This is a genomic window from Streptacidiphilus sp. MAP5-3, assembly GCF_041262505.1.
Taxonomy (GTDB): Bacteria; Actinomycetota; Actinomycetes; order Streptomycetales; family Streptomycetaceae; genus Streptacidiphilus.
This window is the reverse complement of record NZ_JBGCCL010000023.1, coordinates 57,672-114,006: the sequence shown is the minus strand read 5'-3', so window position 1 is coordinate 114,006 and position 56,335 is coordinate 57,672. Positions and strand designations below refer to the sequence as shown.

The window sequence follows — 56,335 nt, the reverse complement described above, 5'->3', positions numbered from 1 at the left end:
GCGGCGGGGGGGTCTCCGCCGGCTCCCCCTCTCTCCCTGTGTTTGGCCCCCGGGGCCGCGGCGTCCCGCCCCCCCCCCCCCCCCACCCCCCCCCCCCCGGGGGGGGGGGGGCGGGGGGGGGGGCCCCCCCACTCCCGCTACCGCTGATCAGTGCATTGATCCGGGCGTCGTTGATCAGAGCGTGAGGAGGGAGAGCTTTGAGCGGCAAGGACTACGTGGAGAAGGACTACTACAAGGTCCTGGGCGTGCCCAAGGACGCCTCCATCGCCGAGATCAAGAAGGCCTACCGCAAGCTGGCCCGGGAGTTCCACCCCGACGCCAACAAGGGTGACAAGGCCGCCGAGGAGCGCTTCAAGGAGATCTCCGAGGCCAACGACGTCCTGTCCGACCCGAAGCGCCGCAAGGACTACGACGAGGCGCGCACGCTCTTCGCCAACGGCGGCTTCCGCGGCGGCGCGGGCCAGGGCGGGTTCAACTTCGACCTGGGCGACCTGTTCGGCGGCGCCCCACAGCCCGGTCAGGGCGGCCAGGGCGGGAGCTTCGGCGGCGGGGTCGGCGACCTCTTCGGCGGCCTCTTCGGCCGCGGTCGGGGCACCACCACCCAGCCGAGGCGCGGCGCGGACGTCGAGTCCGAGGTCACGCTGAGCTTCGTCGAGGCGGTCGAGGGCGCCACGGTCCCGATCCGGATGACCAGCCAGTCCCCGTGCAAGGCCTGCGCGGGCACCGGAGCCAAGGCCGGCACCACCCCTCGGGTCTGCCCGACCTGCGTCGGCACCGGCCACATCAGCCGGGGCCAGGGCAGCTTCGCGCTGAGCGAGCCCTGCCGCGACTGCAAGGGCCGCGGCCTGCTGGTCGACGACCCGTGCGAGGTCTGCCACGGCAGCGGTCGCGCGACGTCGGCCCGGACCATGCAGGTGCGGATCCCGGCCGGGGTCGGCGAGGAGCAGCGGATCCGGCTCAAGGGCAAGGGCGCCCAGGGCGAGCGCGGCGGCCCGGCGGGCGACCTGTACGTGACGGTCCACGTCACCCCGCACCCGGTCTTCGGCCGACGCGGCGACAATCTGACGGTGAGCGTGCCGGTCTCCTTCCCTGAGGCGGCGCTGGGTGGCACGATCCGGGTGCCGACCCTCGGCGGTCCGGCGGTCACCATGAAGATCCCGGCGGGCACCGCCAACGGCCGCACCATGCGGGCCCGAGGCAAGGGCGCGGTCCGCAAGGACGGCACCCGCGGCGACCTGCTGGTCACCGTCGAGGTCGCGGTCCCTCCGGAGATGGAGGGCGAGGCCAGGGCGGCACTGGAGAAGTACCGCGAGGCGACGGCCGCGGACGACCCGCGGGCGGCGCTGTTCAAGGCAGCCGAGGAGGCGTGAGATGCCCGGCACCAACGACGGCGGAACCCCCGGCGTGGGAGGCCCCGGCATGGGGGCTCCAGGAAACCCGGTCGGCGGCAACCCGGTCGGCTCCAACCCGGTCGGCGGCGGAGCGGCACGCGGCCCGCGGGTGGCGTACCAACTGACGGAGTACACCCCCGTCTACGTCATCTCGGTCGCGGCGGAGCTGAGCGGTCTGCACCCGCAGACGCTGCGTCAGTACGACCGGCTCGGCCTGGTCTCCCCCGACCGCACGGCCGGACGCGGCCGGCGCTACTCGTCCCGCGACATCGAGCAGCTCCGCGAGGTCCAGCGGCTCTCCCAGGAGGAGGGCATCAACCTCGCGGGTATCAAGCGCATCATCGAGCTGGAGAACCAGGTCGCCGCGCTCCAGGCCCGCGTCGCCGAACTCCAGGGCGCGGCGGAGGCCGCAGCCGCGGCGGTCCACGCGTCGTACCGCCGCGACCTGGTGCCGTACCAGCAGAGCTCGGCGCTCGTCGTCTGGCGTCCCAAGCCCCGCGGCGAGGGGAACACCCGCTGACGCGGACATGTCACGAGAAATGCGTCAACTGAGGGGCCGTGTCCGGGGAGGCACGGCCCCTCAGTTGTCGCTTACCCCGGTCGCCGAGGAGGATCGGCCGGGGAGCCTCTTACTGCTGTGCGACAACGGCGGACGGTTGACTACCGCCCCAAGTCGTGTCAGCGGACGCCGCGCCGGAGCCGATGATCAGTGCCGCGATGGCAACGCTTCCAGCGAGAGCGGCCCTCCAAAACGTACGGTGCGACGCGCGCATGGAGTATTTCCTCTCTCTCGGGGATCGTCCCGACCAGATGGACAAGATCGATCCCATGGATGACCGCCGACCGGAGGGCGGCCATCCACCACAATGGGGTACGCATTTGGCACCAGTCAGTATTCGATAGTGGCAACAAATGACCAGACCTGAAATGGCCACAGGATGAAACGGGATGAAGTGGGCATAGCTTCGATGAGCAGCCCGGAGCTCCCCGACGCTCTGAGCGCGGAGGCAGTCGCGATCTACCGGCGCGCCCTGATGGACGGAGAGTTCGTCTGGGACAACGCCGCCGCGGCGACCGGCCTCGACAAGGATGTCCTGGAGCAGGCGCGCGACGAGCTCGTGGCCCACTTCCTGCTGCAGCCGATCTCCCCCAGCGACCAACGGCTACGGCCGATCAACCCGGAGCTGGCGGCCGCGAAGCTCGCGGAACCCTACGAGGAGGCGATCCGGGCCTACCGGACCGCCGCGGAGGGCACCCGGGAGCAACTGCTGCAGCTCATGCCGGCCTACCTCGGTCGGACCATCTCGGGACCGGTGAGCGGTGGTCTGGAGATCATCTCGGACCCCGCGGAGGTCCAGCTGCTGATCAACAATGCCGCCACCAAGTGCACCCGTGACCTCATGACCGTCCAGCCCGGCGGCAAGCGCAGCACCGCACAGCTCCAGTCCCTGCCCTTCGACCTCAACATCGCGCGACGTGGCGTGCGCTTCCGGATGATCTACCAGCACACCACGAGGACCCAGCTCCACATGCGGTCCTATGTCAGCGCCATGGTGGAGGCCGGGGCGGAGATACGGACCGCCGACCAACTGCCCGACATCCTCTTCATCGTCGACCGCGAGATCGCGTTCATCCCCAAGCGCACCCACGCCGATCAGATGCCGGGCGCGCTCGTCGTCCGCGAGCCGGTGCTGATCTCGTTCCTCTGCACGCTGTTCGAGCAGTTCTGGATCACCTCCAGCCCGTTCCTCGACGAAGGCCCCGGCTACCAGAACGCCTCCGACGACCTGAGGAGGTCACTGCTGGAACTGCTCGCCCAAGGCCTCAAGGACGAGGTGGTGGCCCGACGGCTCGGCATGTCGGTGAGAACCTGCCGACGCCACATCGCCACCCTGCTGCAGGAGCTCGGCGCCGAAAGCCGCTTCGAGGCAGGCGTCCGCGCAGCTCAGCTGGGTCTGTTGAAGCGACGGGACAGCGACGAGTGACGCCTTCTCATGCCAGTGCGCGACAGCTTCATGCCACAGGCCTCTCGTGGACTCTCACACGTTCCTCCCAGCACCATCGAAGCATCCCCCCAAGGGTTGCCGGCGCCGGCACCTGAATCCCTGTCTGACCGGGCGACATTCATCCTGCAACGTACGGGACTTGTCGTTTCGCGGTCAACCTTGTCGATGGAGCCGATCGTGATGACCGAGCTGTCCGACGCCGAGCTCGCGGCCGACGCACGCCGCACCATGCGCGTCTTCCTCGCTGCCCCTTCCCTCCGCCTCACCGGTCCCGCCGACGGTGTCTTCAGCCTGGCGCTTCGCGGCAGAATCTCCTCGGTGCGGGAGGCTCTGCTCGACGCCGGTGTCAGCGTGTTCAGCACGCACCACGACGACGTCTGGGCCACTCGCGGTGTCGGTATAGGCATGCGCGTCCCCTCGGCGTTCCGGGCGATGCAGTCCGCGGACCTCGCCGTCGCGTATGTCGGCTCGCCCCTCTCGGCCGGTGTCGGCATGGAGCTCGGCTGGGCCACCGCGCTTCGCAAGCCCGTCGTGCTGCTGGTCGACAAGGCAGTCGCACACAGCCCGATGATCTCGACGCTCGAGGAGGTGTCCCCCGTGCTGCCGCTCGAGTTCGACACCACCTGGACCGAGGCCCAGCTGCGGCACACCATCATCGCCGCCCTCGACTGGGCCGACACCTCGGTCACCTACCCCGAGGCGTCCTGACCTCAGCCGCGCAGGAACGTCGGCAGCGATCGGGCCGTGCGCACCACCGCCACGGCCCAGGCCGACACCAGCAGCGCGTACAGCGCCACCGCCGCGACCGCGAAGGCGGCGAGACCGGTGCGGGCGTAGAGGCCCGCGGCGCCGGTGACGCAGGTGCCCACCGGGAAGGTGTACGCCCACCAGGTCATGGCGAACGGCATCCCGTTCCGCAGGCCGTGGACCGTCGCCGCGCCCGCGATCGCCAGCCACAGCAGTGCGAAGCCGAACACCGGCACGCCGTAGAGCAGCGCGAAGCCGCCCAGGACGCCGCCGAACTCCGCCGGGCCGTGCGCGGCGAACTGGGTCACCGCCGTGACGGACTGCCCGAGCGGGCCCAGCACCAGGAACAGCGTGGGGATCAACACCGGTGGCAGCGGCCCCTCGTGGGCGAGTCGGGCGAAGAGCGTCGGCAGCAGCATCAGCACCGCCACGAGGCTGATGCCGAACATCGCCACGCACGCGAGCAGCATGGTCGACTGCGCCTGCCCGGACGGCAGATGGGGGATCAGCGCGGGGCCGAGCGCCGCGGAGACCATCGGCGCGACCACTGGCAGCAGCCAGGTCGGCGCGGAGTCCGCGCGGGCCACGTCATAGTGCATGGCCAGCCGGTACAGGACCGTCCCGGCCGCCCAGATCCCGTAGACCGTCCCCAGCGTCCACAGCACCGCGTCCAGCGCCAGTGCCAGGCCGGGTCCGAGCAGGGGCTCGCCCGCGCCCAGCGCACCGAAGCCGACGGCCATCAGCGCCATCGGCGGGCAGCCGAGGAAGACCGCGACGGACGGGTCGTCCAGGGGCCGGACCCGCGCGTGGTGCAGACGGCCCACGAGCCGCGTACCGGCCAGCGCCACCAGGCCCGCGAAGCCCAGCGCCCAGAACGCCTCCGCCCACACCTGCGCCCAGCCCGCGGACCCGACGCCCGGCAGGACGTGCGCGCCGTTGGCGACGATGGCGGTGCCCATCACCGCCGCGTACCAGTTCGGCCCGAAGCGGCCGGCCGCTTCGACGACGGGGTGACGGGTGACGGGGTGCTGGGTGAATCGCCTGGTGAGCGGCAGGGCGAGCGCGGTGGGGGTCATGTGTCCACCGTCGCTCCGGCGCGTCGCCGCCGGTAGGGATCATTCTCCGATGGGGACATAAGCTGGTGCTATGAGTTCGACCCCAGGCCCGGCGAACGTCCCGCTCTCCTCGCACGTACCGGAGCTCGGCGCGCTGGAGTTGCTGCTGGCCGTGGTCCGGCTCGGAAGCCTCGGCCGGGCGGCGGCCGAGCTGGGCATCACCCAGCCCGCGGCCTCGGCCCGGATCGCCGCGATGGAGCGGCAGATCGGCGTCACGCTGCTGGAACGCTCCCCGCGCGGCTCCCGGCCCACGGAGGCCGGTGCGCTCGTCGCCGAGTGGGCGGCGCAGGTCGTGGGCGCGGCGCAGGCGCTGGACGCCGGAATCTCCGCACTGCGCGAACGCCGGGACGCACGGCTGAGGGTGTCGGCGAGCCTGACCGTCGCCGAGTACCTGATGCCGGGCTGGCTGCTGGCCCTGCACGCGGCGCTGCCCGGCACGGCCGTGACCCTGCGCGCGGCGAACTCCACCGAGGTGGCCGCGCACATCCTCGACGGGGAGGCGGACCTGGGCTTCGTCGAGGGTGTGCGGATGCCGACGGGCCTGGACGGCGTGGTCGTCGCACGCGACCGCCTGCTGGTGCTCGTCGCCCCCGCACACCGGTGGGCACGACGGCGCAGCCCGCTCTCTCCCGCCGAGGTCGCCGCCACCCGGCTGATCCTGCGCGAGCACGGAAGCGGCACCCGGGAGGTGCTGGACGCGGCCCTCGCCCCCGTCGGCGGACTGGCCGAGCCACTGCTCACGCTCGCGTCGACGACAGCGCTCAAGTCAGCGGCCACCAGCGGTGCGGGGCCCGCCGTGGTCAGCGAACTCGCGGTGGCCGACGATCTGGCCGCAGGCCGGCTCGTCGCCGTGCCCGTGGCCGATCTGGTGCTGGAGCGCCCCCTGCGCGCGGTGTGGCCCAAGGGCGCGAAGCCCAAGGGCCCGGCACGCGAGCTGCTCTCCCTGATCCGCTCGGCGCGCAACCAGCGCAACGCCCTGACGGATCAGCGGGACTGACTCTCCGGAATGTCCCGCCAGCCGCGCAGCGGTGAGGCGAGCAGCCACAGGCCCGTCGCGGCGAGGAAGCCGGTGGCGACCCAGAGCGCGGTGCGAAGCCCCAACCAGGTGCCCACCGTGCCGCCGAGCAGGGCGCCCAGCGGCATCGTGCTCCACATCACCCAGCGGATACCGGCGTTGACGCGGCCGAGGATCTCCCTGGGGATGCTCGACTGCCGGTAGGCCATCTGCGCGGTCTGGTAGACGGCTCCGCCCGCGTTGAAGACGCCCCATCCGAGCGAGTAGAGGATCAGTCCCGCGCCGGGGCCCGCCAGCGGCATCAGCAGCGCGAAGGGGGCACAGACGATCAACGACACCCACATCGCCCGGGCGTTGCCCAGCCGGGCGGTCAGCGGCTTGGCCAGCAGACTGCCGACGAACCCGCCCAGCACGCCGGTCCCGATCACCACACCCACGAGCGGGCCCGAGGTGTGCAGTGCGCGGACGAGGTAGACCACCTCCAGGCTGCCCACGGCGACGATGCCCAGGTTCGCCGTCGCGGTGCAGCAGGTGATCGCCCGCAGCACCGGGTTACGCCAGGCGAAGCGCAGGCCCTCGGTCATCGCCACGCGGAAGCTGACGGGCGCGGTCCGGGTCCGGTCCGGCTCGGGCCGGGGGTCCGGCGAGCGCATCAGCAGCAGTGTGACAGCGGCGACCACGTACGAGACACCGTCCACGGCGACGGCCCGCGCGGCCGTCACCACTCCGGCCAGCAGCGCACCGAGCGCCGGGCCTGCCGCGTCGGAGGCGGTCTCGGTGGCGTTCAGCTTGCCGTTGCCGTCGACGAGTTGCTCGCGGGTCAGCACGTTGGGCAGGTAGCTGGCATCGGCGATGCTGAAGAAGACGGTGATGCTGCCCACCACGGCGGTGACGGCGTAGAGCTGCCACAGCTGGACGTGCCCGGCGAACGCGACGGCGGGCACCGAGCCCACGACCAGCGCGCTGAGGACCTGGCACCAGAGCATCAACCGCCGTTTGCGCAGCCGGTCCACCACGACCCCCGCCGGCAGGGCGAAGACCGCTGCGGGCAGTCTGCGGGCCAGGCTCAGCATGGCCACCTGGAACGTCGTCGCTCCGAGACTCTGAACAGCCAGCAGCGGGATGAGCAGCGTGGACACGGCCGAACCGAGATCGCTGGCCGCACCGCCGCCCCAGAGCAGCATGAAATCACGATGGCGCCACAGCGAAGAGCGCGCCTGTGAGGGGAGAGGCGTCTCGAGGGACGCTGTTTTGTCAGGCACTCATCACATCTACCGCATAGTTGGTCGCAGGCCAACCAGAATCCGGTGAGAGCGTGGATCATCATGGCGACCTCGGTGAGTCACCGTTCAATCTGCCACCACTGCCATCAGTGGCATCACTGAACCCACTGGCATCTTCCTGCCACTTGGTGGCCGGTCACCACTTCTGACGGTCCCGCAGGACCGGGAACTCCTCGCGGGTGCGGGCGACGACCGACGGGTCCAGGTCGACCGTCAGCACCTCCTCCGCGCTGCCGGACTCGCCGCCGTTGGCCTCCGCCAGGACCGCACCCCACGGGTCGACCACGACGCTGCGGCCCGCCTGCGGGACGCCCCCGTGGGTGCCCGCGGTGTTGCAGGCGAGGACGAGGGCCTGCTCCTCCACCGCGCGGGCGCGGGCCAGCAGCGACCAGTGCTCGGCGCGCCGGGCCGGCCAGGCCGCCGGGACGACGAACAGCTCCGCGCCACGGTCCAGCATCGCCCGGAACAGCTCCGGGAACCGCAGGTCGTAGCAGGTCGCCAGGCCCATCCGACCGAACGGCGTGTCGACGACGCAGACCTCCTGCCCGGCCGCCATCAGCGCCGCCTCACCGCTGTCGAAGCCGAAGCGGTGGATCTTGCGGTAGACGGCGTGCAGCTCGCCGTCCGGCGCGAAGAGCAGCGAGGTGTTGAACAGCGGCCCGTCCGGGTCGCGTTCGACGATCGAGCCGGCGTGCAGCCAGACGCCCGCGCCCCTCGCGGCGGCGGACATCGCCTCCGCGGTCGGCCCGTCCAGCCGCTCCGCGCCCGGTGCCCACGCGTCGTAGGCGAATCCGCCCAGGTTCCAGAGCTCCGGCAGCACCACCAGGTCCGCCCCGTGCTGGGCCCGCACCAGCGCGCTCACGCGCGTCCTGCGGTCGTCCACGGACTCCGCTTCGTTGACATCGATCTGGACAAGAGAAGCGCGCACCGTACCACCCACTCCGTCAGGGGCCCTACGATCAAGACCGATCAACACCGGAAAGCGCTGACCTGGGGACAGCAGGCAGCGTAACGTGCCGATAGCGCAATTGGCTGCACCGCTCAAGGGGTCGTGAACGTGACCGACAAGCAGACGGTTCAGGCGTACGCCGATGCCTGGACCCAGTCCATCGAGGCCATATCCGAGCTGGTCGCCCCGCTCAGTGAGGGAGAGTGGAACCGCCCCACCGAGTGCCCGGGCTGGTCCGTCCGCGATGTGGTCTCCCACGTCATAGGCATGGAGCTGGAGCTGCTGGGCGACCCCCGACCGATCCACACCCTGCCCCGCGACCTGCGGCACGTGGTCGACGAGTTCACCCGCTACTGCGAGGTGCCGGTCGACAAGCGGCGCTGCCACACCGCTCCGGAGATGACCGCGGAGCTCGAGTACACGATCATCCGCAGGTCCCGCGCGCTGCGGCAGCCACGCCACGAGCCGACGGACGAGGTCCGCTGGCCGATGGGCCCGTACACCCGGGACGTTCCCTACCACCAGCTGCTCCGCACCCGCGTCTTCGACGTCTGGACCCACGAGCAGGACATCCGCAGGGCGCTCCGCGCTCCCGGCGGCCTGGACAGCGCGGCGGCGGGCATCACCCGTGACTACCTGGTCGAGCTGCTGCCGCGCGCCGTCGCGAAGCTGGCGGGCGCTCCCGCGGGCTGCACGGTCGTCTTCGACGTCCACGGCGCGCAGGAGTTCATGACCACCGTCCGGGTCGACGAGGGGGGCCGCGGCAGTGTCGACGCCACCGTCCCGCTGGCGCCTGCGGCGCGGTTCAGCATGGACTGGGAGACGTACGCCCGCCTCGCGTGCGGTCGGATCGCCCGATCGTCGGCGGACGTGAAGTCCGAGGGCGACGAGGCGCTGGCGCGTCGCATCCTGGACAACTTCTCGGTCACACCCTGAGGGCAGAGCTTTCTGCGCAAGGGACGTTGCAAACGTCCGGGGGCGCGGGGCTCTGCTGACTAGCGGCCCTGCCGCGTGGGCGCGACAAGCCACCCGTGTGGTGAGTCGCCGAACGGGCAGGGCCATCCCCACTGGGTGGTTCCTCGCGCCCACGCGGCGGAGCCGCATATCAGCAGAGCCCCGCGCCCCCAGATAGTGCAATGCCCCTGCGACTACCGCCCGCGCGCCAGCTCGCGTTCGCGGGCCAGCGCCCGACCGCGCAGGCGCAGGATCTGGAACAGCCCCAGCGCCATCGGGATGTACAGCATCGCGAAGGCCTGTCGGAACGCCGCGGGCGTGTAGTCCGCGCCGCCGTGCGGGGTCGCGAGGTCGAGGACGAAGCCGATCAGGAACAGCGCGATGACCGCGGCGATGAAGCCGCCCATGTTGACGATGCCGGAGGCCGTCCCCACCCGCTCCGGCGGGTTCACCGGGCGGGCGTAGTCGAGGCCGATCAGGGACGCGGGGCCGTTGCTGCCCATCACCACGACCAGGACCAGCAGCAGCCACAGCGGCACGTGCGCGCCGCCGCCCGGCCACAGCAGCACCGCCGCCCAGACCGCGCCGGTGCCCAGCACCACCGCGAAGACCGTCGGCGTCCGCAGGCCCGGCCGGCGCGACATCAGCTGGCCGAAGAGGACCGCGAAGCCCATCCCGCTGAGGATCACCAGGCTGAGCATCCCGCCCGCCTCCGCGCGGGACATGCCCTGACCGTCCATCAGAAAGGGCATCCCCCACAGCAGCAGGAAGCTCGACGCCGGGAACGCCGTGGTGAAGTGCACCCACATGCCCAGCCGGGTGCCCGGCTCGCGCCAGCTCACCCGGATCTGCTCCAGCAGCGAGAAACCCGCCGGACGCGGGGTGACCGCTGCTTCGGTCGCGCGTGCGCGGCGCGCGAACAGCGGCTCGCGCGGCGCACTGTCCGGCGTCTCCCGCAGTGCGAGGACGACCACGGCCAGCACGACCACGCCGAACAGCGCGGTGGTGGCGAAGGTCGGCGTCCAACCCGCACTGTGCAGGACCTGGGAGAGCACCAGCGTGCTGACCAGGTTGCCGACCGTGCCGACCAGGCCGGTCAGCTGGGCGATGAAGGGGTTGCGGAAGGCCGGGAACCAGCGCGCGCCGATGCGCAGGACGCTGACGAAGGTCATCGCGTCGCCGCAGCCCAGGACACCGCGGGCGAGCAGCGCCGGGGTGAACGAGGTGGCCAGCGCGAAGCCCAGCTGCCCGGCCGTGAGCAGCACCAGGCCCGCGCTGAGGATGCGGCGCGGGCCGAAACGGTCGACCAGCAGGCCGACCGGGATCTGCATGCCCGCATAGATCAGGATCTGCAGAATGGAGAAGGTCGACAGCGCCGACGCGTTGATCCCGAACCGGGCCGCCGCGTCCAGCCCGGCGACGCCGAGGCTGGTCCGGTGGACCACGGCCAGGACGTAGACGGTGACGCCGATGCCCCACGCGGTCCACGCGCCCCGCCCGCCGGGCGGCTCCCGCCGGACGCCGACCGCCGCGTCGGAGGTGGTCGCGTCGGCGGAGGTCGCTGCAGTTGCGGTGGTGGCAGCGGTACCGGACGCGGCGGCAGGCTCGGCAGCAGACATGATGCTGACAGCTTAAAGGTAGGACCTTTGGGCCTGTTCCTGCCGTCTGGAAAGTGAGACGTACCCCTCAGCCGCAGTCAGCCGGGAGTCACCCGGGGTCAGCCAGGCATCAGCCGGTGGCGTCAGTGCGTCTGCGCGTAGCTGAAGAGCGAGAAGATCCGGCTGTCGAAGATCGGGCTGTAGCTGGTCCAGCTGTTGGGCCCGCCCTCCTCGTAGCCGCCGGTGAGGCCGATCAGGTTGCCCGTCGTCCCGTTGAAGTAGGTGACCCACGGACCGCCGGAGGTGCCACCGTAGAAACCGGTGCAGTACAGCACCATCTGCCGGTAGCCGGCGAGCTTGCCGGTCCGGTAGTTCGGGCTGCAGCGGATCGCCTCGTCCGCCGGGTCCGAGGAGATGTCCGGGTAGCCGAGCGCGGTGATGTAGAGGTAGTAGCTCGACGTGTAGGCGAGGTGGTAGCCGCCGGTCACGTTCTGGATCAGCTGGCCCGAGGCGTTCGGCGCGACCTGGGCGAAGGCGTAGTCGTAGTCACTCGCGTCGGACTCGCCGCTGCTGTAGTGGGCGTCCTTGAAGACCTTGGTGACCGCCCAGATCCCGTACGGCTGGCTGAGCGCACCGTGCTGGTACATGGGCACGTAGGCCATCCAGCTGCCGGGGTTGCAGTGGGCGGCCATCACGATCATGTTGTGCCCGGCACTGTTGACCACGCTGGCGGTGCAGTAGTGGGTGGTGAGGTTGCTCGACGCGTAGACGATGATGCCCGTCTCCGGCGTCCCGCCGAAGTGGTACGAGTGCGCGATCGTGGCCGAGGTCACCGTGTTGGACGCCGTCGTGGCCGCGTGGGAGACGGTCGTGGACGCGGCCTGGACACCGGAACCGCCGACCTTGGCCGGGGCGGCCTCGTCCGGAATCGCCGCAGCGATGCGCGCCGGAGTCCAGAACTTCGCCGCGGCGGCGGAGTTCCACGTGGTGGCGGCCACCGTGGCGACGCGCGGGGCGACGGACATACTGCCCGAACCGGGCGCACCGGGCGTCGCGGCCCCACCGGACGGAGCCGAGGAGGCAGCAGCCGCAGCGGACGAACCGGTGCTCGAACTCGCCGCCGGTGTCGGCCCGTTGGCGCTCGCGCCGAACGCGGTCGGCGCGACGAACGCACCGGCCACACCCAGCGTGACAAGACCCGCAAGAGCGGCCTTGATCGCCACGCTCCGACCGCGCTTACGCTCGCCCACCCGATATCTCCCCACCCCAGTGCCTACCTGCGCTCACACACTCTCATATGCCTCCCTGTCACCCCTAAGGGTGACTGCAGCCCGTTAGCAGAACTTGACCTTGCCCGGCTCCAGCCCGTCGGAACCGTCACAACCCTCACTTCGCCGTCACGACCCAGCTGAACGTCCTGCTCATCCGCCGCCGCCGGAAGGCGTCGTCACGGACCCACGACGTACGGTCGGTGACGACGACTCGGACCGTCACCCGCGCGCCCGACGGCAGCTCCAGCCCCCTGGTGTCGAACGCCAGCCCGCGCTCACCCAGCAGACTGCCGGGCGCGGGCCCGCCGCCGACCGTCCAGCTGACGGTCAGTCGGCTGCCGTCGGCTTCGGGGTCTGCGGGGAGCACGGGCGCGACGCGGAGCGTCGTCCCGGCGTCGACCGCGCTGCCGTCGGCGGCCGGTGAGACCGTGTCGACAGGGCTGACGTGACGGTAGAGCGACTCGATGATCGCCTCGCGGGAGGGCAGGTTGTAGGTGGCGCCCAGGGTCCGCATGATCGAGTCCTGGGTCGGCCGGTACAGACCGTTGGCGCTCCGGTACGCGCCGACCAGTCCGCCGGTGGGGTCCTCCGCGCCCAGCCAGCGCCACCACTTGGCGTGCGTGGCCGCGAGCGTGTCGGCGTCGGCGGAGGAGAGGTTGGGGAAGTCGCTGTCCCCGCCCGGCGCGGCGTCGTACTCGTCGCCGAGACCCCCGACGGTGTGCCCCATCTCGTGCTGGATGATGAGCCCGGCGCCCGTCGCCCCGGCGGCAAGCGTGGTCACCCCGGTGCCACCACCACCGCCGTACCGGTCGGAGTCGGCCAGCGCGATGACGTACTCGGGCCCGTCCGGCGTGCCGGTGTACCGGGTGACGGCGTCGTCGTCCGCGCAGAGCAGCCGCGGCATGCCCTGGCACCCGAAGTGCATCCCGAGCGGCGAGCCGGCACCGATCCCGGAGCGCGGCGACACCAGGTCGATCCGCCGCACGTCGAAGAGCGGCGCGTAACTCCGGAACGGTTCCACGGAACTGAGTGCCCGCCAGGTATCCGCGGCTTGCGCACGGAAGCGCGGGAGTTCGTCGGCGGTGTAGCCGTCCCCGATGAGCACCAGCGTGATCCGGTTCGCCGCAGGCCCGTTGTCGACGAGCGTGGCCTCGTCGACAACGCGCGGCTCGGACGCCAGCGCGGGCGGCGGGGCGGCGCCCGCCAGGAGCAGGACCAGGAGCAGCAGAAACACACTCAGGTGACGACGCACGGGGCGGATCGTCTCCGCGTGCCGCTCACCGCTATACAGCTCCCGCCCAACTTCACCCCCGCGAGTGAGCCGGGTGCGGCAGGTGGGGACCATGCAGTTGCTCAGGGGGCTGGGAACTGATGCGAGTGGCCAGCAACAACAGGGGCGCGGGGAACTGCGCGAGAACCACCCTGTGACGGATGGCCCTGTGCGCCCGGCGACTCACCACACACGGTGGCTTGTCGCGCAGTTCCCCGCGCCCCTAGGTGTTGCAACCACCTGCGGGAGCGCAACCTCAGCTCGCGCCCCTGGAAGGTGCAACTGCACCTACTGCCAGCTGATCAGCCTCTTCGGCTGCTCCAGCACTGCCGCCGTGTCCGCCAGGACCTTGCTGCCCAGTTCGCCGTCGACCATCCGGTGGTCGAACGACAGGGCCAGCGTGGTCACCAGGCGCGGGACGACCCGGCCCTTGTGCACCCAAGGGAGTTCCCGGACCTGGCCGAAGGCCAGGATCGAGGCCTCGCCCGGGTTCAGGATCGGGGTGCCCGAGTCGACGCCGAAGACGCCGACGTTGGTGATCGTCACCGTCCCGCCCTGCATCGCCGCAGGCGAGGTCTTGCCCTCGCGGGCCACCTCGATCAGCGACGTCAGCGCGCCCGCCAGCTCGGGAAGAGCCATGCTGCCCGCGTCCTTGATGTTCGGGACGATCAGGCCGCGCGGAGTCGCCGCGGCGATGCCGAGGTTGATCCGGCGCTTGTGGATGATCTCCTGGTTGGCCTCGTCCCAGCTGGCGTTGATCTCCGGGTTGCGCCGGATGGCGATCAGCAAGGCCTTGGCGACCAGCAGCAGCGGGCTGACCCGCACGCCCGCACCCAGCTCGCCGCTCTCCTTGAGGCTGCGGACCAGCTTCATCGTGCGGGTGACGTCGACCTGGACCCACTCGGTCACGTGCGGCGCGGTGAACGCGGAGCTGACCATCGCCGCCGCGGTCGCCTTGCGCACGCCCTTGATCGGGATCCGGACGTCTTCCGCACCCGACACGACCGCACCCGACACGACCGCGACCGGCTCGGCGGCGGGAGCGGCCGGTGTCGCCACCGGAGCCGCGACGGCCACGGGCGCCGTCGCCGCGGTGACGTGCGCGTGCACGTCCTCGCGGGTGACCGTGCCCTGCGGGCCGGTCGGGGTGACTGCGGCCAGGTCGATGCCCAGGTCCTTGGCCAGCTTCCGCACCGGCGGCTTCGCCAGCGGACGCTCACCGGACGCGGGAACGGCCGGAGCAGTCGGGGTGACCGGAGCAGCCGGAGCGACCGGTGCAGCCGGGGTGACCGGTGCAACCGCAGCCGGCTTGGGCGCGTAGTACGTCCCCTCCCCGCCCGCCTGCACGACCGTCGGCGCCGCCGCAGCCGCAGGCTTCCGCGCCCGCCGCTTCGACGAGCCCGAGCGCGGGCCGTACCCGACCAGCACCTCGCGCCGCTCCGGCTCGGTCTCCTCCTCGGCAGCGGAGGCAGCCGCAGGAGCAGCCGCCTCCGCCGGAACCGCAGCGCCGCCCGCAACGGCGACGCTGATGATCGCCGTGCCGACGTCGACGGTCGTGCCCTCGCCGAAGAACAGCTCCTGCACCACCCCGTCGAACGGGATCGGCAGCTCGACGGCCGCCTTCGCCGTCTCCACCTCGCAGACGACCTGGCCGTCGGCGACCGTGTCGCCGGGCTGGACGAACCACTTGAGGATCTCGGCCTCGGTCAGTCCCTCGCCGACATCCGGCATCTTGAACTGACGAACGTTCTCAACCGCAGTACTCATGGTGCTCTCCATCCCCCGTCAGAAGGCGAGGGCGCGGTCGACGGCGTCGAGCACCCGGTCGAGGTCCGGCAGGTACGTCTCCTCCACCCGGCTCGGCGGGTACGGCGAGAAGTATCCGCCGACCCGGAGCACGGGGGCCTCCAAGGAGTAGAAGCAGCGTTCAGTGATCCGGGCGGCCAGCTCCGAACCCATGCCCATGAAGACGGGGGCCTCGTGGACCACCACCGCGCGGCCGGTCCGCTTGACCGAGGCGGTGAGGGTGTCCATGTCCAGCGGCGAGAGCGAGCGCAGGTCGACGACCTCGATCTGGTGGCCGTCCTCAGCGGCGGCCTCGGCCGCCTCCAGGCAGACCTTGACCATCGGGCCGTAGGCGACCAGCGTCAGGTCCCGACCCGGGCGCGTGACTCGGGCGGAGTGCAGCGGGGTCGGGGCCTCGCCCAGCGGGTCCACCGAACCCTTGTCCCAGTAGCGGCGCTTCGGCTCCAGGAAGATCACCGGGTCGTCCGAGGCGATCGCCTGACGCAGCATCCAGTGCGCGTCCAGCGGGTTGGAGGGCGAGACGACCTTCAGACCGGCCGTGTGGGCGAAGTACGCCTCGTGCGACTCGCTGTGGTGCTCGACCGCGCCGATGCCGCCGCCGAACGGGATGCGCACGGTGATCGGCAGCTTGACGTGGCCCAGCGCACGCGCGTGCATCTTGGCCAGCTGGGTGACGATCTGGTCGAAGGCCGGGTAGACGAAGCCGTCGAACTGGATCTCCACCACCGGGCGGTAGCCGCGCAGCGCCAGGCCGATCGCGGTGCCCATGATGCCGGACTCGGCCAGCGGGGTGTCGATGACGCGGCTGTCGCCGAAGTCCTTGTGCAGTCCGTCGGTGACCCGGAAGACGCCGCCCAGACGGCCCACGTCCTCGCCCATGATCAGGGTCTTCGGGTCGGCCTCCAGCGAGCGCCGCAGCGCCTCGTTGAGGGCCTTCACCATGCTGTAGTTCTCAGCGGCCATCTCAGCGGCCCTCCCCAACCTCTTCGGAGCCGTCGAACGACGCCGCGTACGCCACATACTCAGCACGCTCCTCGTCGACGAGCGCGTGGCCCTCGGCGTAGACGTGCTCGAAGATCGAGGTCGGGTCGGGGTCGGGCATGTTGCGGACGCCCTCGCGGACGCGGCGGGCCAACTGCTCGCTCTCCGCCTCGACCGCGTCGAAGAACTCCTGATCCGCCCAGTCCTCACGGACCAGGTAGGACTTGACCCGCTCGATCGGGTCCTTGAGCTTCCACTCCTCCAACTCGTCCGCGATCCGGTAGCGGGTCGGGTCGTCGGAGGTGGTGTGGGCGCCCATGCGGTAGGTGAAGGCCTCGATCAGCGTCGGACCCTCGCCCGCGCGGGCGCGGTCCAGGGCCCAGCGGGTGACCGCGAGGCAGGCCAGCACGTCGTTGCCGTCCACCCGCACACCCGGGAAGCCGAAGCCCGCCGCGCGCTGGTAGAGCGGGACGCGGGTCTGCCGCTCGGTGGGCTCGGAGATGGCCCACTGGTTGTTCTGGCAGAAGAAGACCACGGGGGCGTTGTAGACCGAGGCGAAGGTGAAGGCCTCGCTGACGTCACCCTGGCTGGACGCGCCGTCACCGAAGTAGGCGACCACGGCGTCGTCGGAGCCGTCCTTGGTGATGCCCATCGCGTAGCCGGTCGCGTGCAGCGTCTGCGAGCCGATGACGATGGTGTAGAGCTGGAAGTTCTTCTCGTACGGGTCCCACCCGCCGTGGTTCACACCCCGGAACATGCCGAGCAGGTTCAACGGGTCGACGCCCTTGCACCAGGCGACGCCGTGCTCGCGGTAGGTCGGGAAGGCCCAGTCTCCCGGGCGCTGGGCGCGGCCGGAGCCGACCTGAGCGGCTTCCTGTCCCAGCAGAGAGGCCCACAGGCCCAGCTCGCCCTGGCGCTGCAGCGCGGTGGCCTCGCCGTCGAAACGGCGTACCAGGACCAGGTCACGATAGATGGAGCGCAGCTCTTCCGGAGTGGTCTCCAGGGAGAAGCGCGGGTGCTCGACTCGCTCGCCTTCTGGGGTGAGCAGCTGCACCAGCTCCGGGACGGCAGCGGTCGCCGTCCCCGCCGTGCTCTCGACGGTCACGTTCACTCCTCGGTATTTCCGGCCTCCGGGGTTGCCGGCAACCGGTCCGGTCGCCTGCTCCGTGCGTCATCGCTTCGGGTGGGCGACGACATCGGATCGGCGGATAGGTGTGCCCTGATCCTCTTCGAGAACGTTACCCAGGGGAAGACCCAATTTCCTCTGTCCTAGGACGTCCAACTACCATGCTCACCCCTAAACCGGGACAAAAGCTCCTCCGTGCACGGCAACTCGGTGAGCCGTATGCAAGGCTGTGACCATGAGCAAACCTGGACATACAGGACATATACGGGTCTTTCTCCTCGACGACCACGAGGTGGTACGTCGCGGCGTCCATGAACTGCTCTCGCTGGAATCCGACATCGAGGTGGTCGGCGAGGCCGGCACGGCCGCGGAGGCGCTGGCCCGGATCCCGGCCACCCGGCCGGACGTGGCGGTGCTCGACGTCCGGCTGCCCGACGGCAGCGGGGTGGAGGTCTGCCGGGAGATCCGCTCCGAGCTGCCGGAGATCCGGTGCCTGATGCTCACCTCCTTCTCCGACGACGAGGCGCTCTTCGACGCGATCATGGCCGGGGCCAGCGGTTACGTCCTCAAGGCGATCCGCGGGACCGACCTGCTCTCGGCGGTCCGCGACGTGGCGGCCGGAAAGTCGCTGCTGGACCCGGTCGCCACCTCCCGCGTACTCGAACGCCTTCGCGACGGCGGCGAGAAGGAGGACGAACGGCTGACCGGTCTGACCAAGCAGGAGCGCCGGATCCTCGACCTGATCGGCGAGGGCATGACCAACCGGCAGATCGGCGGCGAGCTGCACCTCGCGGAGAAGACGGTCAAGAACTACGTGTCCAGCCTGCTGGCAAAACTGGGCATGGAACGGCGCACACAGGCCGCCGCGTACGTCGCGAAGATGCACGCGTCCGAAGGCTGACGATCAGAGCCGGTCAGAGAAGATCGCGAACGGCCGCACCCGCCAACGCGGCAGTACCATCTGGCTCGTGACGCAGGGTCAGGCTTTTGCTCCGACAAGTGCATTATCAGCCGTTCCGGGTTCCGTACCGGGGTGGCTGGTGGGGGTCGTCGCCCGGTTCGGGGTGGGTCGCCCGGTCGCGGTGGAGCGCACCCGGCACGGGCTGTTGAACCGCGTCTGGCTGGTCACGATCGAACAGCAGGACGGCAGCCGTAGCCGGGCCACATGGGTGCTGAAGCAGTACCTCGACGACGGCGGCCACGCCTCCAGCGGCGCGCTCGCCGCCCAGCACCGCACCATCGCCGCGCTGGCGGCGGCCGGACTGCCGACGGTACCGCCGGTGACGGCGGCGGACGGGCGGACCCTGGTGCTGCTGCGTGGCCGCCGCTACGCGCTCTTCCCCTTCGTCGAGGGCGCGCCGCCACCGACCGGGCGGGCCCTCCCCCTCGCCGCCGGGGCCGATCTCGGCACGCTGCTCGGCCGGATCCACACCGAGCTGCGGCGGATCCAGCCGCCCGTCCTCGACCCCGGCCCCTGGCCCAGCGCGGACCCGCTGGACACCCGGCGCACCATCGCCGACCTGCTCTCCGCGGCGCGCTCCCGGGCCCGCCGCGACCCCGCCGACCCGTTCGACGCCCTGGCGGAGCGTCGGCTGCTCGAACGCCGCGTCCTGCTCGCCGCCCACGCCCACCGCCGCCCCGGCCCACGCAGCGCGCCCCCGGCCGGGTGGGTGCACGGCGACTTCCACCCGCTGAACCTGCTGCGGCGCGACGGACGCGTCGCGGCGGTCCTGGACTGGGACCGGCTCGGCATCAAACCCGTCGCGGAGGAGGCGGTTCGTGCGGCGACGCAGTTCTTCTCCGACGAGGCGAGCGGTGCCATGGACCTGACCCGGATCACCGCCTATGCCCGCGCCTACCGCGAGGCCTCCGGCGCGACACCCGAGCACCTGACCGCGGCGGTCCACCGCGTCTGGTGGGAGCGGCTCAACGACTTCTGGATGCTCCGCTGGCGCTATGCGCGGCGGGACGACCGCGCAAGCGTGCTGTTTCCCGCGGCGGCGGCGCAGATCGTCTGGTGGACGGACCGCTACCCGCTCGTCGCGGAGGCGTACACACAGTGAGGGTCACTGTTTCGCAGAGGGACGTCGCACTGTCTCGGGGCGCGGGGAGCTGCGCGAGTTACCACCCTGTGCGGATGGCCCTGGTAGTTCGGGGACTCACGACACTGGGTGGCTTGTCGCGCCCACGCGGCGGAGCCGCACATCAGCAGAGCCTCGCGCCCCTGAGAAAAGTGCAGCCACCTGCGGGAGCGAACGCCCAGGCTTGCCGCGCCCACGCGGCGGAGCCGCACATCAGCAGAGCCCCGCGCTCCTGGGGGTTGCAACTACCTCCGGGAGCGAAACGTCAGGACGTCGAGCCCGCCGACGGCGAGCCCGGCGGGGTGGTGTGGTCGGTCGACGGCGGCGCGGACGGCGTCGACGGCGACGTCGCCGGCGCCGAAGGCGTCGTGCTCGGGGATCCCGAGGTGGTCTGCGACGGTGTCGTGCTCGGCGTCGTCGACGGGGAGACCGGGGGCGTGGACGACGGCGTGTAGCTCGGCGTGTACGACGGCGTGTAGCTCGGCGTCTGGCTCTGCGACGGCGTGATGCTCTGGCTCGGGGTCTGCGAGGGCGTCGTGCTCGGGGTGACCGTCGGCGACAACGACGTCGTGGGCCCGCCTCCGCTACCGCCGCTGCCGTTCATCGCGAGCGCGACACCGACCGCCACCGCCGCCGCGACCACCAGGACCGCGATCACCGCGAAGAGTCCGCGTCGGTTGCGGCCCGCGCCCTCGTCGTCGTAGTGGTCGTCGTAGGTCGGCGGCACCGCGCCGCCCATGCCGCCGCCTGCCGCCGGCATCGGCTGCGGCGGGGTCGCCGCGCCCAGCACCGTGGTCGGGTGGTAGTCGTCGCCCGGCGCGGAGGCGATCATCGCCGTGGGGGCGGTCGGCGAGACCCCGCCGACCTGGCCGAGGATCTGGGTCGGGCCGGTCCCGCCGTGCATCTGGCGCAGCGCGTGCTGGATGTGGGCGCGGAACTCGTCCGCCGACTGGAACCGGTCGTCCGGGTCCTTGGCCAGCGAGCGCATCACCAGGGCGTCCAGCACCGCCGGGACCCGCGGGTTCGCCTGGGACGGCGGCACCGGCATGTCCTGAACGTGCTGGTAGACGACGGAGAGAGGCGTGTCGCCGGTGAACGGCGGACGCAGCGTCAGCAGCTCGTAGAGCATGCAGCCGGTGGCGTACAGGTCGGAGCGGTGGTCGACCGCCTTGCCGAGGGCCTGCTCGGGGGAGAGGTACTGCGGGGTGCCCATGACCATGCCGGTCTGGGTCATCGTCGAGGTGGCCCCGGTCAGCGCGCGGGCGATGCCGAAGTCCATCACCTTGACCGCACCGGAGTTGGTGATGATGACGTTGGCCGGCTTGATGTCGCGGTGGACGATCCCGTGCTTGTGGCTGTAGGCGAGCGCCTCGAGGATCCCGGCGGTGATGATCAGCGCCTGGTCGACCGGCGGCGGCTCCTTGCTCTGCAGCAGCTCGCGGACCGTGTGGCCCTCGACGAGCTCCATCACGATGTACGGGACGGTCTCGTGGCCGCGCGCCTCCTCGCCGGTGTCGTAGACAGCGACGACGGCGTGGTGGTTCAGCGCGGCGACGGAGTGCGCCTCACGCGTGAAGCGGGTGCGGGCGATGGAGTCCTCGGCCAGCTCGGGCCGCAGCACCTTGATCGCGACGGTGCGGCCGAGCCGCTGGTCCTCGGCGGCGTAGACCTCCGCCATCCCGCCGCGGCCCAGCCGGCGGACCAGCCGGTAGCGGCCGTCGCCCACGACGCTCAGGCCACTGGTGGTGACGAAGGGACCGGACGCGTCGGCTGCTCCCGCAGCGCCGTACCCGGACCGGGGATCCATGGCGTCCTCGTCCCCGGGGTGCTGCGTGTCTGCCATCGTTCTCCGCCGTCGTTCCGTGCCGTCGTCGATCCGTACTGCCCCGTTGTCCCGTACTGCTGTCCCGTACTGCTTGTACTGCCCGGTTGAACCGGGCGGGCGCCGGGGATCGCGCTTCGCCGCGCCTCTCAGCCGTTCCCGAGAGGGAGGAACCAACTCCGCACGCTACCGGTTTCCGGAGGACGATGCGGAGCGCCGCAGGTCAGAAGGCCGAAACCACGAAGTGGCCTACACACCACGGTCCGCCTGAACCACTCCGGCCACGGGCGTCCTGCCAAGTCCGCCGGTGTTGTCGTTGGACGAGCTGTTGAACGCGAGCACCGCGATCAGCACTATCAACCCGGCGAAGACCACGCCGACGATGAACAGGATCAGCACCAGCCGGCCGCAGCCGCGCGCGGCGTCCGTCTGCGGCGCCCCCGACGGCACGTACGGAGCCTGCGCGGGCGCCGGGGGCCGGGGCTGGGCGAACGGCGGCGGAGTCGGCGCCGGACGCTGTGGCACCGGGGTCGGCCGTGCCTGGGTGAACGGCTGCAGCGTGGGCCGCTGCTGCGCGAACGGCGGCGGCGTCGGCGCCGGACCCTGCTGCGCGAAGGGCGGCGGCGTGGGGCGCGGCTGCGCGAACGGCGGCGGCGTCGGACGCTGCGGGTAGGGCGGCGGCGTCTGGCCCATGTGCTGGGGGGCCATCTGCTGCCCGCCCATCTGCTGCGGGTACGGCGTCTGCACCGGCGGCATCGGGGTGTTCAACGGGCCCTGGGCCGCCGGGAAGACGGCGTTCTGGCCGGAGCCGCCGACGTGCCCCTGGTGCGGGCCGTCGACCAGCATCTGCGGCTGGTTGGCCGCCGTGCCCGCGCCCTGGGCGACGCGCTGGCACTCCTCGCGCATCGCGTCGGCGGTCGGGAACCGGTGCGCCGGGTCCTTCCGCAGCGCCCGCGCGACCAGCGCGTCGACCGCGGGCGGGATCGCCGCGTTCATGCTGGACGGCGCCGGCGGCGTCTCCTGGACATGCTGGTAGGCCATGCCCAGCGCCGACTCGGACTCGAACGGCAGGCGACCGGTCAGCAGCTCGAAGAGCATGCAGCCGACCGAGTAGAGGTCGGAACGGGCGTCCACGCTCTTGCCGAGCGCCTGCTCGGGCGAGAGGTACTGCGGGGTGCCGACGACCATGCCGGTCTGGGTCATCGAGGTGACGCCCGACTGCATCGCGCGGGCGATGCCGAAGTCCATCACCTTGACCACGCCGCGCTTGGTCAGCATCACGTTGGCGGGCTTGATGTCGCGGTGGACCAGGCCCTCCTCGTGCGAGGCGCTCAGCGCGGCCAGCACGTCGGCCGTGATCTTCAGCGCCTTCTCGGTGGGCATCGCGCCGAGCTCGGTGATGTCCTTGCGCAGCACCGAGCTGAGCGAGGAACCCTCGACGTACTCCATGACGATGAACGGCACGGGGGTGCCGTCGGTGTCGTCCTCGCCGCTGTCGTACACGGCGACGATGTTCGTGTGGTTGAGCCGGGCGACCGCCTGCGCCTCGCGGCGGAACCGCTCGCGGAACGACGGCTCGCGGCTCATCTCGCCGAGCATCGTCTTCACGGCCACCGGCCGATCCAGCACCGTGTCGTCCGCGAGATGGACCGTGGCCATACCGCCCTGGCCGAGCAAGTCCCGCAGCGCATAACGGCCGTGGCCGACCGTCCGCCCCGCGCCGTCCGCGCCGCCCTGCTCGCTCATGCGCTCGTCTCCCCCAACCGGCCTACCCCTTGGCGCGCCGTCAGGGCCCAACGTTAGCGGTACGGGCAGGGCCTCACACAGCCGGGTTTTCCGTCCGGTCCAACCCTGAACCGGACGGAACCTGAGCCTCCGCAGGCAGTCGGCAGTGCGTCCGCCCTGAACCGCTGCGAACTTCCGTACGCAGAGGGAAATCGCGTACGGCTACGGAAAAGGAGCCCAAACAACGAGAAGAGCGGGAGCGAGGAGAGCGGGAAGAACTAGAGGTACGGACCGGCGTGGATACCGCCGTGGCCCGGCTCGCCCTCGTCGTGGCCCGGCGCACCCGGCGGCAGCGCGCGCCGCATCTGCTCCAACTGCGCCCGGGCAGCCATCTGCTGGGCGAAGAGCGCGGTCTGGATGCCGTGGAAGAGACCCTCCAGCCAACCCACCAACTGCGCCTGCGCGATGCGGAGTTCCGCCTCGCTGGGGACCACGTCCTCGGTGAAGGGGAGCGACAGCCGCTCCAACTCCTCGACGAGCTCGGGCGCGAGGCCCTGCTCCAGCTCCTTGACCGAGCTGGCGTGGATCTCCCTGAGCCGCACCCGGCTGGCCTCGTCCAGAGGTGCCGCGCGCACCTCTTCGAGCAGCTGCTTGATCATGCTCCCGATCCGCATGACCTTGGCGGGCTGCTCCACCATCTCCGTTATCGGCAGCTCCCTCGGCTCACCCTCAACGGAGGAGCCGGCGCCGACGGGCATGCCGTCGGGGCCGACGATCAGGACCTGGGGGCCTTCTTCTGGCCGAGAGCTCGGGCTGTTCATGAACGACATTCTGTCCCACAGGGGTGTCAAGAGGGCGTGATATTCGACAGAACACGTGTGCGGTTCGCTCTGCGTGCGGTCTACAGCCGACGGATCCGCCAGCCGAACAGCGCAGCTCCGGCCCCGATCAGGGCCAGACCCACGCCGAGCATCCGGGCGTGCGGGCCGAGGTCCAGGCCGGTGTCCCGGGCGGCCAGCCGCGCCCTCGGGCCCGCCTGCTGCACCGACTCCGGCGGCAGGACCGCCTGCGGGCCGAGCGGCGGGGGGACGCTGGCGGCCGGTCGCGGCGCCTGGTCGATCGGCTGGACCGCGTCCTGACCGACGGGCACGGAAACCACCTGCTGCGAGCGGCTCCCCGACCCGCCCCCGCCCGGCGCACGAGACGGCGTGCCCCCCGGCGCGGGACGCCCCGGTGCGCCGGGACGGGGCTCCTTCGACGCCGCGCTCGATGCCGACGGCTTGCCGCTCGCGGGCGGGGACGGGAACAACGGGCTGACCACGGGGAGCGGCAGCGCGCTCACGGACGGGTCCGCGCCGGGCGGCCCGCCGGGCGCGGGATTCACGGGCGGGGCGCTCGCCACACCGCCGGGCGGCCGGTGGCCGGGCACGTGCGACGGGCGGTGCGCGGGCGTCCGGGTCGGCGTCCGGGCGGACCGCACCGAGACGAAGCGGAGCGGATGGCCGTCGGGCAGCCGGACCGTGATGCCGGCCGAAGCGGAACCGGTACCTGCCTCGTTCGCCCAGGCCAGCGGCGTACCGAGCGCGAGTACGGCAGCGACCGCGAGCCCCACCACGCTCGCCGCAACCGGCATCGACCCACCCGACAACACGCTCATATAGGGCAATTAGGGCATCGACTCGAACGCTGAGCAAGCAGGCTTACGCCGTTCAGGCCGCCCCTCCCCCGAACGCCGCGACCAAGGCCGCCCTGGCCACCCGGACCGACGCCCCCGAGCAGCACCACGTATTTGTCGCCTTCGACTCAATTCACGGCGGTCGTGCCTGCCGGGAAATTCACATCCACGGATGCAGACCCACTGCTACGCTCCGCCCTGCCCGCCTCACCGCAAGGCCCACAAGGGTCGTGACCAGCGGCCCACGGGCCCTCGGACGTTTCAGAACGTCTCCCGTCAGAACTTCTCGAAATTCTCTTTATTCCACATTGAGGGGGAATCGGAAAAAGCATGCCAACACCTGCAAACTCCATATGCCCGAGACCCGGACGCAGGCGCGGGTCGGCCTGGTCGGTGCTCGCGCTGCTCGTCGCGGTCCTGGCCGCGCTGCTCGCCCCGACCGGCGCTGCCTACGCCGTCGTCTCCCAGCCGGTCGCGGGTGCGGCGACCGCGCACGGCTCTTCCGCCGCCCACGCCGGGCAGACCGCGAAGGCGATCCAGACCGCACCCGCCGCCGCGCACCGGAAGACCGTCACCAAGCCAGTGCCTCCGCTCGCGGCCAAGCCCCTGCCGACCGCGCCCCGGACCGGCCCCGCCGCCACCCGCGCGACGTCGCTGCGCGCCGCGACGACCCACCGCCTCCTGGCCCAGAGCACCGTGGCGAGCACCTGCTCGGGTTCCATCACGGCGGACACCGTCTACCCCTGCACAGCGCCGGCCGGGACGGACACCTACACGCTCAGCCTGCCCTCCGCCACCGACCTGCTCGCCGTGCGAGCCATGTCGTCGGCGGGCGGCGCACTGATGATCACCGTCACGGCTCCGAACGGCTCCGTGGTCACCTGCCAGTCGTCCTACTCGCCCACGGCCGTCTGCCCGACCACCCAGTCCGGCAGCTACACCCTGGCGATCCAGGACGGCGGCAACGCCTTCACGCTGTCCTACGTCGCCCTGCTCTCGGACACCTCCTGCTCGGCGGCCGACACCTCCTTCGGCACGTCGGCGGTCCAGGGCACGCTGGCAGCGGGCAGCATGGGCAACTGCTACACGCTCGCCATGACCAGCGGCAGCGTCCTGCACACCGCCCTGACCGCCGCTTCGTACCAGCAGGTCCAGGTCACGGTGTACGACGCCACCGGCACGCAGGTGTGCTCCGCATACACCAACAGCGACTGCGCGCTGACCGGCACAGCCCCCTACCGCGTCCTGGCCTACGACCAGCAGGGCAGCGCCGACAGCTACTACCTGCAGCTGAGTGACCTGACCCAGCCACAGGGCTGCGTCACCGCAGCACAGCTGACCTACGGCCAGGTGCCGGACACCGGCTCCACCGTGGCGTGCCGGACCCTGACCGTCACCAAGGCCGACCAATACCAGGTCTACGCGGCATCAGCGGCCTCCGGCGGAGTCACCGGCAGCCTCTACACCACCAGCGGCACCGCCGCCTGCGCCAACTTCGGCCCCACCTGCCAGCTGGCCGCGGGCAGCTACGACTTCGTGGCCGAGCAGTACCTCCCCTCCCCCTCGGCCTTCGGCGTGGCCTTCATCGCCGCGGACGAGGCGGGTGGCTGCACCGCGGCCTCGGACACCGACTTCGCGAGTGGCGCCGCCAAGGGCAACTTCGCCGGGATGGGCGAGGAGATCTGCCTGACCCTGCCGACCGCTTCCGGCCTGACGGACTACATGTTCGACCAGCCGACGGCCGACGGCAGCTCGCCGCAGATGCAGGTTCTGGACGCCACCGGCGTCCAGCAGTGCCCCAACGCCTCCTTCACCTACGCCGTCTGCCAGCTGACCGGCACCGCGCCGTTCCACGTGGTCCTGAACGCGCAGGAGGCCAACGGCGGCTACCAGGTTCTCGTGCAGCGCACCGACTCGACCTCCGGCTGCTCGGCCTGGCCGCAGTCGGGCTTCGGCGGGTCCTGGGGTGCTGAAGTCACGCTCACGCCCAGTTCGACCGTGCAGTGCCTGACCATCCCCGCCGCGCAGCACTCCACCGGCGAGATGATCGACTACACCAATGACAGCAACACCGAGTTTGGAAGCATCAACGTCAACGATGCGACCGGCAAGCTGATCTGTCAGGACTCCACCACCACGGTCTGCTCCTACTCGCAAGGGACGGCCTACACCGCTCTGGTGATGGCCGTCGGCCTCACCGCCCCTGACACCTACAAGGTGGTCCGCCGCGACGTCACGCAGACGGCCGCCTGCACCGCCCCGACGTCTACCACCGTGGGTGGGCCATCAACCGGTCTGGTGCTGACCTCGGCTCTGGACGCGGAATGTCTGAAGGTCTCGGCCGCGGCGACGGACAAGGTCTGGTTCGCCGCCCGGTCCGACGCGCCCGGCCAGGCCGGGGTGGTGCTTGAGGTCGCCGATCCGTCTGGCGCCGTCGTGTGTCGTCAGTGGGGTCCGTCCTGCAACGTCACCGGCTCCACGTCGTACCAGGTCCTCGTGCTGGCCTCCGGATACGCCGGCGTCGCCATCCCCGCACATGTGGACACCTGGCGAGTGGAGACGGCGTCGGGCTGGGCACCGCAGTGCACTGCGCACCAGCTGTCCGGCACCGGCTTCGCCCCGCAGAGCGGCACGTTGACCGAGAGCACCACCGGGTACTGCGCGGTGGTGTCGATGCCGCCATCGGAGCTGTTCGGCATCGGCCTGGTCGCGTCCGGCGGAACCGCCGCCCCGGACGCGACGATCTACGACGACGCGGACTGGACCAGTATGTACGGGCTGTGCGGCATCTCCGGTGGCGTCAGCGACCTCGCCGTCCAGTGCGAGAACACCTCGCAGGCGGCCGTCCAGGGCGTGCTGCTGGTGATGCCCTACACGAGCCCTACCCCGATCAGCTACACCATGCAGGGAATCTGCGTGCAGGGTTGCGCGACCCCGCCGGTACAGGCGACAGTCAGCTCGATCTCGCCCGCCTCCGGCCCCGCAGACGCCACCAACCAGGTCGTCCTGACGGGCACAGGTCTCAACCTGGGCACCGAGATCAACCTGGCCAGCAACGGCAGTGTGGTGAGCAACTACCAGCAGAATCATGTCGTCGCCACCAATGCCGCCGGAACGTCGCTCACCGTGCAGCTCTCGACGTCCGGGCTCACCCCGGGCCGTTACGACCTGGTGCTCAACAGCGTCGGCTACACCGCGGGAACGCCCTCGCCCGGCTACTACCCCGGTGCCTACTCGGTCACGGCCGCGGTAGCGGGACCGCCCAAGGGCCTGTTCAAGCCGGTGGGCCCGGCGCGGACCCTGAACAACGTCTACGGCGACTTCACAAGCGGGCAGGCGATCTCCCACCAGGTTGTCGTCCCGGTCGCCGACGGGAAGATCGACGTCCGCAACGGCTCCTCCGTTCGGGTCCGAGGCGGCGCGGAACCGGACGGTGTCTACAGCTCGTAGCAACCCGTTGCCCTCTCAAGGGACATCGCCGTGGCCCTCCCGCAGAAGCGGGAGGGCCACGGCCGTTCAGCCACGATTCTCAGGGCCCGAACGTGTCCGGGATCACATGCGGTGGGACCCCCTGGGAGAAATCTTCCGTCCGGCACAACAGTTGACCTCTTCAAGCATTTGCTGCACACGCACCCCTGCCCGGCACCCCATGAGGAACCCCATGACCACCACCGCGTCCTCCGCTTCCCGCGCCGCCGAGATCCTCGACCGGCCCGTCGCGCTGAACGGTCTGACCGTCCGCAACCGCATCGCCATGGCGCCGATGACGCGCATGTTCTCCCCGGGCGGCGTCCCCGGCGAGGACGTCCGGTCGTACTACTCGCGGCGTGCCGCCGCGGGGGTGGGGCTGATCGTCACCGAGGGCACCTACGTCGGCCACGACTCGGCCGGACAGAGCGACCGCGTGCCGCGCTTCCACGGCGAGGAGCAGCTGGCCGGGTGGGCTAAGGTCGTCGAGGGCGTGCACGCCGCGGGCGGCGCGATCGTGCCGCAGCTGTGGCACATCGGCATGGTCCGCAACCAGGGCGAGCCGCCCTTCGCCGACGCCCCGGCGGTCGGCCCGTCCGGGCTGCGCGTCGACGGGACCGAGGGCACCGGAAAGGCGATGACCCAGCGCGACCTGGACGACGTCATCGGCGCCTTCGCCGAGGCCGCCGCTGCGGCCGAGCGGATCGGCTTCGACGGCGTCGAGCTGCACGGCGCCCACGGCTACCTGGTCGACCAGTTCCTGTGGGCGGGCACCAACCGCCGCACCGACGCCTACGGCGGCGACGCGGTCTCCCGGACCCGCTTCGCCGCGGAGATCGTGGCCGCGGTCCGCGAGCGGGTCTCGCCCGACTTCCCGGTGTTCTTCCGCTACTCGCAGTGGAAGCAGGAGGCCTACGACGCCCGCCTCGCCGAGACCCCGGAGGAGCTCGACGAGATCCTCGCCCCGCTCGCGGCGGCGGGCGTCGACGCCTTCCACGCCTCCACCCGGCGCTACTGGATCCCGGAGTTCGACGGCTCGGACCTCAACCTCGCCGGCTGGACCAAGAAGCTCACCGGCAAGCCCGCCATCACCGTCGGCTCGGTCGGTCTGGACGGCGACTTCATCCGCGCCTTCGCGGGCGAGGGCTCCCCGGTCCAGGGCATCGAGAACCTCCTCGACCGCATGGAGCGCGACGAGTTCGACATGGTCGCCATCGGCCGTGCCCTGCTCCAGGACCCGGAGTGGGCCGCGAAGGTCCTGGCCGGCCGCCTCGACGAGCTGAAGCCGTACGACGCCGCCGCGCTCAAGTCGCTGAGCTGACAGGTAGTCACAGCATGGTGATGTGCCGGGCGGACCGGGTCCGGACGGCACATCACTTTCCGGGCGGCTCACTGGCCCCGCGCCCCCGGCACCGGGCGCCACTCGCGAAGGACGGGGACGGTCCCGCAAGCCCGGTCGCCGATCGACTGCGCCGCCCGGTCGGCCTCGCGACGGTTCTCCGCGTGGAGGTAGAAGCCCAGCTCGATGGCGTCCGCAGAGACCGCGGTGCTGATGTGCTCGATGCGGTCGGTCGGTGCGACCCGGGTCCACAGGACGTCTACGAGCACCTGCGCATCAATGGGTTGCCGGGGCGTTTCGGCGCCGGGAACCAGGGTGATGATGGCGAGGTACACCGCCGTACTTCCTCCGTCGATGAAGCGAGGGTCAGAGCCGGCGTCCGCACGCCGCCCGGGCTCAGCCCGCTGGTAGCCCCGATCGACGCGCCGACCGGAGCAAGGGCCGGTCCACCGGGTGCGGACACGGGATCTCAGCCCCAGGACAAGTCGTTCGGCGAGGCAGTGGACGCGGCGGACCCCGAAGCTGCGTCGACGACGCCGGCGTGGTGGAAAGCGCCCACCGGAACGGCGGCGGCGCCGAGGCCGAGGGTCAGGGCCAGCGCCACGAGGAGATTACGAGCGGTTTTCGACATGGGTCCGCCTTGGGTCATGGGCTCGGACGAGCAGATTCCTTACGGCGGCCGAATCGTCGGAGATTTCCGGTCCGGAATCGCCCGCAAGGCAGAAACTATCTGCAGCAGCCCGTCCGAAACAGGTTCCACCCCTGGACGGAACCGGAATGTCCGGAGCCGGACACCCGCCCATCAGGCCCCGCTCGGCCGATTCCGCTGCTCAGAGCTCCAGGAATTCATCGGCATACTGCCGGATGGGCCTCAGGTATTCCTCGACCGACGGGTCGGAGCTCGTGTCCGCCAGCAGGCGCAGCAGAGTTCCGAGCGCCTTCTCCTGCGAACCCGCGGAAAAATAGGAGATCGCCAGGAAAGCACGCAGAGCGGGGAAGTCGGCGAATTCCTGCACGGCCCGTTCCAGGGTCACCACGGACTCGTCATGCCGCCCCAGCACGCGGTAGGTGCTCCCCAGCCCGAGCAGGGCTCCCTGGAGGTCCTCCCGGGACAGGCCCGGGAGCTGCAGAGCCCGTTCGTAGTAACCACAGGCTTCCTCCTCGAGTCCCGCCCGGTCGTGCGACCACGCGGCCTGGAAGCTCACCTCGGCACTGTCGGGAAATCGGCGGGCGAGATCCTGGAATGCGGCGCACGACTTCTCGAACTGTCCGCTGTCCCGAAGTCCGATCGCCTCGCGCATTTCGCGGTCCAGCTCGACCGAAGAATTCATGGCAACTCCCTGGAGAATTGGCTGTGTGGCAGACAAAGATACCAGACGGATTGGCCTGGTTGGTCCGTTTCTGTCATGTCGCCAAACTCGGCTCGAGCTGTTCTTCCAGGGTTTCTCCGGCGTTTTCCGTGCCGGTGCGCGCCAGCGGGAGGTCACGCATCCCGCGCAATGGGGAGAAGTAGAGCCACAGACCGGCGAGGAAGCAGCCGACCACCGCGATCGAGATCCCGGCCCGCAGACCCGCAAGGGTGCCCAGCAAGCCACCGAAGAGTGCTCCGGCCGGCATCGAGCACCAGGAGATCCAGCGCTGGCAGGACGTCACCCGGCTCAGCAGGTGAGGCGGGCACGTCGCCTGACGGTAGCTCACCGCGCCGGTCGCGTAGATGACGATGGAGGCGACGTTGCCGGCCGTCCCGAGGCCCACGAGGACGAAGCCCCACCCCGGCTGGGCCAGGGGAACCAGGAGGACGAGCCAGCCGAGCGCGAGGAGCGGCAGCCACGTGGCACGTGCGGAACCTATGCGGCGCCCGAGTGCCGCCGCGGCCAGACCGCCGAGCACGCCTCCGGTGCTGCCGATCGCCGCGGCCGCTCCGATCATCCAGGCTTGGGCATGCAGGTCGCGGTTGAGAAACACGATCTCCAGCGAGCCGTACGCCGAGCCGAAGAGGTTGACCGTCACCGCGAACTGCGCCAGCCTGCGCAGGATCCGATCGCGTGCGACATACCCGGCGCCTTCGGCCACATCACGGACGAGCTGCCGCGGTGTGGGCACGGCGCGCTTCTCGATGACCTCGTCCGGAGTCCTGATCAGGACGAGGGACAGGCAACTGAGCGCATAGGTGGCGACGTCGAACAGGATCGCGCCCGCCCTGCCGAGCACCGTGATGAGCACGCCCGCCAGGCCGGGACCCACCGCCTCGGCGACGGACTCGGTCGTGGACAGCTTTCCGTTACCGTCGATCAGTTGCTCGTTCTCGACCAGACCGGGCAGATAGCTCTGGTACGCGACGTCGAAGAAGACCGTCATGACCCCTACCAGCACTGCGACCGCAAGCAGTTGACCGATCGGCGGCGTGCCGGACAGCAGCATGGTGAGCGGGATCGAGGCGAGCGCCAGCGCGCGCGTCAGGTCGCACCAGAACATGAGCCGACGCCGCGGGAACCGGTCGACGACGGCTCCCGCCATAAGCCCGACCAGCATGTAGGGGACGGAACCGGCGGCTGCCAGCAGGCCCATCTCGAACGTGGAGACGTGCAGCACGAGCACCGCGTAGAGAGGGATGATGATCCCTGACACGGTCGATCCCAGGACGCTGACCGACTGGCCTCCCCACAGGAACAGGAACGCCCGGTTGCGCCACAGGCTCGTACTCCGACCGAGGTCCGGGGGCGGTGCTTCCATCTCTCCTCCGCGATTGCTCGAGGCTGGTGACTGCGACAGGGACTGCGCGTGGTGACGGCGGGTCAGGATCGACCACCCGGGGCGGACAGCCGCCCGGGGCGGACACTCGCCCGGATGGCCAGGCACCTGGCCGGCCACCCGGGCGGGGTGGGGCTCAGGCCGCCTCGACCTTTCTCCGCAGCGCCACCCGGATCTCCCGGCCGTTCTCGTCCCGCGTCAGCAGCACCGCAGGGGTGGACCGGACAGCCTGGGTCTGCCGCAGCTGCTTCTGCTCGGCGACCCTGGCCTCGTAGTAGTCGCTTCCGGCGGGGACGGAGTTCACCTCCAGCCGCGGGATCGGACGCTTCTCGACGGGCCAGTCGATCACGTCGTTGCCCGGCAGGTACTCCTTGCCGTCCACCGGCAGGAGCGTCCGGGGACGGTTGATCGTGTAGACCTTCTCGATGTGCTCGAAGGCATGCCCGACGCCCGGGGGCAGGAGCAGGTAACGCTCCGGGTCCGGGGTGAAGGTGAAGCTGGTGTCCGCCCCGTAGGTGGGCGAGTCGGGCCTGGTGTCGATCAGCCGGAGCGTCACGGTCTGGTCCTTGGGGCCGACGAAGGTCAGTCGGTCCTCCTGCCCGAGGTGAATCCCGTAGGCGTCGTGGGTGTACCCGGTCTCGCCGTGGTCGATGAAGTAGAGCGGGTACCGGTCGACCAGGACGGAGAATCCCGACTCCTCCCCACTCGGGATCACCGGATGGCGCACCCAGCCGACCCCGAACACGCCGGCGAAGGGCTCCCAGGCCGGCTTCGCCGTACGTGTCAGCCGGCGTCGCAGCTCGACCCGTCGGACGGTGCCGTCGGCCAGCCGCATCTGCCGGGTCATCGGGTACTCGAGCGGCGCTGTCTGGGGGATGGACGCGCGCTGCCGCGCGGCGACAAGGTCGTACCAGGCCTCGCCGGCCGGGTGGCTGTTCGGGACGAAGTAGGGCAGGTCCTCGTCCGCGACGTCCAGCGGGAGATTGATGATGTCCGCGTCGGGCTGCCAGTCCAGGTCGCCGTGGACCCAGTCCTCCGGCGACGGGAGAAACAGCTCGTAGCTGTTGATGGTGTTCACGCGCTCGAGCCCGTCGAAGGTGTGCGCCACTCCGTTCGGGATGTACAACGCCCGGGCCGACGTGGGGGACCAGGTCACGGTCTCGCGCATCCCGGCGGTCGGCGAGCCGACCCGGCAGTCGATGAAATAGCCGGTGACGGTGCCTTCGCTGGGACCCAGGAAGGTCAGGACGTCAGCCTGCCCGAGGTGGATCCCGTAGTGGCCGTAGCTGAACTCGGTCTCCCCGTGGAAAACCAGGGTGGCCGGACGCAGAGTCGGAAACGGCACGACGTAGGAGTCGTTCCCATTCTCAATCCGCCAGTTCGCCCGCCACTCGAGGCCCTGGATCGCAAATGAATCGTTCATGAATCCGACTCCTCCTTCTTCGTGCGTCCGATGCGTCGCGCCCGATCCGGGGCACCGGGCCGAGACGGCTCGGTGACCCGGATCAATGCGCGTGCGCCTGCTCAGACCGTGGCCTCAGGCCAGGACCTCGACCTCGTAGCCCGCGGCCTCGGCGGCGGCGCGCAGGTCGTCGATCGAGGTGGTCGGCAGCTCGTCGAAGATGCTGGCGGTCACGGCCTGCTTGATGCCGGCCAGGGACGCGGCGAGACGGCGCGCCTGGTCCGCGTCCTCGAACTTCGAGAAGGCCAGGTTGGTGAGCACGCTCTGCACCGCCGCGTCGCCCGACTCGGACGCCTCACGCAGACGCGTCATCGCCTCGTCGCTGACACCGCTCCAGTCGGCGTCGAACTCGGCACCGTTGGCGTACAGGTTCGCCATCAGCTGCTTTGCGTCGTTGCCCATGTGGATCTCCTCCAGAAAAGACTTTTCCGGCCGGTCCACCGAAGATTCCGGAACCGATGTTCCGGAGCGGTGAGCCGCTGACAGGAATGACTCTGCCCGGCGAGACCGAGCACCGACCAGGGCTTTGACCTGTACGAAAGCGGACTGGCCGGACCCGGACACGGCCCCACGGCAGCGTCGCGGTTCGTCACACGGCTGTCACGCGCCAGCGCTTGCTTGTACACCGATAACCGTGGAGGATCTCGGCGAAGGACGACGAGGGGGGCCACGCTCGTGCTGGACGCGTTGGGACTGGACCGCACTGCCGAGCTCGTCTACCGGACATTGCTCGCAGAGAAGACATTCGGCGTGGACGAACTCTGCCTGGCCCTGGACCTGACCGAGGACCAGGTCCGACACGCACTCGACCAGATGTTCGCGCTCGCCCTGATCCGCCGTTCCTCGGACCGCACCGGCGGCTGGCGGGCGGTCGACCCGCAGACCGGCCTGCAGACGCTGCTGGCCCGGCAGAACGCAGACCTGGAACGGAAGCGGGCCCGGATCGCCGCTTCCCAGGCGGAGATCGCCGCAATGATCGCCGAACGGACCGCGGCGCTGCCGAGGGACACCGGCACCGAGCGTCTGACCGGCACCGACGTGGTGATCGCCCGCATCGAACAGCAGGTGGAGACCGCTCGTTGCGACGTGCTGGGCATCACCCCGGGAGCGGCACGCAAACCGGCGGACCTCGAGGCGGCGAGACGCAACGACGCCCGAGCGCTGGAACGCGGGCTGACGATCCGTGAGATCATGCAGGACTCCTGCCGAAACGATCCGGCAACCGCGGCGCACGCCCAGTGGCTCACCGAGTCGGGCAGCGAGGTCCGCACCTCTCCGACGCTGCCGCACCGTCTGATCGTCATCGACCGGGCCACCGCTTTCGTCCCCATCGACGCCCGCGCTTCGGGCAAGGGCGCCCTCCTGGTGACCGACCCCAGCCTGGTGCAGGCACTGGCGGCCATGTTCGAGAGCATCTGGAACACCTCCACCCCGCTCGGTGCCAGCGCCGCACCCGGTCGCCACGGCCTGACCCAACGGGAGCGGGAGGTACTGAAGCTTCTCGCCTCAGGCATGACCGACGAGGCCGCAGCGGCCCGCCTGGCGGTCAGCGACCGCACGGTCCGCCGGGTGATGAACGACCTGTGCGAACGGCTCGACGCCAGCAGCCGGTTCGAGGCGGGGATCAAAGCCGCGCAGGCCGGCTGGCTGGACACGCCCTGACGCCACCGCGCGGGACCGCTGACCTCGGCGGCCCCGCGCCGGGAGCGGTCAGGCCCGCAACAGGATCTTGCCGATGTGGGTCGAGGACTCCATCAGCCGGTGCGCCTCCGCCGCGTCGGCCAGGGGGAGGGTGCGGTCGACGACCGGCTTGACCACGCCGGACTCGATCAGCGGCCAGACGTGCTCGCGCACCGACGCGACCACGGCCGCCTTCTCCTCCAACGGGCGGGCACGCAGCGAGGTCGCGGCGACGGCGCCGCGCTTGGACATCAGCTTCGCGATGTTCAGCTCCGCCTGCACGCCGCCCTGCATACCGATGATGACGAGCCGTCCGTTCAGGGCCAGCGCGTCGATGTTGCGGTCCAGGTACTTCGCGCCGACCACGTCCAGGATGACGTCCGCTCCGCCGAGCTTCGCCAGCTCCGCGACGAAGTCCTGCTCGCGGTAGTTGATCAGCACCTCCGCGCCCAGCTCACGGCAGGCCGCGAGCTTCTCCGCCGAACCCGCCGTCACCGCGACCTTCGCGCCGATCGCCCGGCCCAGCTGGATCGCCATCGTGCCGATACCGGACGAGCCGCCGTGCACCAGCAGCGTCTCACCGGGCCGCAGGTGGCAGACCTGGAAGACGTTGGACCAGACCGTGCACACCACCTCGGGCAGGCAGGCCGCCGTGACCAGGTCGACGCCCTTGGGGACCGGCAGCAGCTGTCCCGCAGGGACGGCGACCTTCTCCGCGTAGCCGCCGCCCGCCAGCAGGGCGCAGACCTCGTCGCCGACGGCCCAGCCGGTGACGCCCTCGCCGATCGCGGCGATGACGCCCGAGCACTCCAGGCCCGGGTAGGGGGACGCGCCCGGAGGCGGGTTGTAGAAGCCCTGACGCTGCAACACATCCGCACGGTTCACGGCGGTGGCCGCGACGTCGACCAGCACCTCGCCGGGACCGGGGACGGGATCGGGCGCCTGACGCAGCACCAGTGCGTCGGGCCCGCCGGGGGTCTCAATCGTGATCGCTCGCATGGTGCCGACGCTACTCCTCGGTACCCCCGAGCACAGCACTCCCCAGCACTGCTCGGCACTCCTCAGCACTCCTCGGTCAGTACTCCCCGGCGACGGCAGAGAGGCACGTCCGGCTCAACGACAGCTACGCATCGTGATCGAAGCAGCCCGGCCCCGGAAGCCCGCCCGGCAGGGGTGAGAACCGCTTGAGCTGGAGCTTGGTGATTCCTGGGAGCCCCCAGGGAAGGTGCACGGAACCTTGGACAAGGTGCTGACACTACGGGGCGTGAGGACGACCGTGGGTCGGCAGGAGTCGCACAGGGAACGGGCGTACGCTTGCTGAATTGCGCAACCGTGCAACCGCTGGACCCGCCCCCGACGTCCCCGTCGGTGTCACCCGGCACCCGACGCAAGTGAAACCTGAGGAAACCGAGCATGACCGACGAGGTGGACGGCAACAAGGCGCGACGGAGCAAGCGGCGTAAACCCAAGTCCCGGGCCTACCGCATTGCCAAGATCGCCGGCATCGTCCTCTCCGTCCTCGTGCTGATCGTCGCCGGCGTGGGTACCTGGCTCTACAACAAGTTCAGCGGCAACCTCCACACGGTCGCCATCGGCGGCTCCATGGGCGCCGAGAAGGCCGACCCCTACGGGCGCACCCCCATCGACTTCCTGGTCATCGGCACCGACGCGCGCAACAGCGCCGAGGACTGCCAGCTCGGCGGCGACTGCGGCTCCAGCGGCTACGGCAACGCCGACGTGGAGATGGTCGTCCACATATCGGCCGACCGGTCGAACGCCACGGTGATGAGCATCCCGCGCGACACCATGGTGAACGTCCCGGCCTGCACCGACCCGAACGACGCGAAGAACTCCACCACGGGTTACTACGGGCAGATCAACAGCGCCCTCGCCTACGGTCCGCAGTGCCAGATGCAGACCATCCACGACCTGACGAACATCCCGCTCCAGCACTTCATGATGATCGACTTCAGCGGCGTGGTGAACATGTCCGACGCGGTCGGCGGGGTCAACGTCTGCGTGGACAACAACGTCTACGACACCTACTCGCACCTCAAGCTGTCCAAGGGCAGCCACACCCTCAAGGGCGTCTCGGCGCTGGAGTTCCTCCGCTCCCGGCACGGCTTCGGCGACGGCAGCGACCTGGGCCGCACCTACGCCCAGCACATGTACCTGAGCTCGCTGATGCGCACGGTCAAGAGCGCCGGAACGCTGACCAGCCCGACCGCGCTCTACAGCCTGGCGGACTCCGCGACCAAGGCGCTGACCGTCGACGGCGGCCTGGGCAGCGTCGGCTCGCTGCTCAATCTGGCGGCCGAGGCGGCCAAGGTGCCGACCAGCCACATCACATTCACCACCATGCAGACCATGGCGGACCCGACCAACCAGAACCGTGTGGTTCCGGCAGCGAGCGCGCAGTCGCTGTTCGCCGCGATCGTCAACGACCAGTCGCTCTCCGGCGGCGGCAAGCCCTCGGGCAGCGGCGACTCGTCGTCGTCCTCGGCCTCCGCCTCGCCGAAGGCGTCCGCCAGCGCGTCCCCGACGGCCCCCGCGTTCCCGGCCGCGCAGATCGACGTGCAGGTGGAGAACGGCAGCGGCGTCAACGGCCGTGGCGGCGACCTGGCCAACTACCTGACCGGCAAGGGCTACGGCTCCGGCACCACCGCCGTGACCGCGCCGCAGAACGTCAGCACCACCGAGTTGCACTACGGCTCGTACAGCACCGACAAGGCGGAGGCCGAGACGGTCGCCGCGTCGCTGGGCATCCCCGCCTCGCACATCTCCTCCGACCCCTCGATGCAGGGCGTCGTGCTGCTGGTCGGCACCGACTGGACGACCGGCGACACCTACCCCGGCGGAACCGCCAAGCCCGCGCCGGTCGACACCAAGACGGCACTGCAGGACTCGCACTCCCAGACCGCCAACGACAGCAACGTCTGCGCGCCGGTCAGCACCTACGACACGGTCGAGCTCAACGGCGTCGGGATGACCCCGACCCAGGCCTACGCCGAGTCCGCGAACGTCCCGAACTCCGCGCCATGATCATGCCCGGAGGGCGGGCGGCTGCAGGGTCTGTGCGTTGAGAGGGCCTAGTCTGGTCGGGCGACCGGAGCGGCGAGGCCGAGGATCCGCACGATGCGGGAGGGCGAGGGAGCACGCGAATGGATGACAGCGCTGCCACGGGGGCTGTGGCAGGCAGCGCGGCGGCAGACCGGTACGAGGGGCCCGACCAGGGCGTGCTGAAGCAGGCCGCGGCGGCCTTCGGGCTGCTCGCGTCGCCGACCCGGCTGCAGATCGTGTGGATCCTCGCGGCGGGCGAGTGCGACGTCAGCAGCCTGGCCGAGCAGGTCGGCGGGACGCTGCCTGCGGTCAGTCAGCATCTGGCGAAGCTGCGCCTGGCCGGGCTGGTCCGCTCGCGCCGCGAGGGGAGACGGCAGGTCTACCTGGTCGACGACCCGTATCTCGCGGCAGTGGTCCGGTTGATCGTCAGCCAGCTCGCGGAAGACACGACGACGACCGTCGGTGCGGTCTTCGGACCCGCCGTCGGAGCACAGGGCTTTCCCGGCGTGGTCGAGGCGCTGGCACGGAGCGCGACGGTCGGCCGCCAGGCGGCCGAGGAGCTGGCTCGTGGACACGCCGTCTGACCTGTCGGTGCCCGAGTTCGACCGACAGCAGGACCGCTTGACTCGCACGAACGGCACCAACGGCACCACCCGCACAGAACCCCTCACCGGCACGGAACACGTGACCGGTACAGAGCACGCCTCCGACACGGAACGCACCCTCGTGCGGACCCTGCTCCGCCGGGCCGCCCCGGCGCTCGCGCTGTTCGCTGCGATCCGCGTGCTCGGCCTGGTCGTTCTCGCCGTCTGGTCGGGCGCGGAGGGCCGCAGCCCGCACCAGGTGCTCTCGGCCCGCTGGGACGCGCTCTGGTACACCGACATCGCCGGGCACGGGTACCACTGGGCCGGCTACCAGGCGACCCCCGGCACCAGGGGCGCGGGCGTCCACTCCCATCTGGCCTTCTTCCCGCTGCTGCCCTGGCTGGAGCGGGGCCTGCACGTGGCCACCGGCCTCTCCTACGCGGACGCCGGACTCGCCGTCAGCACGGTCGCCTCGCTGGTCGCCGCGCTCGGGATCTTCGCCGTCGGCGAGCGGATCGCCGGTCGACGGGCCGCCCTCGTGCTGGTGGTGCTCTGGGCGGCGCTGCCGATCGGCGTGCTGGAGTCGATGGCCTACACCGAGGCGCTGTTCACCGCGCTGGCCGCCTGGTCGCTCTGGTGCGTGCTGCGTGGCAACTGGATCACGGCGGGTCTGCTCTCCGCGCTGGCCGGACTGACCCGGCCGAGCGCGGCCGCGATCATCGCGGCGGTCTGGGCCGGGGCGCTGCTCGCGCTGTGGCGGCGCGAGGCCCCGCTGTTGCGGGCGGTGGCGGGCATGCTGCTCGCGCCCGCGGGCCTGCTCGCCTACGCCGGGTGGGTCGGCGGCATCCCGGCCTACCTCAGAATTCAGAACGGCTGGGGCAACGGCTTCGACTTCGGCGCCGCCTACGGGCGGTTCGTCTGGCACCAGCTGACGACCAGCCCAGCGGCGGGCGTCGGACTGCTGGTCTTCGTCGGCCTGGTGGTCTGGACGCTCGTCGCCTGCATCCGGCGGCGGCCACCGCTGGCCACCGTGGTCTACGCGGGGGTGATCGTCGCGCTGGCGCTGGGCGCGCAGGCCTACTTCAACTCCAAGCCACGGCTGCTCCTGCCGGGCTTCCCGCTGCTGCTCCCGCTCGCCGCCTGGCTGTCACGGATCAGGACCTCGCGCGCGGCGGCGACGCTGGGCGTGCTGACCGCCGTCTCGGCAGCGTACGGGGCGATCTGGCTGCTGGGCCCGGGACCGCCGTAGGCCGTGCCGGTTTCCTGCGGCGGGCGGCAGGGCTACCGGCGATGGACCGCGATGACGCGGTCGTCCGGCTGCAGCGCCGCCGCCTCCGGATCGGAGTAGCTGAGCCGCCGTCTGCCGCGCACCACGGCGATGACCAGGTCCCCGCAGTCGCGCGGCGACCGGCCCACCTCCTCGCGGGTCACCGGGCGGTCGATGACGTCCAGCCCGTGCCCGGCGGTCAGCAGGTCGTCCAGCACCGCGCCCGAGTTCGGGCTCAGCGTGGAGACTCCGAGCAGGCGACCCACCGAGCTGGAGCCGGAGACGACCACCGTCGCCCCGCTCTCGCGCAGCAGCGGCGCGTTCTCGTCCTCGCGGACCGCGGCGGCGACCACCGCGCCCTTGTTGAGCTGGCGGACCGTCAGGGTGACCAGCACTGCGGTGTCGTCCCGCTGTGGCGCGACGACCACCTGTGCCGCCCGCTCGACCTGCGCGCGGAGCAGCACGTCGGTCCGGGTCGCGTCGCCGACGACGCCGGCCAGGCCGTCCGCGTTGGCCGCCTCGATCACCCGGCGCTGCGGGTCGACGACCACGATGTCGGACTTGGGCGTGCCCTTGAGCAGCAGCGTCGCCACCGCGTTGCGACCCTTGGTGCCGTAGCCGACCACGACGATGTGCCCGTCCAAGTCCTGCCTCCAGCGGTTGATGCGCCAGACCTGGCGGGTCCGGGTGGTCAGCACCTCCAACGTGGTGCCGACCAGGATGATCAGGAACAGCACGCGCAACGGCGTGATCAGCAGGATGTTGGCCAGCCGGGCCCCGTCGCTGACCGGTGTGATGTCGCCGTAGCCGGTCGTGGAGAGGCTGACCGTGGCGTAGTAGAACGCGCCGAGCAGGTCGAGGTGGTCGTGGGCGTTGTCGTGGTAACCCGCACGGCCGAGCCAGACGATGAAGGTGGTCAGCAGCAGCACGGCCATGGCCAACGCCAGCCGGCGCCGGACCGCGCGCAACGGCGGCTCGGCGACCTTGTGGGCGGGCAGCATGATCTGCTGCAGGTCCGCCAGCTCCTCGGGGCCGCCTACTCGGCGACGGGCCCGGAGGGTCTGTCCGACGGATCTCTTCGGACCCGGGGCGGAGCTCAGCTGCACGGGACGTCCAGCACCTCGACCGGCTCGCCCTCGGCGACCCCGCCCGGAGGGACGACGGCCAGGCCCTCGGCCAGCGCCAACCCGCGCAGCATCGCGGGCCCGTCGTGCCGCAGCGGCACGGCTCCGCGTTCCGGCAGCGTCACCGGCACCAGCCGGGTGTGCCCCGGCTGCCCGGCCAGCGCGGCTGCGGCCGGGACCCGGTACGGCTCCGCCTGCGGGCACCCGCCGAGCCCGCGCAGCAGCGGCTCGGCCAACGTCGCGGCGGCGACAGCTGCGGCGAAGGGGTTGCCGGGCAGGCCGACCAGATACCGGGGCCTCGTCTCCCCTGCGGCGCTGGGGAGTTCGGCGGTGGGGAGCTCGGCCGTAGTGAGTTCGGCCAGCAGCATCGGGTGGCCGGGGCGGACCAGGACGCCGTCGACGAGCAGCGTCGCGCCGATCTCGGCCAAGGCAGGGTGGAGGAAGTCGCGCGGACCGGCGGCCGTCGCGCCCGTGGTGACCACGACGTCGGCGCGGCAGGAGCGGAGCGCGGCGACCAGCGCGTCACGGTCGTCGCCGACCCGGCGCAGGCCGGTGAACCGCGCGCCGTAGGAGGCCAGCCAGCCCGGCAGCATCGGACCGAGCGCGTCGCGGATCCGCCCGTCTCGGGACGGACCCTCCGTCAGCAGCTCGTCGCCGAGTACCAGCAGCTCGACGGTGGGCCGCCGATGGACCGTCAGCTCGTCGTGGCCGATGGCGGCGGCCAGGCCCAGCACCGCGGGCGTGACCAGCGTGCCTGCGACCAGCAGCGCCTCACCGGTACGGCACTCCTGCCCGCGCGGCCGGATGTCCCGCCCGAGCGGCGGAGCGGTGACCCCGGTGCGCAGACGGAGCGCGGTCGTCACGCCTGCGCTCCGGTCGGGGGACGCCACTTCGCCGTCCTCGCGGCGCAGCACCGCTGTGGTCCCGGGCGGGACGGGTGCTCCGGTGGCGATTCGGCAGGCCGCACCATCGTCCAGCGCCGCGGCGACGGGCTGTCCGGCCAGCCCCTCACCGGCTGCGGGCACCCGCAGCCGCCACGGAGGCGGTCCGGCCACAGCCCAACCGTCCATCGCCGAGGTATCGAACGCGGGCACGTGCGTGGTCGCTGCCAACGGCTGGGCGAGCGAGGCGCCGAGCGCATCCGCGAGCGAGCAGCGCTCCACGCCGAGCGGTCGCCGTCCGGCGCGGACGGCAACGGCCCGCGCCTGCGGCCAGCTCAGCTCGGCGGCGGAGCCGGCCGGGGGCGAGACAGAGGCGTACATATCGTCCGAGCTGGGCATTCCATGATCGCTAACTGTCACGCGCGTGACATTTGGCGATCTTGGTCGGGACGCGTGAGTCAGGCTGAGGGCGTCGTCCAAGGCCTGGTCGAAGTCGGCCACAGGGGACGCATCACGCCCCGGTTGCGCCGGTTCCTCACCCGAGCGATCGGCGACCTCGTAGTCGAACGGGCGGTCCGGCTCCGGCTGTTGCTCCGGCTCGGGCGAGCGTGGCAGCAGGTACGGATACGCCGCCAGCAGGTCAGCCTCGGCGTCAGCCGCGCTGCTCATTGCTCCACGCCTTCTTCCGTACCTCGCCCCTTGCCCTGACTCTTGTCCTCTCCGGTGCCATGCTCCCCACTGTGCTCCGCGCCCCAGCGGGCGGCCAGCGCGGCAGCCTTGCGGTTGGCCTCGGCCACGGCCTCCGGGCCGCCTCCGGCGGAGGCCGCGGCATAGCCGACCAGGAAGGCGGTCAGCGGCGCGGCCGGGCGGGCCACACCATGGGCCACGTCACGGGTCATGTCGAGCAGTCCGGTCACGTCGACGTCGAGGTCGATGCCCAGTTCGGTCTTCACAGCGGCGATCCAGTCATGCAGCACGACACCATCGTCGCCGATGATCAGGCTCAGTCCGTGCAACGGGCTGTGTCGAGTGCGTGTCCGCGGTTCACCGAGGTGGTGGCGGGGTGTACGGAGGGCTGCCCGCGCGGGCGTCCCCGTCGGCGTGGGCGTCCCCGTCGGCGCGGAGTCGCGCTTCGTGCACGTCGTCCCAGGTGTCGCAGTCGACGGCGGCGCGGCGGACGTCCGGCAGCCGCAGCAGGCGCAGGCCCCGGGTCACCGCGCGGAGCGGAGCGCCTTCGGCTGCGGGGAGTTGGGCGAGCGCGGTCCGCAGCGCAGCGGTGCGGTAGGCGGCGGCCAGCGGCTGGTCCCGGCCGTCGGCGTCGACCAGTAGTACGGCATCGGCACCGGCACCGGTCTCAGCACCGGTCTCGGCGCGGAGTTCAGCAGGGAGCGCGGCGACGAGTGCGTGGACGGTGGGCGCGTCGAGGAACGGTAGATCGGCCGCGAGCAGCACGGCAACGTCCGCGGTCACCAACTCCAGCCCGGCCGCCAACCCGGCGACCGGGCCGCCCCCCGGCGGCGTCTCCCGCGTCCACCGCACCGGCCGGGCCGTCGCGCGCTCCGGCCCGACCACGACGGTCCGCTGCGCGGCGGCGCAGGCCGCAAGGACCCGGTTCAGCAGCGAGGCACCGCCGACCACCAGGCCGGGCTTGTCCTCACCGCCGAGCCGCCGGGCCGCGCCACCGGCGAGAACAACCGCGTCGAAGCGAGGAGGAGTAAGCGAGGGCACACCCCTCACTCTGCCCCATCCGGGTTCCATCCAGGCCCTGTCCAGGCTCCGTCCGGGCCCACGTCGGGTTACAGCTGGTGCACGGCCAGCAGGTCGCCCAGTTCCTGATCGAACGCCGCCGCCGGGCCCAGGAAGAGTTCCAGGTGCTTGGCCCAGGCGTGGTAGCGGTGCAGCGGGTAGTCGAGGTCCGCGCCGATGCCGCCGTGCAGGTGCTGGGCGGTCGAGGCGATCGCGCGAACGCCCTCCGCCGACCAGATCTTGGCCGTGGCCAGGTCCGCGTCCAGCGGCAGCCGGTCGGCGAGTTCACCGCCCACCGCGATCCGCCAGGCAGCCTGCCAGAGGGTCACCTCCATCGACCGCAGGTCGATGTACCGGTCCGCCGACTGCATGGCCACGGCCTGGAACGTCGCGATGGGATGGCCGAACTGCTCGCGCTTGGACGCGTACTCGGAGGTCATCCGCACCACCGCCTCGCCCAGGCCCAGGCAGAGCGCGGCGCAGCCGATGATCAGCAACCCGCGTACCGCACGCCAGTTGGACCCGTCGGCCGCCGCCGGACCCACCTGCCACGCGGCCTCGACGACCGCTCCGTCGAAGACCAGCTCGCCCGCCAACTCGCCGTTGGTGGACACCTGGCGGTTGAGCGTGACGCCCTGCCCGCGCGGGTCGACCAAGAGCAGCAGCGTCCCCTCCGGTCCCCGGGCAGGGACCAGGACCAGGTCCATCACCGACGCCCAGGACACACCGGTCTGCGAACCGCGCAGCGACCAGCCGCCGCCCGGGGCCGGTTCGGCCGTGACCGCCTCGTCGGCGGGTTCGTGCCCGGTGCGGCCGTGCGGCGCGACGCCGACCAGCAGACGGCCGGCCGCGATCTCCGGCAGCAGCCGTTGCCGCAGTTCGGGCGCGCCGAAAGCCTGGACCGCCAGCGCCGCCGCGCCCGTCTCCAGCAGCGGCACGCGGGCCAGCACCCGGGCCGCCTGGCGCAGCACCAGGCACCAGGCGATCTCGTCCTGCCCGCCGCCGCCGTACTCCTCGGCCAGCGCGATGCCGAGCAGGTCGGACTTGGCCAGGCGCTGCCACAGCTCCCGGTCGATGTCGGTCGCGACCGGCTCGATACCGAGGGCGGGGCTCGGAACGCCGCCGTCCGGCGGCACGTCGGCCAAGACCGCCTTGGCCGCCTCGGCCGCGGCCTGCTGCTCCTCGGTGAAGGTGAAATCCACGGCTCGTCCCTTCCCAGCCCGCCTCGCTCTGACGATTCGTCAGATTAGAACAAGTTCTAAGTGGGGGGAAGGGTCGCGCGGAACCGCCGCGGGTCAGTACCGTGCTCAGGACTTCACCGGAGTGGCAGGGCAGGTACCAGTGGCAGACGAGCCGAGCATCGAGGCCGCGCGGGCGGCCGAGTCCATACCCGCCGCTCCACCGACACCAGCAACGACACAGGCACCGGCACCGGCTCTGCCCGGTCCGCGCCCACCAGCCGACGACGGCGATCCCGGTGACCCCGGCGGTCCCGGTGACCCCGCGTCGACGGAACGCCGCTGGTCAACGCCGTCGCTCGCGATACTCGGCACGGCGGCCGTGGCGCTGGTCATCGCCGTGGCCTACCACCTCGGCACGATCTTCCTCTCCATAGCGCCCAGCAACCCGATATCGCAGCAGGCGTCGGCCGCCGTCACCGCGCATGTGATGCCGGAGTTCGAGCAGAACTGGCAGCTCTTCGCCCCGAACCCGCTGCAGAACAACATCGCGGTCGAGGCCCGGGTGCAGACCCTCGCCCCCGACGGCAGCCGCACCATTTCGCCCTGGATCGACCTCACCGCCGCCGACGTCGCCGCGATCCGCGGCAACATCGCCCCCAGCCACGTCAACCAGAACCTGCTCCGCCGCGCCTGGGACTACTACACCGCCTGGCACGACCAGCAGGACGACTCCACCGGCTTCGGCGGCCCGCTCTCGGTCGAGTACCTCAAGCGGATCGCGCTCCAGCGGATCGGCCGCCACTGGAACGGACAGCCGGTCATCCAGATCCAGCTCCGCTCCTCGACCACCTCCGTCACCGGCCCCGCCTGGACGGGCGCGCCCGCGACCACCACACCCAGCTACCGAACGCTGGGCTGGTGGCCGGCCAACGACGAGGACTACCAGGGCCTGGGGGTCAGCCGGTGAGCCAGCCGATGAGTCAGCCGGTGAGCGGCAACGCGCCGTCCTCCGGACCGAGCTGGGACTCCGTCGTCTCGGCCGCGGTGCTCAGGGCCTGGGTGGCGTTCACCCGGCACACCATCGCTCCGTACCAGGCGGCGATCGTCCGCATCGGGATCTCCCTCTGCTTCGGCGGCTTCCTGCTCCGCGAGTGGCCGAACCGCCGGGTCCTCTACGGCGATCTCGCACCGTGGAGCGCGGACCTGGCCCGGCAGATGCTGGCGTCCAACCACGCCTTCACCGTCCTGGCCTGGTCGGACGACCGCTGGTGGTTCGAGGCCGTCTACGCGGCGGCGATCGTGGTCAGCGCGCTGCTGCTGGTGGGCTGGCGGACGCGGACCATGTCGATCCTCTTCATGGTGCTGGTGCTCTCGATCCAGAACCGCAGCGTCCTGGTCGGCGACGGCGGCGACAACGTCGTCCACCTGATGGCGATCTACCTGGCCTTCACCCGCTGCGGCGCCGTCTGGTCCCTCGACGCGCGGGCCGCCCGCCTCGGCCGACGCGTGGAGCGGGACGGGACCGGGCTCGCGCTGTGGGTGGTGCTGGGCGCGGCGCTGGCGTACTGCCAGCTGTCCGGCTTCGCCAAGCTGGGGATGCTCGACATGGGTGTCTACGACTGGGGCACGGTCTTCTGGCTGTTCTGGCTCTTCATCGGCGCACGCGAATGGCTGAAGCGCCGTCAGCCGGACAGCGAGGGCGCGGACCTGCTGGACGCGTTGACGACCATGGTGCACAACTCGGCGATGCTGGTCATCGCGGTCGAGGTCTGTTTCATCTACGCCACAGCCGGCTGGTACAAGATCCAGGGCTCCCTCTGGGAGGGCGGCACGGCGCTCTACTTCCCGCTCCACCTGGCCTACTTCGACCCCTGGCCGGGGCTCGCGTCGCTGCTGGGCGGCAACAGCATCCTGGTCTGCCTGATCACCTACGGCACGGTCATCGTGCAGGTCTCCTTCCCGTTCCTGGTCTTCAACCGCCGGATCAAGAACGTGCTGCTGGTCCTGATGATGGTCGAACACGCCGCGATCGCGGTGACCCTGGGCCTCCCGTTCTTCTCGCTGGCGATGATCGCCGCCGACGCCGTCTTCCTGCCCACGGGCTTCCTCACCCGCGTCGGCGCGGGGGTGGCTAAAGGGGTGGCGCGAGCCGTTGACTCGCCAGTCTTGCGCCAATCGATCAAGCGCCCCCGGCGTGCAACCGAAAGCGAGCAGGAGACCGTGTCACTGATCCGATAAGCGGGGTTGTGCAGGGCGCACTGTCACCCACACGAGAGAGCGCGCGCCATGCACACGCGAACGATGAACGCGGAGTTCCCGGACACCGGGCAACTGGTCCGCGTCGTGACGATCGACGGCGAACCGTGGTTCGCCACGGCCGACGTCTGCCGGATCCTCGGCACCACCAGCCCGTCCCGGACCAACCGAATGCTCCGCCCCGGGGACCACCGGGTGGTGAACCTCCGGGCGATCCCCCACCTCGACGTCGTCAGCGAGGGCGGCCTCTACCGGCTGATCATGCGCTGCGACAACCCCACCGCCCGCCCCTTCCAGGACTGGATCACCGGCGAACTCCTCCCCGCCGTCCGGCGCGGCGACACCGACCTCGACGAAGCACCGGTGGGCCGGATCGAGCTGCACGGCCACGCCTTCGAGCTCTACGCCGACGGCTCGCTGCACTGCCAGCACGGCCCGATGGATCCCGTGCTCCCCACACCCGACGAGGACGACGGCCCGCCGTACGGTCCCGGCTTCCGCTGCGCCGAGGTGGAGCGCGTCGGAATCCTGGGCGGCCGACTCCTCCGCCCGTGCCCGACCGTCCGGCTCATCGACCTGGCCCGTCAGTTCCTCAACCCGCCGCAGCCCGCGACCGCGCTGTCCCGACGCCCGCTCCTTGTCATCTCGGGCGAGCCGCGCGAGGTGGTCGAAGTCCTCAACGGTGTCTGCCCGAACGGTCACGCGTCATGACGGCACGCATGATGAACGCGGAGTTCCCCGTCCTGCACAGGTCCGAGACGCGCCGGGTCAACACCCGGACGATTAACCTCACCTCAGGTCAGGTTGATCGCGTTTCCGCTGGTGGGAATGGATACCAACGCGGCAATCCCGTGCTCAACGTCGTCAGCGCTCGGCGCGCAGCGCGAGCGCATGGCCGAGACCTTCGCCAAGGCGATGGACCTGGACGATCCGGCCGTCTCCGCCCAAGCCCGCCCACCCGCCTCTGGTGACGCTCGCGGGTCCGCCGGACTATGTCGCGGAGGTGCTCAAGCTGATGGGGGTTCCGGCGTCGTCGTAGTGTCCACAGCCCGTGGATAACTGCCCCCCTGCCAGTGGAAGAGCGCCATCCCCACGCTCGTGGCGAGGTTGAAGCTGGACACCAGGGGACGCATGGGGATGGCCACAGTTCGGGTGGCCATCCCCTTCACATCATCCGTCACGCCGTGGCGTTCCGAACCGAAAACGAGCAGAGAGTCGTCGGGAAATTCCACCGTGTGGATGTTCTCGCCCTCCGGGTCGAGGGCGAAGACGGGACCAACGGGCAAGTCCTGCAAGGATGTTCGGGAGACCGAGGTGGCGAAGTGGAGGCCCGCCGCGCCGCGGACGACGGTGGGGTGCCAGGGGTCGACGTCGCCGGTGGTCAGGACCCCTGCCGCGCCGAAGCCGGCGGCCAGGCGGACGACCGCACCGATGTTGCCGAGGTTGCGCGGGTTCTCCAGAACGATGTACGGAGCGGGGAACCGCCGACTGTCACCACTGTCCACAGGCTGTGGACGAAGAGCCAGCGCCGCCACGCCCGTGGGATGCGGACGCGGGACCAGCCGCCGCAGCACCTCGGCCGACACGGCCTCGACGTGGGCCCGCTCGTCCACCGCTCCCAGATCCGGCGCGAGCTCCTCCGCCAGGCGGTGCAGTTCGGCCGGATCCGTGGTCACCACCAGCGGCACCGTCGCGCCGAAGCGGAGCGCGTGCTTGAGCGCGTGGAAGCCGTCCAGCAGCACCGTGTCCGGGGAGGACCGCAGCGCGGACCAGCGGTCGTCGAGGTCGTTCGTCGTCACCGGCTCAGCCTAGGACCCCGTGCGACGGAGCGGCGGGTTGGCGGGCGAGAACTCCGGCTCGCTCCAGCGCATCGGCAGCGCGCCCGGGAGTTCGACCGCCTCCGTCAGCGTGAAGGTCACCGCGTGCTCCTGCCAGTCCGTCCGGGCCTCACCCGTGAGCAGGAGCAGGTCACCGGATTCCCAGTCCGGAAGGACGAGACCCGTACGCGGGTTCACCTCGATGTTGCCCAGCGTCATATAGGCACCGTTGCCCGGGTATTCGCGCCACCGCAGCGTCGTCGGCGAGAGCGTCTCGACGAAACCAGGGAATCCGCCACGGTGTGAGGCGTCGGCGCGGCCGTCCGAGGCTGCCGTGGCGACGAAGAAGGTGTCCGCCGTACCGACGTGGAGCCGCTGCGCCGTCGTCAGCTCGGCGGACCGACGTGCCGGGGTCGGCTGGCTGGTCGGGGAGGCCGGGACCGGGCGCCGCTTCTGGATGTACTTCGGACAGTTGGAGAAGACCTGCTCCGCCCGCAGCACCCAGCCGTCCGATGTCCGGCCGTCCAGCAGACCGTTGACGCGCATCCGCCGCCGGGTGGCGGGCTCCAGCGCGATCGTGCCGACCTGCGTCGGGCCCGCGGAGCCGTCCAGCACCGCGAGCAGCGGGTCCTCGGGATGCGGGCCAGCCGCCACGGTCACCGTGCGCTCGTCCGGCACGGCCAGGAAGCCCGGCTCGCCCGCGAGGACCGTCGCCCACATCCGCCCGGACCGATCTTCCGCGCCCACCACGAACAACTGACGCTGCGCCAGGAACTCGGCCGCGACCGGCGGGATGGTGTCGCGGATGCTGCGCCCCAGATGCTCGGCCCGCTCCGTCTCCCCGCTGAGCGCCTGCGCGGTCCGCTCGCCCGGGTGGTAGCCGTTGGCAGCCATTGCGTTGATCCCTCCCCCCGCTCTAGAAGAAACCGCAGGTCGGAGCGTCCGTGAAGGGCGCCGTGCCCTGGCCCGTGAGCCCGCTGGCGGTGAAGATCTCCAGTCGCGTGCCGTCCGGATCGGCGAAGAAGATCCCGCCCGAGTCGCGGCCTTCGCCGTGCAGGGCCAGGCCGTCGTAGTGGAAGGTCGCGCCGCGCTCCTTGAGCGACCACTCCGCCGCGCGGACCTCGTCCACCGTGTCGACCTGGAACGAGAGGTGGTGCAGCCCGGCCCGGTCCCGCTCGTGCGGGCCTGCGGCCTGCTGCCACAGGGTGAGCACCAGCGCTCCGTCCTTGCCGAGCTGGGCGGCCCGCCGCTCCGGCGGGGCGTCGGGGCCGGAGCGGCCGAGCAGCTCCAGACCGAGGACGTCGCGGTAGAAGGCGACCGAGCGGTCGAGGTCGGTGACGTTGATGCCGACGTGTCCGGTGCGAAGCGAGGTGAGCGGGGTGAGCGAGGAGGCAGTGGTCGTCATGGCGGACTCCTGTCGGGAAGGCGGGTCGCGGCGTCGTGCTTTCTAACCGTTAACACTGACCATAGGAGTTAGAACCAGACAGCGCAACCACTACAAGGCAACTGAACGGTTAGACTCGACGGCATGGACGCCCTCGTCGATCCCCGGCCGCTGCGCGGCGAGCCGATCTCGCTGGACCTGCTGAACACCCGCTGGCACGGTGACCAGCTCTTTCACGACGCCGACGGCCTCGCGATCTGGCTCGCGTCCAACGGCCTGACCGACCGCGCGCCCGACTCCGAGGCGACCCTCGCCGCGCTGCTCCAGACCCGGGACGCGCTGCTCGTCCTCCGCGCGGACCCGGGCGACAGCGCCGCGCTCAACGCCGTGCTCGCACACGGCCGGATCCGCCGCGTCCTCGGGCCTGACGGTCTGCCGCACGACGAGCCGGACGTCGCAGACCCGGCCTGGCTGCCCGCCTGGCTCGCCGCCGACGACTACCTGCGGCTGCTCGCCCGCGACCCGGACCGGATCCGCGAGTGCATGCACGAGAGCTGCATCCTGTGCTTCTTCGACATCTCGCAGAACGGCCGCCGCCGCTGGTGCGACATGGCCCGCTGCGGCAACCGGGCCAAGGCCGCCCGCCACTACGCCCAGCAGACCGCGCAGGCGCAGCAGAAAGGCTGAGTCCCGCCCGGAAGAACCGGACGGGACTCAGCCTCGGGGGTCGAACAGTCAGCTCACTTGGCGCGGTTCGACGTCCGCATCCGGTTGAGGATCTGCGACAGGGCGATGATGGTCATCGTGCCGAGCAGCATCAGCGAACCGATGACGTCGATCTGCGCCGGGTAGGCGCGCTGCACCGAACCGAAGATGTACATCGGGAAGGTCTCCGAGTTGCCCGCGGTGAAGACCGTGATGATGTAGTCGTCGATCGAGATCGCGAAGGCCAGCAGCGCGGCGGCGCCGATGCCCGGGGCGACCAGGGGCAGGGTGACCTTCATGAAGGTCTGCGTCGGCGTCGCGTAGAGGTCCTGCGCCGCTCGCTCCAGCGTCGGGTCCATGCCCGCCAGCCGGGACTTGACCGTCACCACCACGTACGAGATGCAGAACATCACGTGGGCGATGGTGATCGTCCAGAAGCCCATCCCACCGGGGCCGATGGTGTTGAAGAAGAGTGCCGCCAGGGTCGCACCCATGACCACCTCGGGGGCGGCCATCGGCAGGAAGAGCAGCGCGTTGATGCCGGACCGCATCTTGAAGCGGTAGCGGACCATCGCGAAGGCGATCATCGTGCCCAGGAGGGTCGCGATGACAGTCGCCAGCAGGCCGATCTTGAGTGACAGCCCGAGGCTGTCGCACATCGTGCTGTTGCTGCACATGTTGGTCCAAGCCCCGGTGGAGAACTTGTTCCAGGTGTAGTTGAACTTCCCCACCGGCTGGTTGAACGACATCCACAGGATGACGGCGTTCGGCAGCAGCATGAAGACGAAGACCAGCAGCGTGACCACCAGCAGCACGTGCTGCTTGGCCCACGCCCACGGGCTCTTGCGCCGCACCTTCAGGTCGCCGGCGCCCGCACCGGTGCTCGCACCCGTGGGGCTCAGAGTCTGAGTAGCCATCAGAGCAGGTCCTCCGTCCCGGCCTTGTAGATGTAGCTCATGACAATGATCAGCGTGCCGACCATCATCACCACCGACATCGCGGAGCCGACCGGGTAGCCGTTGGTCTGGCGCAGGAAGAGGTCCTCGATGCGCTGACCGACCACCGTGGTGTTCGGGTTGCCCAGCAGCTGGGCGTTGATGTAGTCACCGACCGCCGGAATGAAGGTCAGCAGGGTGCCGCCGATGACGCCGGGCATCGACAGCGGCAGGGTGACCCGACGCCAGGTCTGGTAGCCGCTGCAGTACAGGTCGGCGCCGGCCTCGTGGAGGCGCGGGTCGATCTTCTCCAGCGAGGTGTAGAGCGGGAGGATGGTGAACGGCAGGAAGTTGTAGACCATGCCGCAGACCACCGCGACCGGGCTGGCCAGCACGTGGTTGCCGACGGTCCAGCCGAGCGCCGTGGTGAGCTTCAGCACGTGCAGGTCGTTCAGGACGTGCACCACGCTGCCGTTGTCCGCGAGGATCGTCTTCCATGCGATGGTGCGGATCAGGAAGCTGGTGAAGGACGGCACGATGACCAGGGCCATCAGCAGCGTCTTCCACTTGCCGCCCTTGAAGGCGATGAAGTACGCCACCGGGTAGGCCAGCGCCAGACAGGCCACCGTGGTGATGATCGAGTACAGGAACGAGTGCCAGTACTGCGTCCCGTAGTTGAGCAGCGCGTCGTGGTAGTTGGCCCAGTGCCAGGTGAGCTTGAAGCCGTCGTCGTAGTCACCGGTCTGCACCGACGCCGAGACCGAGGTCAGGATCGGGACCAGGAAGAAGACCACCAGCCACAGCAGACCGGGGATCAGCAGCACCCACGGCGTCCAGTTGCGCCTGGGCTTGCGTTCGGGCAGCTGCTCCTTCGCCGGAGCAGGCGCCTCGGTGAGGACGGTCATGCGGCGGCCTCCTCGTCCGCGTCCGCCCCGGCCTCGATGTCCTGCGTGCCGTCGAGGCCGAAGCCCTGGCTCGGGTCCCAGTAGACGACGACCTCGGCGCCAGGACGCTGGATCTCCTTGCCGGTGTTCTGCTCGAAGACCGAGAGCTCCTCGCCGGAGGCCAGCTTGACCAGGTACTGGGTGGAGACGCCGATGAAGCTGGTGTCGACGACGGTGCCGCCGGTGATCGAGTTGAATCCGGCCGGGACCTCGTCCACGCCCTTGGCGACCTGGACCTTCTCCGGGCGGACGCCCAGGATGACCCTGCCCGTGGTGCTGCGGCAACGCTTGGCGTCGAGCTTGAGCGACTGGCCGTTGGCGGAGACGGTCACCACGCCGTCCGTCTCGTCCTCGACCACGGCCGGGATCAGGTTGGACTGGCCCAGGAAGTTGGCGACGAAGGTGGTCTGCGGGTTCTCGTAGAGCTCGGCGGGGGAGCCGAGTTGCTCGATCCGGCCGTGGTTCATCACCGCGATGGTGTCGGCCATGGTCATGGCCTCCTCCTGGTCGTGGGTGACGTGCACGAAGGTCAGGCCGACCTCGGTCTGGATCCGCTTGAGCTCGATCTGCATCTGGCGGCGGAGCTTGAGGTCCAGCGCGCCCAGCGGCTCGTCCAGCAGCAGCACCTGCGGCTGGTTGATCAGCGCGCGGGCCAGCGCGATGCGCTGCTGCTGACCGCCGGAGAGCTGGGTCGGCTTGCGCTTGGCCAGGTGGCCCAGCTCGACCAGGTCCAGCATGTCGGTCACGGACTTCTTGACGTCCTTGACGCCACGGCGGCGCAGGCCGAAGGCGATGTTCTCGAAGATGTCCAGGTGCGGGAAGAGCGCGTAGTTCTGGAACACCGTGTTGACCGGGCGGCGGTACGGCTTGAGGTCCGTCACCTCCTGCTCGCCCAGGAAGATCTGACCGGCCGTCGGATCCTCAAGACCCGAGATCATGCGCAGCGTCGTCGTCTTGCCACAGCCGGAGGCGCCCAGCAGCGCGAAGAAGGAGCCCTGCGGAATGGTGAGGCTCAGGTTGTCCACGGCGGTGAAGGAGCCGTAGCGCTTGGTCAGGCCGGCCAGGCGGAGGTCCCCGCCCTGGGTCTGGCCGAGTACGTCGTGGGAACTCATCGGAACTCTTCTCTCCGTGGGCGTTACTGGCCGGTGACCTGCTGGAAGCGGGCTGTGTAGTCGTTCAACTGGGCGACGCTGAGCGACATGAAGCCGCGCGCCTTGGCCACCATCTGCGGGGTCGGCACGATCAGCGGCACCCCGGCCGCGGTCGGGTCGAGCTGCTGCAGGGCGGCGACCGCGCCGTCGACCACCGGGATGTAGTCGATGTAGTCGTCCAACTGGGCTGCGACCGTGGGCTCGAGGTAGTAGTTGAGCAGCTTCTCGGCATTGGTCTTGTGCCGGGCGAAGTTGGGGATCACGCAGTTGTCCGACCAGGAGAGCATGCCCTCCTTGGGGAGATCGACGGTGACCAGGTTGGGCTTGCCCAGCTGCGCGACGTCACCGGAGTAGGCCATGGTGACCGCGGTGTTGCCCTGCTGGAAGTCGCTCAGGTAGTCATTGCCGGAGAACGCACGGACCTGGCCCGCGTTCTTGGCGCGGCGGATGTAGTCCAGCGCCTGGTTGAACTGGGCGTCGGTGAAGTGCTCCGAGTCGATGCCCTGGGCCAGCATCGCCAGCGAGACGGTGTCCTCCATCTCCGAGAAGAGGGACACCTTGCCCTTGAGGTCGGGGCGGGTGAAGATCTCGGCGATCGAGGTGATCGGCTGCTTCACCAGGTCGGAGTTGTACGCGATGGTCGTGTAGCCGTAGGCCCACGGGATCGAGTGCATGCGACCGGGGTCGGTCGGGTCGTGCAGGACGTTCGGCAGCAGCTTCGAGTGGTTGGGGATGTTGGCCAGGTTCAGTTCCTGGATGTAGTCGTACGCCCGGTACTTGGCCACCATGTAGTCGGAGACGACCATGATGTCGTAGCCGGTGTCGATCCCCTTGACCAACGACGGGTCGACCTTGGTGTACCAGTCGTTGTTGTCGTTGATGATCTCCAGATACTGGACGGAGATCCCGGTCTGCTTGGTGAACGCGTCCAGCGTCGGCCGGTCGTTGGAGTTCTTCGGATTGATGTCGATGTACGCCGGCCAGTTGGCGAAGACGACCGTCTTCTCCGCCTCGGAGTAGTCCTTGCCGGCCTGGCCCACATCTTTGGAGCCGGGCGGCAGGACATGGCCTTGAACGCCGCACGCGGAGAGCGCGCCCGCGCCCGCCACGGCGAGCCCGCCGGCCGTCACGCCGCGCAGCAGCGAGCGACGACTCACGGCGCGAGTCGTCGCAGCCAACCTGGTGCGGTTGACATAGCGCGAGAGCTCGGTGAAAGAGCTGGAACCCGTCATGTTGGGAGGAGTGCCTTTCTCAAAGACGCGGGGGCTGGCCGAAGTCCTTTCCAGCAACGGTCGTGCGGGCATGCGACGGAGGACGAAGCTGCTCCGTTTGTGGCGATGGGGACCGAGATTAAGGCCCGGAAGCTGCGCTTTCCATGCCCTGATGGCCATCTGGCGGCGGAATCGTTATCAACGCTCCGCATTCGCGACGTGATCCGCATCACCGCTCACCCTGCGTGATTCCAGGCCTCTTCGGCTACCTACAGCCTGTAAAAGGCGCAACAAACTGCCTACACCCCTGTCAATGGAAAGCAGCATGGGCCGCCGGGGAAAATCTCCCCGGCGGCCCATGTCAGTGTGCGGAGCAGCTGATTCTCCGCGGCGGCTACCCGTCAGCTGGGACGGCGGACCTCCATCACGCGGAACCGCGAGGCGACGAACGCCGCGTCGCAGTAGGCCGCGTTCGCGGCCGGGTTCGCGCCCGTGCCGTGCAGGTCGGAGAAGGCCGCGGTCTGGTTCACGAAGACGCCGCCCGTCAGGTTGAGCGACAGCGAGACGCCCGCGT

General features: G+C 70.6%; 47 protein-coding genes and 3 pseudogenes (1 of these 50 running past the window's edge). 18 read left to right on the top strand and 32 right to left on the bottom strand.

The window, feature by feature from the left end; genetic code table 11:
* Positions 1 to 197: 197 nt before the first annotated feature.
* The 4 genes from dnaJ to ABH928_RS27555 all read left to right on the top strand — a co-directional run bounded on the left by dnaJ (position 198) and on the right by ABH928_RS27555 (position 4,105).
* A complete protein-coding gene (gene dnaJ / locus ABH928_RS27570) occupies positions 198 to 1,370 on the top strand; it encodes a molecular chaperone DnaJ (RefSeq protein WP_370071246.1) in 1,173 nt (390 codons plus the stop codon).
* Positions 1,371 to 1,419: 49 nt separating this feature from the next.
* Entirely contained in the window at positions 1,420 to 1,911 is a 492-nt protein-coding gene (locus ABH928_RS27565; protein ID WP_370071256.1) for a heat shock protein transcriptional repressor HspR, read from the top strand.
* A gap of 448 nt (positions 1,912 to 2,359) precedes the next feature.
* Positions 2,360 to 3,376 carry a LuxR C-terminal-related transcriptional regulator gene (locus tag ABH928_RS27560; protein ID WP_370071244.1) on the top strand — a complete coding sequence of 339 codons (1,017 nt, stop codon included), beginning with the start codon at positions 2,360 to 2,362 and terminating at the stop codon, positions 3,374 to 3,376.
* A 201-nt stretch (positions 3,377 to 3,577) separates the two neighbouring features.
* Positions 3,578 to 4,105, top strand: a complete 528-nt coding sequence (locus tag ABH928_RS27555; protein ID WP_370071242.1) for a hypothetical protein — start codon at positions 3,578 to 3,580, stop codon at positions 4,103 to 4,105.
* Between the two features lie 2 nt (positions 4,106 to 4,107).
* Here ABH928_RS27555 and ABH928_RS27550 read toward each other — a convergent pair whose 3' ends face one another.
* Positions 4,108 to 5,220, bottom strand: a complete 1,113-nt coding sequence (locus ABH928_RS27550) for a C4-dicarboxylate ABC transporter (protein ID WP_370071240.1) — start codon at positions 5,218 to 5,220, stop codon at positions 4,108 to 4,110.
* 70 nt (positions 5,221 to 5,290) lie between these two features.
* Here ABH928_RS27550 and ABH928_RS27545 point away from each other — a divergent pair, with 70 nt between their 5' ends.
* The gene (locus ABH928_RS27545) at positions 5,291 to 6,256 is read left to right on the top strand and encodes a LysR family transcriptional regulator (protein WP_370071238.1); all 966 of its coding nucleotides are present in this window, start codon (positions 5,291 to 5,293) and stop codon (positions 6,254 to 6,256) included.
* Here ABH928_RS27545 and ABH928_RS27540 read toward each other — a convergent pair.
* Positions 6,244 to 7,536, bottom strand: a complete 1,293-nt coding sequence (locus ABH928_RS27540) for an MFS transporter (RefSeq protein ID WP_370071236.1) — start codon at positions 7,534 to 7,536, stop codon at positions 6,244 to 6,246. The two genes, ABH928_RS27545 and ABH928_RS27540, sit on opposite strands and share 13 nt — an antisense overlap.
* A 157-nt stretch (positions 7,537 to 7,693) precedes the next feature.
* Positions 7,694 to 8,485 (bottom strand): carbon-nitrogen family hydrolase, encoded by a 792-nt coding sequence (locus ABH928_RS27535; RefSeq protein ID WP_370071234.1) that lies wholly within the window; start codon positions 8,483 to 8,485, stop codon positions 7,694 to 7,696.
* Positions 8,486 to 8,614: 129 nt separating this feature from the next.
* Here ABH928_RS27535 and ABH928_RS27530 point away from each other — a divergent pair, with 129 nt between their 5' ends.
* Entirely contained in the window at positions 8,615 to 9,442 is an 828-nt protein-coding gene (locus tag ABH928_RS27530; protein WP_370071231.1) for a maleylpyruvate isomerase family mycothiol-dependent enzyme, read from the top strand.
* A 212-nt stretch (positions 9,443 to 9,654) separates the two neighbouring features.
* Here the strand turns inward: ABH928_RS27530 and ABH928_RS27525 are convergent, their stop codons facing one another.
* The 6 genes from ABH928_RS27525 to pdhA form a co-directional block, all read right to left on the bottom strand.
* Positions 9,655 to 11,079: a nitrate/nitrite transporter gene (locus ABH928_RS27525; protein WP_370071229.1), complete on the bottom strand. Its 1,425-nt coding sequence runs from the start codon at positions 11,077 to 11,079 to the stop codon at positions 9,655 to 9,657.
* A 122-nt stretch (positions 11,080 to 11,201) separates the two neighbouring features.
* Positions 11,202 to 12,308, bottom strand: a complete 1,107-nt coding sequence (locus ABH928_RS27520) for a hypothetical protein (protein WP_370071226.1) — start codon at positions 12,306 to 12,308, stop codon at positions 11,202 to 11,204.
* A gap of 136 nt (positions 12,309 to 12,444) precedes the next feature.
* Complete coding sequence (locus ABH928_RS27515) at positions 12,445 to 13,581, bottom strand: M64 family metallopeptidase (protein WP_370071224.1); 1,137 nt, start codon at positions 13,579 to 13,581, stop codon at positions 12,445 to 12,447.
* A 306-nt stretch (positions 13,582 to 13,887) separates the two neighbouring features.
* Positions 13,888 to 15,366: a dihydrolipoamide acetyltransferase family protein gene (locus ABH928_RS27510; protein WP_370071222.1), complete on the bottom strand. Its 1,479-nt coding sequence runs from the start codon at positions 15,364 to 15,366 to the stop codon at positions 13,888 to 13,890.
* A gap of 18 nt (positions 15,367 to 15,384) precedes the next feature.
* A complete protein-coding gene (locus ABH928_RS27505; protein ID WP_370071220.1) occupies positions 15,385 to 16,368 on the bottom strand; it encodes an alpha-ketoacid dehydrogenase subunit beta in 984 nt (327 codons plus the stop codon).
* A 1-nt stretch (position 16,369) separates the two neighbouring features.
* Positions 16,370 to 17,497 carry a pyruvate dehydrogenase (acetyl-transferring) E1 component subunit alpha gene (pdhA, locus tag ABH928_RS27500; RefSeq protein ID WP_370071218.1) on the bottom strand — a complete coding sequence of 376 codons (1,128 nt, stop codon included), beginning with the start codon at positions 17,495 to 17,497 and terminating at the stop codon, positions 16,370 to 16,372.
* Positions 17,498 to 17,747: 250 nt separating this feature from the next.
* Between pdhA and ABH928_RS27495 the strand changes: the two genes are divergently transcribed.
* Together ABH928_RS27495 and ABH928_RS27490 are read left to right on the top strand one after the other, a co-directional pair.
* Complete coding sequence (locus tag ABH928_RS27495; protein WP_370071216.1) at positions 17,748 to 18,413, top strand: response regulator; 666 nt, start codon at positions 17,748 to 17,750, stop codon at positions 18,411 to 18,413.
* Positions 18,414 to 18,552: 139 nt separating this feature from the next.
* Positions 18,553 to 19,575, top strand: coding sequence for a phosphotransferase enzyme family protein (locus ABH928_RS27490; RefSeq protein WP_370071214.1), 1,023 nt, complete (start codon positions 18,553 to 18,555; stop codon positions 19,573 to 19,575).
* 283 nt (positions 19,576 to 19,858) lie between these two features.
* On the opposite strand, the gene ABH928_RS27485 is transcribed toward ABH928_RS27490, so the two are convergent.
* The 4 genes and pseudogenes from ABH928_RS27485 to ABH928_RS27470 all read right to left on the bottom strand — a co-directional run bounded on the left by ABH928_RS27485 (position 19,859) and on the right by ABH928_RS27470 (position 24,773).
* The gene (locus ABH928_RS27485) at positions 19,859 to 21,436 is read right to left on the bottom strand and encodes a protein kinase (protein ID WP_370071212.1); all 1,578 of its coding nucleotides are present in this window, start codon (positions 21,434 to 21,436) and stop codon (positions 19,859 to 19,861) included.
* Positions 21,437 to 21,709: 273 nt separating this feature from the next.
* Positions 21,710 to 23,161: pseudogene (locus tag ABH928_RS27480) on the bottom strand (protein kinase); the annotation flags it as partial.
* A gap of 257 nt (positions 23,162 to 23,418) precedes the next feature.
* The gene (locus tag ABH928_RS27475) at positions 23,419 to 23,961 is read right to left on the bottom strand and encodes a bacterial proteasome activator family protein (protein WP_370071210.1); all 543 of its coding nucleotides are present in this window, start codon (positions 23,959 to 23,961) and stop codon (positions 23,419 to 23,421) included.
* A gap of 80 nt (positions 23,962 to 24,041) precedes the next feature.
* Entirely contained in the window at positions 24,042 to 24,773 is a 732-nt protein-coding gene (locus tag ABH928_RS27470; protein ID WP_370071208.1) for a hypothetical protein, read from the bottom strand.
* A 372-nt stretch (positions 24,774 to 25,145) separates the two neighbouring features.
* On the opposite strand from ABH928_RS27470, the gene ABH928_RS27465 reads away from it, so the two are divergent.
* Positions 25,146 to 28,265 carry a hypothetical protein gene (locus ABH928_RS27465; RefSeq protein WP_370071206.1) on the top strand — a complete coding sequence of 1,040 codons (3,120 nt, stop codon included), beginning with the start codon at positions 25,146 to 25,148 and terminating at the stop codon, positions 28,263 to 28,265.
* 211 nt (positions 28,266 to 28,476) lie between these two features.
* Positions 28,477 to 29,604 (top strand): NADH:flavin oxidoreductase, encoded by a 1,128-nt coding sequence (locus ABH928_RS27460; RefSeq protein WP_370071204.1) that lies wholly within the window; start codon positions 28,477 to 28,479, stop codon positions 29,602 to 29,604.
* A 68-nt stretch (positions 29,605 to 29,672) separates the two neighbouring features.
* On the opposite strand, the gene ABH928_RS27455 is transcribed toward ABH928_RS27460, so the two are convergent.
* The 6 genes from ABH928_RS27455 to ABH928_RS27430 form a co-directional block, all read right to left on the bottom strand.
* Complete coding sequence (locus ABH928_RS27455; RefSeq protein ID WP_370071202.1) at positions 29,673 to 29,957, bottom strand: hypothetical protein; 285 nt, start codon at positions 29,955 to 29,957, stop codon at positions 29,673 to 29,675.
* Positions 29,958 to 30,091: 134 nt separating this feature from the next.
* The gene (locus ABH928_RS27450; protein WP_370071200.1) at positions 30,092 to 30,253 is read right to left on the bottom strand and encodes a hypothetical protein; all 162 of its coding nucleotides are present in this window, start codon (positions 30,251 to 30,253) and stop codon (positions 30,092 to 30,094) included.
* Between the two features lie 199 nt (positions 30,254 to 30,452).
* On the bottom strand, positions 30,453 to 30,953 hold the full coding sequence (locus ABH928_RS27445) for a tetratricopeptide repeat protein (protein WP_370071198.1): 501 nt from the start codon (positions 30,951 to 30,953) through the stop codon (positions 30,453 to 30,455).
* A 73-nt stretch (positions 30,954 to 31,026) separates the two neighbouring features.
* The gene (locus ABH928_RS27440; RefSeq protein WP_370071196.1) at positions 31,027 to 32,355 is read right to left on the bottom strand and encodes an MFS transporter; all 1,329 of its coding nucleotides are present in this window, start codon (positions 32,353 to 32,355) and stop codon (positions 31,027 to 31,029) included.
* A 154-nt stretch (positions 32,356 to 32,509) separates the two neighbouring features.
* On the bottom strand, positions 32,510 to 33,796 hold the full coding sequence (locus ABH928_RS27435) for a dTDP-4-dehydrorhamnose 3,5-epimerase family protein (RefSeq protein ID WP_370071194.1): 1,287 nt from the start codon (positions 33,794 to 33,796) through the stop codon (positions 32,510 to 32,512).
* A 114-nt stretch (positions 33,797 to 33,910) separates the two neighbouring features.
* Positions 33,911 to 34,237, bottom strand: coding sequence for a hypothetical protein (locus ABH928_RS27430; RefSeq protein WP_370071192.1), 327 nt, complete (start codon positions 34,235 to 34,237; stop codon positions 33,911 to 33,913).
* A 273-nt stretch (positions 34,238 to 34,510) separates the two neighbouring features.
* On the opposite strand from ABH928_RS27430, the gene ABH928_RS27425 reads away from it, so the two are divergent.
* Positions 34,511 to 35,497, top strand: coding sequence for a LuxR C-terminal-related transcriptional regulator (locus tag ABH928_RS27425; RefSeq protein WP_370071190.1), 987 nt, complete (start codon positions 34,511 to 34,513; stop codon positions 35,495 to 35,497).
* A 48-nt stretch (positions 35,498 to 35,545) separates the two neighbouring features.
* Here the strand turns inward: ABH928_RS27425 and ABH928_RS27420 are convergent, their stop codons facing one another.
* The gene (locus ABH928_RS27420) at positions 35,546 to 36,514 is read right to left on the bottom strand and encodes an NAD(P)H-quinone oxidoreductase (protein WP_370071188.1); all 969 of its coding nucleotides are present in this window, start codon (positions 36,512 to 36,514) and stop codon (positions 35,546 to 35,548) included.
* Positions 36,515 to 36,928: 414 nt separating this feature from the next.
* Here ABH928_RS27420 and ABH928_RS27415 point away from each other — a divergent pair, with 414 nt between their 5' ends.
* The 3 genes and pseudogenes from ABH928_RS27415 to ABH928_RS27405 all read left to right on the top strand — a co-directional run bounded on the left by ABH928_RS27415 (position 36,929) and on the right by ABH928_RS27405 (position 40,408).
* Positions 36,929 to 38,557, top strand: coding sequence for an LCP family protein (locus ABH928_RS27415; RefSeq protein ID WP_370071186.1), 1,629 nt, complete (start codon positions 36,929 to 36,931; stop codon positions 38,555 to 38,557).
* 119 nt (positions 38,558 to 38,676) lie between these two features.
* A pseudogene (locus ABH928_RS27410) lies at positions 38,677 to 39,015 on the top strand (ArsR/SmtB family transcription factor); the annotation flags it as partial.
* A gap of 127 nt (positions 39,016 to 39,142) precedes the next feature.
* The gene (locus ABH928_RS27405) at positions 39,143 to 40,408 is read left to right on the top strand and encodes a hypothetical protein (protein ID WP_370071184.1); all 1,266 of its coding nucleotides are present in this window, start codon (positions 39,143 to 39,145) and stop codon (positions 40,406 to 40,408) included.
* A 32-nt stretch (positions 40,409 to 40,440) separates the two neighbouring features.
* On the opposite strand, the gene ABH928_RS27400 is transcribed toward ABH928_RS27405, so the two are convergent.
* The 4 genes and pseudogenes from ABH928_RS27400 to ABH928_RS27385 form a co-directional block, all read right to left on the bottom strand.
* A complete protein-coding gene (locus tag ABH928_RS27400; RefSeq protein ID WP_370071254.1) occupies positions 40,441 to 41,427 on the bottom strand; it encodes a TrkA family potassium uptake protein in 987 nt (328 codons plus the stop codon).
* 95 nt (positions 41,428 to 41,522) lie between these two features.
* On the bottom strand, positions 41,523 to 42,830 hold the full coding sequence (locus ABH928_RS27395; RefSeq protein WP_370071182.1) for a molybdopterin molybdotransferase MoeA: 1,308 nt from the start codon (positions 42,828 to 42,830) through the stop codon (positions 41,523 to 41,525).
* A 266-nt stretch (positions 42,831 to 43,096) separates the two neighbouring features.
* A pseudogene (locus ABH928_RS27390) lies at positions 43,097 to 44,189 on the bottom strand (NTP transferase domain-containing protein).
* Positions 44,190 to 44,227: 38 nt separating this feature from the next.
* Positions 44,228 to 45,379, bottom strand: a complete 1,152-nt coding sequence (locus ABH928_RS27385; protein WP_370071180.1) for an acyl-CoA dehydrogenase family protein — start codon at positions 45,377 to 45,379, stop codon at positions 44,228 to 44,230.
* Positions 45,380 to 45,518: 139 nt separating this feature from the next.
* Here ABH928_RS27385 and ABH928_RS27380 point away from each other — a divergent pair, with 139 nt between their 5' ends.
* The 3 genes from ABH928_RS27380 to ABH928_RS27370 are packed head-to-tail and all read left to right on the top strand — an operon-like array spanning position 45,519 to position 48,325.
* Positions 45,519 to 46,325 carry a DUF5819 family protein gene (locus ABH928_RS27380; RefSeq protein ID WP_370071178.1) on the top strand — a complete coding sequence of 269 codons (807 nt, stop codon included), beginning with the start codon at positions 45,519 to 45,521 and terminating at the stop codon, positions 46,323 to 46,325.
* A gap of 8 nt (positions 46,326 to 46,333) precedes the next feature.
* Entirely contained in the window at positions 46,334 to 47,596 is a 1,263-nt protein-coding gene (locus ABH928_RS27375; protein WP_370071176.1) for an HTTM domain-containing protein, read from the top strand.
* 48 nt (positions 47,597 to 47,644) lie between these two features.
* On the top strand, positions 47,645 to 48,325 hold the full coding sequence (locus tag ABH928_RS27370) for a Bro-N domain-containing protein (RefSeq protein WP_370071174.1): 681 nt from the start codon (positions 47,645 to 47,647) through the stop codon (positions 48,323 to 48,325).
* A 296-nt stretch (positions 48,326 to 48,621) separates the two neighbouring features.
* On the opposite strand, the gene ABH928_RS27365 is transcribed toward ABH928_RS27370, so the two are convergent.
* The 3 genes from ABH928_RS27365 to ABH928_RS27355 are packed head-to-tail and all read right to left on the bottom strand — an operon-like array spanning position 48,622 to position 50,836.
* Positions 48,622 to 49,413, bottom strand: a complete 792-nt coding sequence (locus ABH928_RS27365; RefSeq protein WP_370071172.1) for a TrmH family RNA methyltransferase — start codon at positions 49,411 to 49,413, stop codon at positions 48,622 to 48,624.
* Between the two features lie 9 nt (positions 49,414 to 49,422).
* The gene (locus tag ABH928_RS27360) at positions 49,423 to 50,325 is read right to left on the bottom strand and encodes a pyridoxamine 5'-phosphate oxidase family protein (protein WP_370071170.1); all 903 of its coding nucleotides are present in this window, start codon (positions 50,323 to 50,325) and stop codon (positions 49,423 to 49,425) included.
* Between the two features lie 22 nt (positions 50,326 to 50,347).
* The gene (locus ABH928_RS27355) at positions 50,348 to 50,836 is read right to left on the bottom strand and encodes a VOC family protein (RefSeq protein WP_370071168.1); all 489 of its coding nucleotides are present in this window, start codon (positions 50,834 to 50,836) and stop codon (positions 50,348 to 50,350) included.
* Between the two features lie 123 nt (positions 50,837 to 50,959).
* On the opposite strand from ABH928_RS27355, the gene ABH928_RS27350 reads away from it, so the two are divergent.
* Positions 50,960 to 51,502: a CGNR zinc finger domain-containing protein gene (locus tag ABH928_RS27350; RefSeq protein ID WP_370071166.1), complete on the top strand. Its 543-nt coding sequence runs from the start codon at positions 50,960 to 50,962 to the stop codon at positions 51,500 to 51,502.
* A 53-nt stretch (positions 51,503 to 51,555) separates the two neighbouring features.
* On the opposite strand, the gene ABH928_RS27345 is transcribed toward ABH928_RS27350, so the two are convergent.
* From ABH928_RS27345 to paaN, 5 genes are all read right to left on the bottom strand, one after another.
* Entirely contained in the window at positions 51,556 to 52,437 is an 882-nt protein-coding gene (locus tag ABH928_RS27345) for an ABC transporter permease (protein ID WP_370071164.1), read from the bottom strand.
* A complete protein-coding gene (locus tag ABH928_RS27340; RefSeq protein WP_370071162.1) occupies positions 52,437 to 53,360 on the bottom strand; it encodes an ABC transporter permease in 924 nt (307 codons plus the stop codon). Before ABH928_RS27340 ends, ABH928_RS27345 begins: the two co-directional genes overlap by 1 nt.
* Positions 53,357 to 54,511 carry an ABC transporter ATP-binding protein gene (locus ABH928_RS27335; protein WP_370071160.1) on the bottom strand — a complete coding sequence of 385 codons (1,155 nt, stop codon included), beginning with the start codon at positions 54,509 to 54,511 and terminating at the stop codon, positions 53,357 to 53,359. The genes ABH928_RS27340 and ABH928_RS27335 overlap by 4 nt, the downstream gene beginning before the upstream one ends.
* A gap of 23 nt (positions 54,512 to 54,534) precedes the next feature.
* Positions 54,535 to 55,707, bottom strand: coding sequence for a PotD/PotF family extracellular solute-binding protein (locus ABH928_RS27330; protein WP_370071158.1), 1,173 nt, complete (start codon positions 55,705 to 55,707; stop codon positions 54,535 to 54,537).
* A gap of 455 nt (positions 55,708 to 56,162) precedes the next feature.
* Positions 56,163 to 56,335 carry the end of a phenylacetic acid degradation protein PaaN gene (paaN, locus tag ABH928_RS27325; RefSeq protein WP_370071156.1) on the bottom strand. 1,513 nt of this gene lie beyond the right edge of the window, so the window shows 173 of its 1,686 coding nt (coding positions 1,514-1,686); its start codon lies off the right edge, out of view; its stop codon occupies positions 56,163 to 56,165.

What these genes read in the sequence shown, in the direction of transcription:
- ABH928_RS27565 (WP_370071256.1), top strand. Translation starts at nt 1,420, where the DNA reads ATGGGGGCTCCAGGAAACCCGGTCGGCGGCAACCCGGTCGGCTCCAAC.
- ABH928_RS27560 (WP_370071244.1), top strand. Translation starts at nt 2,360, where the DNA reads ATGAGCAGCCCGGAGCTCCCCGACGCTCTGAGCGCGGAGGCAGTCGCG.
- ABH928_RS27555 (WP_370071242.1), top strand. Translation starts at nt 3,578, where the DNA reads ATGACCGAGCTGTCCGACGCCGAGCTCGCGGCCGACGCACGCCGCACC.
- ABH928_RS27550 (WP_370071240.1), bottom strand. Translation starts at nt 5,220, where the DNA reads ATGACCCCCACCGCGCTCGCCCTGCCGCTCACCAGGCGATTCACCCAG.
- ABH928_RS27545 (WP_370071238.1), top strand. Translation starts at nt 5,291, where the DNA reads ATGAGTTCGACCCCAGGCCCGGCGAACGTCCCGCTCTCCTCGCACGTA.
- ABH928_RS27525 (WP_370071229.1), bottom strand. Translation starts at nt 11,079, where the DNA reads ATGTCTGCTGCCGAGCCTGCCGCCGCGTCCGGTACCGCTGCCACCACC.
- ABH928_RS27510 (WP_370071222.1), bottom strand. Translation starts at nt 15,366, where the DNA reads ATGAGTACTGCGGTTGAGAACGTTCGTCAGTTCAAGATGCCGGATGTC.
- ABH928_RS27505 (WP_370071220.1), bottom strand. Translation starts at nt 16,368, where the DNA reads ATGGCCGCTGAGAACTACAGCATGGTGAAGGCCCTCAACGAGGCGCTG.
- ABH928_RS27495 (WP_370071216.1), top strand. Translation starts at nt 17,748, where the DNA reads ATGAGCAAACCTGGACATACAGGACATATACGGGTCTTTCTCCTCGAC.
- ABH928_RS27485 (WP_370071212.1), bottom strand. Translation starts at nt 21,436, where the DNA reads ATGGCAGACACGCAGCACCCCGGGGACGAGGACGCCATGGATCCCCGG.
- ABH928_RS27475 (WP_370071210.1), bottom strand. Translation starts at nt 23,961, where the DNA reads ATGAACAGCCCGAGCTCTCGGCCAGAAGAAGGCCCCCAGGTCCTGATC.
- ABH928_RS27470 (WP_370071208.1), bottom strand. Translation starts at nt 24,773, where the DNA reads ATGCCGGTTGCGGCGAGCGTGGTGGGGCTCGCGGTCGCTGCCGTACTC.
- ABH928_RS27465 (WP_370071206.1), top strand. Translation starts at nt 25,146, where the DNA reads ATGCCAACACCTGCAAACTCCATATGCCCGAGACCCGGACGCAGGCGC.
- ABH928_RS27460 (WP_370071204.1), top strand. Translation starts at nt 28,477, where the DNA reads ATGACCACCACCGCGTCCTCCGCTTCCCGCGCCGCCGAGATCCTCGAC.
- ABH928_RS27450 (WP_370071200.1), bottom strand. Translation starts at nt 30,253, where the DNA reads ATGTCGAAAACCGCTCGTAATCTCCTCGTGGCGCTGGCCCTGACCCTC.
- ABH928_RS27445 (WP_370071198.1), bottom strand. Translation starts at nt 30,953, where the DNA reads ATGAATTCTTCGGTCGAGCTGGACCGCGAAATGCGCGAGGCGATCGGA.
- ABH928_RS27440 (WP_370071196.1), bottom strand. Translation starts at nt 32,355, where the DNA reads ATGGAAGCACCGCCCCCGGACCTCGGTCGGAGTACGAGCCTGTGGCGC.
- ABH928_RS27435 (WP_370071194.1), bottom strand. Translation starts at nt 33,796, where the DNA reads ATGAACGATTCATTTGCGATCCAGGGCCTCGAGTGGCGGGCGAACTGG.
- ABH928_RS27430 (WP_370071192.1), bottom strand. Translation starts at nt 34,237, where the DNA reads ATGGGCAACGACGCAAAGCAGCTGATGGCGAACCTGTACGCCAACGGT.
- ABH928_RS27420 (WP_370071188.1), bottom strand. Translation starts at nt 36,514, where the DNA reads ATGCGAGCGATCACGATTGAGACCCCCGGCGGGCCCGACGCACTGGTG.
- ABH928_RS27415 (WP_370071186.1), top strand. Translation starts at nt 36,929, where the DNA reads ATGACCGACGAGGTGGACGGCAACAAGGCGCGACGGAGCAAGCGGCGT.
- ABH928_RS27400 (WP_370071254.1), bottom strand. Translation starts at nt 41,427, where the DNA reads ATGCTGCCCGCCCACAAGGTCGCCGAGCCGCCGTTGCGCGCGGTCCGG.
- ABH928_RS27395 (WP_370071182.1), bottom strand. Translation starts at nt 42,830, where the DNA reads ATGCCCAGCTCGGACGATATGTACGCCTCTGTCTCGCCCCCGGCCGGC.
- ABH928_RS27375 (WP_370071176.1), top strand. Translation starts at nt 46,334, where the DNA reads ATGAGTCAGCCGGTGAGCGGCAACGCGCCGTCCTCCGGACCGAGCTGG.
- ABH928_RS27370 (WP_370071174.1), top strand. Translation starts at nt 47,645, where the DNA reads ATGCACACGCGAACGATGAACGCGGAGTTCCCGGACACCGGGCAACTG.
- ABH928_RS27360 (WP_370071170.1), bottom strand. Translation starts at nt 50,325, where the DNA reads ATGGCTGCCAACGGCTACCACCCGGGCGAGCGGACCGCGCAGGCGCTC.
- ABH928_RS27355 (WP_370071168.1), bottom strand. Translation starts at nt 50,836, where the DNA reads ATGACGACCACTGCCTCCTCGCTCACCCCGCTCACCTCGCTTCGCACC.
- ABH928_RS27350 (WP_370071166.1), top strand. Translation starts at nt 50,960, where the DNA reads ATGGACGCCCTCGTCGATCCCCGGCCGCTGCGCGGCGAGCCGATCTCG.
- ABH928_RS27345 (WP_370071164.1), bottom strand. Translation starts at nt 52,437, where the DNA reads ATGGCTACTCAGACTCTGAGCCCCACGGGTGCGAGCACCGGTGCGGGC.
- ABH928_RS27340 (WP_370071162.1), bottom strand. Translation starts at nt 53,360, where the DNA reads ATGACCGTCCTCACCGAGGCGCCTGCTCCGGCGAAGGAGCAGCTGCCC.
- ABH928_RS27335 (WP_370071160.1), bottom strand. Translation starts at nt 54,511, where the DNA reads ATGAGTTCCCACGACGTACTCGGCCAGACCCAGGGCGGGGACCTCCGC.